The 57671-nt window shown below is 42.1% G+C and carries 53 protein-coding genes; 21 read left to right on the forward strand and 32 right to left on the reverse strand.

The window, feature by feature from the left end; all coding sequences use genetic code 11:
- Nucleotides 1-156: 156 nt before the first annotated feature.
- The gene (locus tag ABMY41_RS10880) at nucleotides 157-609 is read right to left on the reverse strand and encodes a cytochrome c (protein WP_058585373.1); all 453 of its coding nucleotides are present in this window, start codon (nucleotides 607-609) and stop codon (nucleotides 157-159) included.
- A gap of 103 nt (nucleotides 610-712) precedes the next feature.
- Entirely contained in the window at nucleotides 713-1183 is a 471-nt protein-coding gene (locus ABMY41_RS10885) for a DUF2721 domain-containing protein (RefSeq protein ID WP_175083139.1), read from the reverse strand.
- A 243-nt stretch (nucleotides 1184-1426) separates the two neighbouring features.
- On the opposite strand from ABMY41_RS10885, the gene ABMY41_RS10890 reads away from it, so the two are divergent.
- On the forward strand, nucleotides 1427-5125 hold the full coding sequence (locus ABMY41_RS10890) for a S8 family serine peptidase (protein WP_289098199.1): 3699 nt from the start codon (nucleotides 1427-1429) through the stop codon (nucleotides 5123-5125).
- A 129-nt stretch (nucleotides 5126-5254) separates the two neighbouring features.
- Nucleotides 5255-7420 carry a S9 family peptidase gene (locus ABMY41_RS10895; protein WP_287243722.1) on the forward strand — a complete coding sequence of 722 codons (2166 nt, stop codon included), beginning with the start codon at nucleotides 5255-5257 and terminating at the stop codon, nucleotides 7418-7420.
- Between the two features lie 21 nt (nucleotides 7421-7441).
- Here ABMY41_RS10895 and ABMY41_RS10900 read toward each other — a convergent pair whose 3' ends face one another.
- From ABMY41_RS10900 to ABMY41_RS10915, 4 genes are read right to left on the reverse strand one after another with little or no spacing between them, the layout of a single operon-like run.
- Nucleotides 7442-8917 carry a HAMP domain-containing sensor histidine kinase gene (locus ABMY41_RS10900; protein ID WP_289098202.1) on the reverse strand — a complete coding sequence of 492 codons (1476 nt, stop codon included), beginning with the start codon at nucleotides 8915-8917 and terminating at the stop codon, nucleotides 7442-7444.
- Nucleotides 8917-9642, reverse strand: coding sequence for a response regulator transcription factor (locus tag ABMY41_RS10905; protein ID WP_349274661.1), 726 nt, complete (start codon nucleotides 9640-9642; stop codon nucleotides 8917-8919). Before ABMY41_RS10905 ends, ABMY41_RS10900 begins: the two co-directional genes overlap by 1 nt.
- Nucleotides 9643-9701: 59 nt before the next feature.
- Entirely contained in the window at nucleotides 9702-10430 is a 729-nt protein-coding gene (locus ABMY41_RS10910) for a spondin domain-containing protein (protein ID WP_251603713.1), read from the reverse strand.
- A gap of 9 nt (nucleotides 10431-10439) precedes the next feature.
- Nucleotides 10440-11141, reverse strand: coding sequence for a spondin domain-containing protein (locus ABMY41_RS10915; protein WP_287243751.1), 702 nt, complete (start codon nucleotides 11139-11141; stop codon nucleotides 10440-10442).
- Between the two features lie 205 nt (nucleotides 11142-11346).
- Between ABMY41_RS10915 and ABMY41_RS10920 the strand changes: the two genes are divergently transcribed.
- Both ABMY41_RS10920 and ABMY41_RS10925 read left to right on the forward strand, forming a co-directional pair.
- A complete protein-coding gene (locus ABMY41_RS10920; protein ID WP_054563699.1) occupies nucleotides 11347-11718 on the forward strand; it encodes a DUF4870 domain-containing protein in 372 nt (123 codons plus the stop codon).
- Nucleotides 11719-11775: 57 nt separating this feature from the next.
- Entirely contained in the window at nucleotides 11776-12210 is a 435-nt protein-coding gene (locus tag ABMY41_RS10925) for a YqaA family protein (protein WP_349274662.1), read from the forward strand.
- Here the strand turns inward: ABMY41_RS10925 and folX are convergent.
- The 6 genes from folX to ABMY41_RS10955 form a co-directional block, all read right to left on the reverse strand.
- Nucleotides 12207-12566, reverse strand: a complete 360-nt coding sequence (gene folX / locus ABMY41_RS10930) for a dihydroneopterin triphosphate 2'-epimerase (RefSeq protein WP_287243755.1) — start codon at nucleotides 12564-12566, stop codon at nucleotides 12207-12209. The genes ABMY41_RS10925 and folX overlap by 4 nt on opposite strands.
- A 2-nt stretch (nucleotides 12567-12568) precedes the next feature.
- Complete coding sequence (gene folE / locus ABMY41_RS10935) at nucleotides 12569-13123, reverse strand: GTP cyclohydrolase I FolE (RefSeq protein WP_055199245.1); 555 nt, start codon at nucleotides 13121-13123, stop codon at nucleotides 12569-12571.
- An 18-nt stretch (nucleotides 13124-13141) separates the two neighbouring features.
- Nucleotides 13142-13861 (reverse strand): dihydromonapterin reductase, encoded by a 720-nt coding sequence (folM, locus tag ABMY41_RS10940; protein ID WP_289098205.1) that lies wholly within the window; start codon nucleotides 13859-13861, stop codon nucleotides 13142-13144.
- 248 nt (nucleotides 13862-14109) lie between these two features.
- A complete protein-coding gene (gene nadE, locus ABMY41_RS10945; RefSeq protein WP_349274663.1) occupies nucleotides 14110-14946 on the reverse strand; it encodes an ammonia-dependent NAD(+) synthetase in 837 nt (278 codons plus the stop codon).
- Nucleotides 14947-15013: 67 nt separating this feature from the next.
- The gene (locus tag ABMY41_RS10950) at nucleotides 15014-15640 is read right to left on the reverse strand and encodes a DUF480 domain-containing protein (protein WP_251603719.1); all 627 of its coding nucleotides are present in this window, start codon (nucleotides 15638-15640) and stop codon (nucleotides 15014-15016) included.
- 16 nt (nucleotides 15641-15656) lie between these two features.
- On the reverse strand, nucleotides 15657-19022 hold the full coding sequence (locus tag ABMY41_RS10955; RefSeq protein ID WP_289098207.1) for an ATP-binding protein: 3366 nt from the start codon (nucleotides 19020-19022) through the stop codon (nucleotides 15657-15659).
- Between the two features lie 165 nt (nucleotides 19023-19187).
- Here ABMY41_RS10955 and ABMY41_RS10960 point away from each other — a divergent pair, with 165 nt between their 5' ends.
- Nucleotides 19188-21470: a penicillin acylase family protein gene (locus ABMY41_RS10960; protein ID WP_287243746.1), complete on the forward strand. Its 2283-nt coding sequence runs from the start codon at nucleotides 19188-19190 to the stop codon at nucleotides 21468-21470.
- On the opposite strand, the gene ABMY41_RS10965 is transcribed toward ABMY41_RS10960, so the two are convergent.
- A complete protein-coding gene (locus tag ABMY41_RS10965; RefSeq protein WP_349274664.1) occupies nucleotides 21463-22563 on the reverse strand; it encodes a GGDEF domain-containing protein in 1101 nt (366 codons plus the stop codon). The genes ABMY41_RS10960 and ABMY41_RS10965 overlap by 8 nt on opposite strands.
- Before the next feature lie 261 nt (nucleotides 22564-22824).
- On the opposite strand from ABMY41_RS10965, the gene ABMY41_RS10970 reads away from it, so the two are divergent.
- Both ABMY41_RS10970 and ABMY41_RS10975 read left to right on the forward strand, forming a co-directional pair.
- A complete protein-coding gene (locus ABMY41_RS10970; RefSeq protein WP_058585386.1) occupies nucleotides 22825-24357 on the forward strand; it encodes a carbon-nitrogen hydrolase family protein in 1533 nt (510 codons plus the stop codon).
- Entirely contained in the window at nucleotides 24357-24674 is a 318-nt protein-coding gene (locus tag ABMY41_RS10975) for a multidrug efflux SMR transporter (protein ID WP_054554646.1), read from the forward strand. The genes ABMY41_RS10970 and ABMY41_RS10975 overlap by 1 nt, the downstream gene beginning before the upstream one ends.
- A gap of 40 nt (nucleotides 24675-24714) precedes the next feature.
- On the opposite strand, the gene ABMY41_RS10980 is transcribed toward ABMY41_RS10975, so the two are convergent.
- Nucleotides 24715-25593, reverse strand: a complete 879-nt coding sequence (locus ABMY41_RS10980) for a DMT family transporter (protein ID WP_349274665.1) — start codon at nucleotides 25591-25593, stop codon at nucleotides 24715-24717.
- Nucleotides 25594-25828: 235 nt separating this feature from the next.
- On the opposite strand from ABMY41_RS10980, the gene ABMY41_RS10985 reads away from it, so the two are divergent.
- A complete protein-coding gene (locus ABMY41_RS10985; RefSeq protein ID WP_055199242.1) occupies nucleotides 25829-26212 on the forward strand; it encodes an MAPEG family protein in 384 nt (127 codons plus the stop codon).
- 78 nt (nucleotides 26213-26290) lie between these two features.
- Here the strand turns inward: ABMY41_RS10985 and ABMY41_RS10990 are convergent, their stop codons facing one another.
- The 3 genes from ABMY41_RS10990 to ABMY41_RS11000 form a co-directional block, all read right to left on the reverse strand.
- Nucleotides 26291-27496 (reverse strand): M56 family metallopeptidase, encoded by a 1206-nt coding sequence (locus tag ABMY41_RS10990; protein WP_251603742.1) that lies wholly within the window; start codon nucleotides 27494-27496, stop codon nucleotides 26291-26293.
- 8 nt (nucleotides 27497-27504) lie between these two features.
- Nucleotides 27505-27879 carry a BlaI/MecI/CopY family transcriptional regulator gene (locus tag ABMY41_RS10995; RefSeq protein WP_054554650.1) on the reverse strand — a complete coding sequence of 125 codons (375 nt, stop codon included), beginning with the start codon at nucleotides 27877-27879 and terminating at the stop codon, nucleotides 27505-27507.
- 68 nt (nucleotides 27880-27947) lie between these two features.
- Nucleotides 27948-28634 (reverse strand): pseudouridine synthase, encoded by a 687-nt coding sequence (locus ABMY41_RS11000; RefSeq protein WP_287243753.1) that lies wholly within the window; start codon nucleotides 28632-28634, stop codon nucleotides 27948-27950.
- 80 nt (nucleotides 28635-28714) lie between these two features.
- Here ABMY41_RS11000 and ABMY41_RS11005 point away from each other — a divergent pair, with 80 nt between their 5' ends.
- Both ABMY41_RS11005 and ABMY41_RS11010 read left to right on the forward strand, forming a co-directional pair.
- Entirely contained in the window at nucleotides 28715-29020 is a 306-nt protein-coding gene (locus tag ABMY41_RS11005) for a DUF6482 family protein (protein WP_130166506.1), read from the forward strand.
- A 308-nt stretch (nucleotides 29021-29328) separates the two neighbouring features.
- Nucleotides 29329-29736, forward strand: a complete 408-nt coding sequence (locus ABMY41_RS11010) for a GNAT family N-acetyltransferase (protein ID WP_058585390.1) — start codon at nucleotides 29329-29331, stop codon at nucleotides 29734-29736.
- Nucleotides 29737-29749: 13 nt separating this feature from the next.
- Here ABMY41_RS11010 and ABMY41_RS11015 read toward each other — a convergent pair whose 3' ends face one another.
- From ABMY41_RS11015 to ABMY41_RS11050, 8 genes are all read right to left on the reverse strand, one after another.
- Nucleotides 29750-30109, reverse strand: a complete 360-nt coding sequence (locus ABMY41_RS11015) for a HopJ type III effector protein (RefSeq protein WP_217875454.1) — start codon at nucleotides 30107-30109, stop codon at nucleotides 29750-29752.
- Between the two features lie 9 nt (nucleotides 30110-30118).
- The gene (locus ABMY41_RS11020) at nucleotides 30119-31231 is read right to left on the reverse strand and encodes a retropepsin-like aspartic protease (protein ID WP_287242676.1); all 1113 of its coding nucleotides are present in this window, start codon (nucleotides 31229-31231) and stop codon (nucleotides 30119-30121) included.
- Nucleotides 31232-31300: 69 nt separating this feature from the next.
- A complete protein-coding gene (locus ABMY41_RS11025; RefSeq protein WP_349274666.1) occupies nucleotides 31301-32011 on the reverse strand; it encodes an HAD-IA family hydrolase in 711 nt (236 codons plus the stop codon).
- 12 nt (nucleotides 32012-32023) lie between these two features.
- Nucleotides 32024-32977, reverse strand: coding sequence for a tyrosine recombinase XerC (locus ABMY41_RS11030; protein ID WP_063528570.1), 954 nt, complete (start codon nucleotides 32975-32977; stop codon nucleotides 32024-32026).
- Nucleotides 32974-33585: a DUF484 family protein gene (locus ABMY41_RS11035; protein ID WP_289098212.1), complete on the reverse strand. Its 612-nt coding sequence runs from the start codon at nucleotides 33583-33585 to the stop codon at nucleotides 32974-32976. Before ABMY41_RS11035 ends, ABMY41_RS11030 begins: the two co-directional genes overlap by 4 nt.
- The gene (gene dapF / locus ABMY41_RS11040; RefSeq protein WP_349274667.1) at nucleotides 33582-34412 is read right to left on the reverse strand and encodes a diaminopimelate epimerase; all 831 of its coding nucleotides are present in this window, start codon (nucleotides 34410-34412) and stop codon (nucleotides 33582-33584) included. The genes ABMY41_RS11035 and dapF overlap by 4 nt, the downstream gene beginning before the upstream one ends.
- A 64-nt stretch (nucleotides 34413-34476) precedes the next feature.
- Nucleotides 34477-35730: a diaminopimelate decarboxylase gene (lysA, locus tag ABMY41_RS11045; protein WP_248529827.1), complete on the reverse strand. Its 1254-nt coding sequence runs from the start codon at nucleotides 35728-35730 to the stop codon at nucleotides 34477-34479.
- The gene (locus ABMY41_RS11050) at nucleotides 35731-35910 is read right to left on the reverse strand and encodes a lipoprotein (RefSeq protein ID WP_054554660.1); all 180 of its coding nucleotides are present in this window, start codon (nucleotides 35908-35910) and stop codon (nucleotides 35731-35733) included. It abuts the gene before it with no gap.
- A gap of 148 nt (nucleotides 35911-36058) precedes the next feature.
- On the opposite strand from ABMY41_RS11050, the gene cyaY reads away from it, so the two are divergent.
- The 8 genes from cyaY to add all read left to right on the forward strand — a co-directional run bounded on the left by cyaY (nucleotide 36059) and on the right by add (nucleotide 45680).
- The gene (gene cyaY / locus ABMY41_RS11055; RefSeq protein WP_054554661.1) at nucleotides 36059-36382 is read left to right on the forward strand and encodes an iron donor protein CyaY; all 324 of its coding nucleotides are present in this window, start codon (nucleotides 36059-36061) and stop codon (nucleotides 36380-36382) included.
- Complete coding sequence (locus ABMY41_RS11060) at nucleotides 36379-37035, forward strand: alpha/beta fold hydrolase (RefSeq protein ID WP_175083160.1); 657 nt, start codon at nucleotides 36379-36381, stop codon at nucleotides 37033-37035. The genes cyaY and ABMY41_RS11060 overlap by 4 nt, the downstream gene beginning before the upstream one ends.
- 22 nt (nucleotides 37036-37057) lie before the next feature.
- Complete coding sequence (locus tag ABMY41_RS11065; protein WP_175083161.1) at nucleotides 37058-37945, forward strand: DUF2914 domain-containing protein; 888 nt, start codon at nucleotides 37058-37060, stop codon at nucleotides 37943-37945.
- A 36-nt stretch (nucleotides 37946-37981) separates the two neighbouring features.
- The gene (gene hemC, locus ABMY41_RS11070) at nucleotides 37982-38920 is read left to right on the forward strand and encodes a hydroxymethylbilane synthase (RefSeq protein WP_054554664.1); all 939 of its coding nucleotides are present in this window, start codon (nucleotides 37982-37984) and stop codon (nucleotides 38918-38920) included.
- A 1-nt stretch (nucleotide 38921) separates the two neighbouring features.
- Nucleotides 38922-40742, forward strand: a complete 1821-nt coding sequence (locus tag ABMY41_RS11075) for a uroporphyrinogen-III synthase (RefSeq protein ID WP_175083162.1) — start codon at nucleotides 38922-38924, stop codon at nucleotides 40740-40742.
- A complete protein-coding gene (locus ABMY41_RS11080; RefSeq protein ID WP_175083163.1) occupies nucleotides 40739-41848 on the forward strand; it encodes a heme biosynthesis HemY N-terminal domain-containing protein in 1110 nt (369 codons plus the stop codon). The genes ABMY41_RS11075 and ABMY41_RS11080 overlap by 4 nt, the downstream gene beginning before the upstream one ends.
- Nucleotides 41849-41878: 30 nt before the next feature.
- Entirely contained in the window at nucleotides 41879-44575 is a 2697-nt protein-coding gene (locus ABMY41_RS11085; protein ID WP_349274668.1) for a CHASE domain-containing protein, read from the forward strand.
- Between the two features lie 103 nt (nucleotides 44576-44678).
- Entirely contained in the window at nucleotides 44679-45680 is a 1002-nt protein-coding gene (gene add, locus ABMY41_RS11090; protein ID WP_349274669.1) for an adenosine deaminase, read from the forward strand.
- A gap of 9 nt (nucleotides 45681-45689) precedes the next feature.
- On the opposite strand, the gene ABMY41_RS11095 is transcribed toward add, so the two are convergent.
- The 4 genes from ABMY41_RS11095 to ABMY41_RS11110 form a co-directional block, all read right to left on the reverse strand.
- Nucleotides 45690-46106 carry a CBS domain-containing protein gene (locus tag ABMY41_RS11095; protein WP_054563674.1) on the reverse strand — a complete coding sequence of 139 codons (417 nt, stop codon included), beginning with the start codon at nucleotides 46104-46106 and terminating at the stop codon, nucleotides 45690-45692.
- 145 nt (nucleotides 46107-46251) lie between these two features.
- Nucleotides 46252-46965 (reverse strand): NAD(P)H-flavin reductase, encoded by a 714-nt coding sequence (gene fre / locus ABMY41_RS11100; protein WP_058585406.1) that lies wholly within the window; start codon nucleotides 46963-46965, stop codon nucleotides 46252-46254.
- Nucleotides 46966-47052: 87 nt separating this feature from the next.
- On the reverse strand, nucleotides 47053-48519 hold the full coding sequence (gene ubiD, locus ABMY41_RS11105) for a 4-hydroxy-3-polyprenylbenzoate decarboxylase (protein ID WP_054554671.1): 1467 nt from the start codon (nucleotides 48517-48519) through the stop codon (nucleotides 47053-47055).
- Nucleotides 48520-48601: 82 nt separating this feature from the next.
- Nucleotides 48602-48892 (reverse strand): MliC family protein, encoded by a 291-nt coding sequence (locus ABMY41_RS11110; RefSeq protein WP_287242665.1) that lies wholly within the window; start codon nucleotides 48890-48892, stop codon nucleotides 48602-48604.
- 113 nt (nucleotides 48893-49005) lie between these two features.
- Here ABMY41_RS11110 and ABMY41_RS11115 point away from each other — a divergent pair, with 113 nt between their 5' ends.
- Nucleotides 49006-49911 carry a DUF808 domain-containing protein gene (locus tag ABMY41_RS11115; protein ID WP_289098224.1) on the forward strand — a complete coding sequence of 302 codons (906 nt, stop codon included), beginning with the start codon at nucleotides 49006-49008 and terminating at the stop codon, nucleotides 49909-49911.
- Between the two features lie 394 nt (nucleotides 49912-50305).
- Here the strand turns inward: ABMY41_RS11115 and ABMY41_RS11120 are convergent, their stop codons facing one another.
- Nucleotides 50306-51262 carry a tetratricopeptide repeat protein gene (locus ABMY41_RS11120; RefSeq protein ID WP_055199235.1) on the reverse strand — a complete coding sequence of 319 codons (957 nt, stop codon included), beginning with the start codon at nucleotides 51260-51262 and terminating at the stop codon, nucleotides 50306-50308.
- Between the two features lie 187 nt (nucleotides 51263-51449).
- On the opposite strand from ABMY41_RS11120, the gene dbpA reads away from it, so the two are divergent.
- Nucleotides 51450-52838, forward strand: coding sequence for an ATP-dependent RNA helicase DbpA (dbpA, locus tag ABMY41_RS11125; protein ID WP_055199234.1), 1389 nt, complete (start codon nucleotides 51450-51452; stop codon nucleotides 52836-52838).
- A 9-nt stretch (nucleotides 52839-52847) separates the two neighbouring features.
- Here dbpA and ABMY41_RS11130 read toward each other — a convergent pair whose 3' ends face one another.
- The gene (locus ABMY41_RS11130; RefSeq protein ID WP_248529808.1) at nucleotides 52848-53429 is read right to left on the reverse strand and encodes a DNA-J related domain-containing protein; all 582 of its coding nucleotides are present in this window, start codon (nucleotides 53427-53429) and stop codon (nucleotides 52848-52850) included.
- A 158-nt stretch (nucleotides 53430-53587) separates the two neighbouring features.
- Here ABMY41_RS11130 and ABMY41_RS11135 point away from each other — a divergent pair, with 158 nt between their 5' ends.
- Nucleotides 53588-56422: a tetratricopeptide repeat protein gene (locus ABMY41_RS11135; protein ID WP_349274670.1), complete on the forward strand. Its 2835-nt coding sequence runs from the start codon at nucleotides 53588-53590 to the stop codon at nucleotides 56420-56422.
- Here ABMY41_RS11135 and ABMY41_RS11140 read toward each other — a convergent pair.
- Complete coding sequence (locus ABMY41_RS11140) at nucleotides 56395-57645, reverse strand: methyl-accepting chemotaxis protein (RefSeq protein WP_349274671.1); 1251 nt, start codon at nucleotides 57643-57645, stop codon at nucleotides 56395-56397. The two genes, ABMY41_RS11135 and ABMY41_RS11140, sit on opposite strands and share 28 nt — an antisense overlap.
- Nucleotides 57646-57671 lie beyond the last annotated feature (26 nt).

Here is a 57671-nt window from a genome sequence, read left to right on the forward strand (position 1 = left end):
ATACCAAGCGCACAGGGCGTGCATCGGTCAGCGTGTTATGGCAAGGATGGCTTAAATTACAAGCCATCCTAGAAGGCTACGATTTAGCTAAATCTCTTGAGTCAGACTTGTGATCAAGAGACAGCTAATAAGCGCCTTTTTAGTTCAAATTTTTAACTAGTCTTTGAAAGACTTATGGCAATCTTTACAGCCTTTAGCCCATGCGCCAAATGCTTTGCCAATTACTTTTTTATCGCCGCTTTGTGCTGCAACTGCTAGCTCATCTGCATATTGTTGGAAAGCCACGGCTTTTTTCATAAAGGTTTCGTTGTCGCTCCATACAGCTGCTAGTGCAGATGTATCGCCTTTATCTGAGCCTGCTACGAAAGCTTCCCAAGGCATTTTAGATAGTGCTGCTGCATTGTCGGCACGCTTTTGAAAACGTTCTGCATCAAAAGGAACTTTTCCTTTTAGCATATCGCCCATGTCGCCAATTTGTACGCGGATCATTGAAAATGCTGCCTGACGGTACTCGATTGCATCGCTTGGCTCTTCAAATACAGAATTTGCTGATGCGCCTAGTGCCATTGTAGATAGCATTGCGCCTACTACTAATTGTTTTAATTTCATTCCTTTTGCCCCTTAAGATGTCATAAAAGTAAACTAATTGAGTTGTATCTTAGCTCAATATAATATTCAAGTGTATTGCGGTTAATCTTAACTTAAGTTTAATTTAATCATTAATATCAATATCGGCGAAGATCATGCCACGGCGCATGCTTCTGGTGGCTAAGAAAACCTCGCATAACAAAGATAAAAATCCACATATCAAAAGCGCCATAGCAGCCACAAAGCAGCTAGCAATTGTCACGCTTAAATTAATTGATTGAATGTGTGATAAGAATAAGCACATAACTACGGCGCACACCAATAAGGCACTGAGTACACTTAAACTAAATGCGATATGAATGCAGCGTGAGCGTTTCAACAGCGCCCTTAGCTCTGTTGTTAATGACTTATTGAAGTCTTCATCAATACTGACTTTAAGTTTACGTTCTAACTGCCGAGCTCTATCGGTGATACGTGCCAAACGATTGGAAAGTACGCCTAATGTTGCAGCAATACCGGTAATTAAAAAGACGGGTGCAACAGCAGTTTGAATCACTTTTGCCATGGTAAGAATGTTGATTACTTCTGAATTCATTGAAAGTACTCTATTTATTAAAATTCAACACAATGTTCATTTACAAATGTTTACAACTCTACCTGGTATATTAAAGTTGTTTTAAAACAGTACTTTGTGCGTTTTTTTTGTTCTTTTGTTTGACTGGTTGTAATCCTTATGTAACGGAAATGTTGTTCTTGTTGGGGTTTCCGTTTTATATTGGTTCTGAACTTTGTTTCAATCACTATTTAGACGATAACATAACATATCCCAGGGGAACCCATGTCTAAAAATTTAATAAAAAGAACAGCAGTTGCTTTGGCTGTGACAAGCGCAATGTGCGCTAGTGCACAAGCTAATGACTTTTCAAAATATAATCTTGCCGGTAAAAAATTAATCAAAGCGAGCGCAGTTACTAAAAAAGAACAAAAAGTTCGCAGTGAAGCAACCAGTTGGTTAGTAAAATTAAATGCACCTGCAAGTATCAATGCAAAAACAATGGGTGCTGATGTAGCGTCAATTCAAGCGCAAGCAAAAGTAGCACAAGCAAACGTAGAGCAAGCTATTAATAGTATGGACTTGCCTCTTCAAGTTGTTGCTAAAACTTCGACTCTAGTAAGCTCAATCGTAGTCAATGGTAATAAGCAAGATGTCGCTAAGTTACTATCAAATTCTCAAGTAGAAGGCATTTACCCTGTATACGACTATGAGTTGCATGTTGCTGACAGCGCTGACTATATTGAAGCAACTCCTTTAGTATCAAATGGTTTAGCAACAGGTGAAGGTGTTCGCGTTGCTGTTCTTGATACGGGTATTGACTACACTCATACAGCCTTTGGTGGTGCGGGTACTGAAGAGGCATATGCGGCAGCAATTGCTGATCCAGCTTCAGTTGATTGGCCACAAGGTAAAGTGTTAGGTGGTTATGACTACATCAATTATGACAATGATCCAATTGATGTGACAACTAACCACGGTACACACGTTTCTCACTCTGTTAATGGTATCGCACCAAACGTAGATCTATTTGTTTACTCTGTGTGTAATAGTGGCTGTCCTGGTCTTGCACAATTATTAGCGCTTGAAAGTGCAATGGATCCTGATGGCAATGGCGACATTAGTGACCGTGTTGATGTTATCAACATGTCTCTCGGTGGCGATTACGGTGATATTGCCAACGATGCAGTAGGCCTATTTATCAACCAAGCGGTTAAACTTGGTACAAACGTTGTCATCTCTGCTGGTAATGATGGTGCTTACCCATTCATTGTTGGTGGCCCTAGTACTACAGAAAACGCTCTTTCAGTCGGTGCGATGACTCACCCTACCGGTGAAGAATCAATTGGTAGTGGTACAGTTGATGGTGAAGAAGCCATTGTGCAACCTGCCAGCTTTGGTCCACAGGTGGCATTTAGCTACACTAATGACAACCTTGAGCTAGTGTATCCAGATGTGAACCAAACTGCGTGTGAAGCGTTTGCTGACGACGTAGATTTTACTGGTAAAGGCGTTATCATCGACCGCGGTGCATGTGCATTTACAGTTAAAGTATTAGCAGCACAAGCTAAAGGCGCAGAGTTTGTTATTATTGCAAACAATACTGACGATGGCACGCCTGCTCCTATGGGTGGCTCAGATCCTTCAGTAACTATCCCTTCTGTGGGTGTAACGTTTGCTGCAGGTACTGCACTTAAAGCTGGTGGCGCATTTAACCTTACAGTTGAGCGCCTTGTGACGTCAGGCGCTATTGCTGATTTTACATCGCGTGGTCCTTCAATGGGCGGGCTGTTAAAACCAGAAATTACAGCACCAGGCGTAAACATCATGACTGCTCATCCAGGTCTTGGTGATGGCCTTACTGGCGCAACAGGTACTTCATTCTCGGGCCCAATTACTGCTGGTGCAGTGAGCTTATTGAAAGAAGCTCTGCCAGAGCGTAACGCGTTTGAAATTAAAGCGACGTTAATGAATACTGCAAACCTAAATGTGACTATGGAGCCATTAGCAGTCAACCCTGACGCTGAGCTTGCGCCAATTAGTTATATCGGTGCGGGTCTTGTTGATGTAAACAAAGCGGCTAACCTACCAGTTGCTGCTTGGGCTGCAGATACTAAACAAGCTGCACTTTCGTTTGGTTTAGTAAGTGCATCAGAAACAGTTGAGCTTACTAAAACTGTTCAAGTTAAGAACTTCTCTAACGAAGATAAAGTGTACACACTTTCTCTTGAACAGCGTTATGCAGATGATGTTGAGCGTGGTTCATTCGCACTTGACTACCCAGAGTCAATTACAGTGCCAGCAGGTCAAACAATGTCATTTGATGTGACAGCAACAATTGACCCTGCGACGTTACCTGAGTGGACATTAACGGATGACAATATCGGCTCACAAGATGCAACGGCTGATTTAACTAACTTAGAGCTTGATGGTGCGCTAATCTTCTCTGATGGTAGCGATGAAGCATTCCACCTTGTTTATCACGTATTACCAAAAGCAAATGCGGCAATGAGCTTTATGCCTGTAATGACAGATGATGGTGTTGCTCATGAGTTAACAAATACAGGGGCGGTAGCTCTTGAACCAGTATTTGCTCCTACAGTTATGACTGATGAAGTAGATGAAGATCAACGTTTAGACTTAGTAGGTGCGTCAATCGAAACATTTGCAGTGTCTTCTGATGTCTGTGATAGCGGTTATGTTACTTTGACTACTCTTGTCATGAACGAAGGCATTACCCACTCTTACGTGGGTGGCTTTATGGCTGACTTTGACGTTGACCAAGATGGTACTTACGATGTGACAGTACAAAATGGTAAACTAGAGTGGTTCTACGATGTTGAGCCAGGCACAGCAATTACCTTCACTCACGGCTATGGTAGCTCTTCAGGTAACCTTGATAATATTTACCAAATCATTGGTAATAACCATCTTACAATGCAAAGCTGTTTAGGTGCATTTGGCCTAACTGCTGATGATATTGGCCGCGCAACTGCAAATGTGCGTTTCCGTACAGAAGAAGAAACGTGGACACCAATTGCATCAGGCGAAGGCGATGTTGCGATGGGAACATATACATTCACTGACGCATCAAGTGACGTATATGCAGCTCTAGTTGATGAATCAGGCGAAGTAGTTAGTTCATTAGAGCCAGGCGCTTCTGCAACATTACTAAATGCTGGCGCAGACTTCATGATCTTATCTGACTCAGGTTCAAAAGCTTACGCAGCAACACCAAGCGAAGATGCTGATGTTGCCCCTATTCTTGATGATGCTTCATTCTCAGTAGATGAGAATACTGCAGTAGATACAGTAATTGGCACATTAGAAGCAACATATGGTGCTGAGCTTGCTAATCCAATCGCTGAATACATCGTATTGAGCTCTACTTCTTCAGCTGTTTCAATAACTGCTGAAGGTGACGTTGTTGTTATGAACAGCGACATGCTTGACTACGATGCTGGTATGATGAGCATTGAGCTTGAAGTTGTGGCGGTAGATTCTTCAGGTAATATCTCTGAATCAGCTATGGTGACTGTTGAAGTTATGAACGTTGCTGACGAGCCAGAAGAAGTTAATCCAGTAATCGACGCTGAGCTTGGTGAGTTCTCTGTTCAAGAAAATGCGGCCGAAGGTACTGTAATTGGTACTGTGACTGCAACTGACCCAGATGCTGACCTAACTCCTATCGCAACATACGAAGTGACAGGTAGTGACAGCATTAGCATCAGTGATGCAGGTGAGTTAATGGTTGCTGGCGCTATCGATTATGAGCAAACAACCTCTATCGAAGTATCGGTAACTGCGGTTGACTCTGCTGGTAACATGTCTGAAGCGGTGACGATTACTATTGCAGTAACGCAAGACCCAGCTGAAGATGTTGTAGCTGAAGAGCCGAAGAAAAAATCTTCTTCAGGTTCACTAGCATGGTTAACATTACTTGCTGCACCGTTCGCATTTATGCGTCGTCGTAAGCAAAAGTAATTACTTGATAAATAAGTGATAAAAGGGAGCTTCGGCTCCCTTTTTACATTGCTTCACAAAGGCTACTTATATATTGCAGTTTTTTTACTTATATTGGAGACAGAATAATAAAACGAATACAGGAATCCCATGAAAGTTGGCCATTCACTTTGCCTTGCGGCACTCTCTTTAGCTGTTCTATCAGCGTGTAATAAAGTCCCAGATAATAAAGAAAAAGCCGTTATTACAGAGCAAGTTCAGGTTGCAGCACCCGTCGCCAAAAAAATACCCCATGAAATGACCACCCATGGTGACACTCGTATCGATAACTACTATTGGATGCGTGATGATAAGCGCAAAGATGCCGCTGTTATTGCCCATTTGAATGCTGAAAATGCGTATGTTGAAAGCAAGTTAGCGCATACACAAACACTACAAAACACCTTGTTCGAAGAACTTAAAGGGCGTATTGAGAAGGATGACGATACCGTACCGACAAAAAAAGGGGAATATTACTATTTCTCACAAACGCGCGGTGATGACGAATACCCGGTTTATGTGCGCAGCAAAGATAGCCAAGGAGGAGGTAAGCAGGTTATCTTAAATGTGAATGAGCTTGCTAAAAATCATGACTATTTTGCCGTAACTGGTTTAGCTGTGAGCCCAAATGGCAATTTGCTGGCTTATGGCGAAGATACCGTGAGTCGCCGTATTTACACAATTAAAGTAAAAGATTTAACCACAGGTAAAATGCTCACAGAGAGTCTTGAAGGTACAGAAGGTGATGTCGTGTGGGCTAATGACAACAAAACCTTTTACTATATCAAAAAAGACCTACAAACGCTGTTAGGCTACCAAGTATATCGCCATACGCTAGGCACCCCGCAAGCTGACGATGAACTCGTTTACGAAGAGAAAAACACTAGTTATTACACCGGTATTTACAACAGTAAAGACCAACAAGAGATCTATATTAGTCATGGTAGCACCAGTGCATCTGGCGTCTCGGTTATTGATGCTAATGATGTCAAAGCAATGCCTAAACGTTTTATTGAACGCGAAGCAGGGCTTGAATATGACATCAAAAAGTTAGGCGATTGGTATTACATCGTTACTAATTTAAATGCAGTTAACTTTCAACTTATGAAAGTGCACCGCGATAAGGCTCATGATAAAGCAAATTGGCAAACGCTAATTGCTGGTCGTGATAACGTGAAGCTTGAAGGCATCGAGTTATTTAACAATCATTTGGTATACGAAGAGCGAGAAATGGGGCAAACCCGTATCACTATTCGTGACCTTCGTAACCAACAAGAGCAAGTCGTTGCGTTTAATGACCCAACTTATATGGTCTTTAGTTATGGTAATGGTGAGTTAGATAACCCTAACTTACGTGTTTACTATTCAAGTATGACGACGCCAGGCAGCAGCTACGATATCAACCTAGAAAGTGGCGAAAAAACCCTGCTTAAACAGCGTAAAGTGTTAGGTGATTTTAATCCTGACAATTATGCCTCTGAGCGAGTTTACGTGACCACCCGAGATGGTGTCGATGTTCCTGTGAGCCTTGTTTATCGTAAAGACAAGTTTAAAAAAGACGGCTCTAATCCACTTATGCAATATGGTTATGGTTCGTATGGTGCGACCATGGATCCGAGCTTTTCTAGCTCTCGATTAAGCTTACTTGATCGTGGTTTTGTGTTTGCGATTGCGCATATCCGTGGCTCACAAATGCTGGGCCGTCCTTGGTACGAAGACGGCAAGTTGCTGAAAAAACAAAACAGCTTTAATGACTTTGTTGATGTGACTAAATCATTAGCAGCTCAAAAGTATGGTGATAAGGATAATATTTTTGCCATGGGTGGCAGTGCAGGTGGCTTACTAATGGGGGCTGTTGTGAATCAAGCGCCTGAACTTTATAAAGGGGTGATTGCAGCAGTGCCTTTTGTTGATGTAGTCACGACCATGTTAGATGCTAGCTTACCACTGACAACGAATGAGTATGACGAGTGGGGCAACCCGAATGATAAAGTCTATTACGATTACATGCTGTCATATTCGCCGTATGACCAAGTTAAGAAGCAGGCTTACCCAAATATGTTAGTCACCACCGGCTTACACGACTCTCAAGTTCAGTATTTTGAGCCTGCAAAATGGGTTGCTAAGCTACGTGAATATAAAACCGATGATAACCTGTTGCTGTTCAAAACCGACATGGAAGCAGGGCACGGCGGTGCTTCTGGGCGCTTTAAAAGCTTGCAAGATACCGCTTTATATTACGCCTTTATGCTCGATTTAGCGGGTATCGAAAAATAATAACAACACAGACATCCGTGATTAAGCGGATGCCTGCATAGCTAAATTAAAACGAAATTCACTGCCTTTTCCTAAGGTACTTTTTACGTTTATTTCACTATCCATTAGGTTGAGCAGTTGCTTGCAAATAGCAAGCCCTAAGCCTGTTGAGCCTCGTTTTATACTATTACGCGCCTGATAGTGAGGTTCGAAAATCGCATTGAGTTCATCCTCATGAATACCAACCCCGGTATCAGACACTGCCACGTATAACTGATCACTTTGCTGGCTAACTTTAACGGCTATTTCACCGCCATTTGGGGTGTGCCGAATGGCATTTTCGATTAAGTTTGTAAGCACCCGCTCTAATTTTGCAATATCTGCTGTCACGGTAAAATCGCAGATTTTAGGAATAACTTTGAGTGAAATTCCCGCTGATTGCGCTGTTAGATCAAGCTTCGCCACACAATCATAAATTAATTCGCCCAAATTAAAGGTTTCAGATTGTATTTTCACTTGCCCGCACTCTAAATTAGCCAGCTCAAAAATTTGTTCAATCAGCTGTTTTAGTTGCTGGCAGTTATCCATTGCAAGGTTGAGATAATGACGTTGCTCGGGCTCGTTTAAGTGGCTATCCGGTTTATTGATCACCTCCAAAAAGCCGTGCAGTGAAGAGAGCGGCGTACGTAAATCGTGTGATAAATGTGTGAGCAACTCACGGCGTTGTCTATCAGCGTGCTGTAATGACTGAAACTGCTCATCGATACGCGCCAGCATGGCATTGACGCCTTTGCTTAAATTGCCAATTTCATCATCAGCTGTATAGCTAGAGTCCAATGACATTTTGGTTAGGCTGTAGTTAGCCGCTTCTATTTTATTAAGCTCTTTATTGAGTTTTTTTAACGGTAAGGTGAAAAACCGAAATAACAGCAACATCGCAATAAAGAGCGCAACTAAGGCGGTTATAAACCACATGGCGGCAAGCCAGAGGTTATCATTGGCTTTAATGTTTTTAAGGGTTGTATCGTAAGCCTGCCCGCCAATTATCACGTATAAATAGCCTTGCAGTTGCTGTTGATTATAAACGGGCGCGGTCGAAAATATTTTTACGCCATCCTTGCTACGCGGATCGTCACCATAAATCGGTGTGGCAGTGGGGTTGTCGAGTAGCTGCTGTATTGGGCTTAAGTTTATTTGCTGCCTAACGACTTGCCCCGGTTTAGCTGAATAAGTCAGTAAATGACCTTCTGGGTCTACAAAATAAAACTCAAATGCCGGACCAAGTATCATCAGCGTGTGAAATAAGTTTTCAAGCGCGTCATAGTCATACACACCTTGTTTGATCAGTGGATTGTCATGCACTAAATGCTCGGCTAGTTGGAGGTGCAAGTTTTGCTGAGCATGATGTACCGAGCTTTGTTCTAATTGCTTACTCCAATTTAAAACGAGTGCGCACAACAGGCTAAAAATAAGCACCAATGACCAAGCGAGTTTTTGATATAGCGTCATTGATTTCATTAGTTTGCACTCAATTGACCGGGGTTGAGTTTATAGCCTACCCCCCAAACTGTTTCGATAAAGTTGACTGGGTGATGTTGCTCAAACTTACTGCGTAAACGGTTTATGTGGGAATTAACCGTATGCTCGTAGCCGCTGTGTTGATAGCCCCATACTTGGTCTAGTAATTGTTGGCGGCTAAAAACATGGTTTGGGTGTTTAGCAAAATAGACCAGTAAATCGAATTCGGTGGCGGTTAAGTTAATTGCTTGGTCAGCTAAAAATGCTTGGTGGCTGGCAAATTCAATGTGTAGTTCTCCAAGTTGAATTGCCGCTTGAGCGCTATCTTCATGGTGTGATTGAGCTGCTATAAGTTGTGACCTATGCCGAAATTGTGTTTTTATTCGTGCTTGTAATTCTCTGGCGAAGAAAGGTTTGCAAATGTAATCATCAGCGCCCATTTCCAAACCAATCACTCTGTCCATATCGCTACTGAGTGCGGTCAGTAAAATAACGGCAATACTTGGGTAGTGCTCTTTAATTTTGCGGCATAAGCTCAAGCCATCCATTTGTGGCAGATTAATATCAAGCAGTACTAAGCCGTAACTTGAGCTGGCAAGCTTCTTTATTGCAGCTTCAGCGCTCGAGGCTTCATCAATATGTAAGTTTAGGCAGTACAATTGTGTGCTGATAAGTTGGCGGATTGCTCTATCATCTTCGACGATTAATAATTTTTCTTGGCGCATGGCTCACTCCAAATCACAGAGGCACATCCTTATGACCTTCTGTGTAAGGAGTGCGATTATTATTGCGTCCGCGTTATCGTGATCCGAGCAACCGGGTTATCAAACTTATGCTGGCTGGTGAGCACAGAGTTTGTCAGGCCGTCATCTTGACTAACCACACCTGGGTGCATTGCAACATGGTTAATATCGTCGCGCATTTCGTTGTAACCTTCGCCTGAGTCAGCAGGGCCTGGGATCGTGCCTTGCGCTTCAGTGTTAGCTTCGGTGCCTGCATCATAGGCAAAACTAGTACGAGACAGTGACTCATTAACCGCTAACGAAGACACGTCTATAGCATTAAGACCGGTAAACGCGTCATTTGTATTCACCAACATGGTTGCTAAGCTAATTTTTAATGAATCAAGCTCACCTGTTGTCAGGGTCAACGTGACTTGCTCACCTGGTGGTAATGGGCTTTCTGCTGAAGCTGCTTGCATTGTCATTTCTGCTGCGAGTAGCTCGCTGTTATCGCCGCCTTCAGCCATAATTTCAAGTGCTTCAGATGCTGGCTCGCCAATTTTCCAAAGCATGCCTTCGGTGTGAGCAATCACAGCAACAGGGGAGAAAGGTTGAGCAGCGGTAAGATTGACTACCTCCACCATAAATTGATGATTTGTCGCCATCTCACCCATTTCCATTGTCATTTCTTCCAGCGCTTCATCCATGTTGTCTGATGATTTATCTGAATCCCCACAAGCCGCAAGGCCGGCACTCAATGCGAGGATAATTAAGCTTTTTGAAAAGCGCATAATAACCTCCTATTTAACCGTAACTGTTAGCATCGCAACTGGGTTTAACCATTTGTGCACGGTGTTATCAAGGTCACTCATACCCGCTTCTAAATCGTCGTCACCTAAATTACCCGGATGAATATGCACCATCATATTGGTTTCGCTACTGGTGACGCCCCTACCATTCATACCCGCATTACCACCCGGTGCGGCAGGAATGCCTGGCGTGCCCGGCATTCCTGAACCCTCAACAACAAGCTCATCATTGGCTTCGGTTCCTGCATCATACGCATTGAGATAAACAGTGTAGGTACCAGCTTCGGTTGGGATCATCCAACTATCTAAACCTACAAAGCCATCATTGGTAGGCAGTAGCATGGCTGTTAGAGATAAGAAGTTATTGCCATCCTTGGTGGATAAGCTCGCCATCGTTGAGCTTGCTGGGGCTAATAAACCTTCAGCTGGGTTGGCAACCATGTCGCTGTTTGCGGCTGTGGCTTCAGTCATTAATGGCTCGAGATTGCCACCTTCAGCCATAGTCTGTAGGGCTGTAGAAGCAGGCATAGCAACGCTGAAAAGTTTGCTGTCACTGTTATGAGCCGTAATGAGAATAGGGGTAAAGTGTAAACCTTGCGTGAGGTTAGTTAGTTTTATATCAAGCTCAGCAGCTTGGCTTGCAAGGCTAGTTACTGCGCATGCAGCGAATAAAGTTAAAGGTAAAGCTTTCATGTGAGATTCCTGTTTTTGATGATTCAAAACCAGTATCGAATAGCAATATCCAGAAACCCTCACGAAGTTATCACATTTTTATCACAACGTTGATTACAGCCTTTTTTGCTGGTTGAGAGTTTTAAATTTAACCAATTTAACTAGGGTAAAAAGTCATTACGGTTTATAGTAGAGATACAAACAGACCCATAACAAGGAATTTAAAATGGATGATAATCAAAAAGTTGAAATAATTGTGGCAGATAAAGAGCAGCGCACATGGGCAATGTTTTGTCACTTAAGTGCCTTAGCAGGCTTGCTTTTCCCGTTTGGTTCGGTGATTGGGCCTTTGATTGTTTGGCTTGTAAAAAAAGAAGAAATGCCACTTGTTGCTGAGCATGGTCGCAAATCATTAAACTTTCAATTAACCATGATGATTGCTTACATTGTGTGCTTTATGCTGATGTTTGTTGTCGTTGGAGTCATCCTGCTGCCATTAGTAGCGCTATTCTCATTGATTATGGTGGTAGTATCGGCGATTAAAGCCAACGATGGTAAAGAAGTTAAATATCCAATGGCGATAGAATTTATAAAGTAAACTAATTGCCATATACTAAAAGCTCAGCCATTTGCTGAGCTTTTTTATGTGATGTTTATGGCCTACTTATCGTTATTTTTCAGCGCGTTTATTTCCGCAACCTTATTACCTAGCTCTTCAGAATTAGTAATGACAGCTATGATAGCCAGTGGTGACTATCTACTTTGGTTGTTATGGTTAAGTGCAACTGTAGGCAATGTGCTTGGGAGTTGTGTGAATTATTGGCTGGGCACGCAAGTCATGCGATTTAAAGAGCGTAAATGGTTTCCCGTTTCACAAAATTCGATAGACAAAGCCGAACAGCAATTTAATAAATACGGTATTTACAGTTTGCTATTTGCTTGGCTGCCTATTGTCGGCGACCCTTTGACGGTTGTTGGCGGAATTTTTAGGGTTAAGTTTTCAATCTTTTTGTTACTCGTGACCCTAGGCAAAGGCGCACGATATTCAGTTGTGCTTGCCTTTGCGGTAGGGCTTGAAAAGCTATTTTAGTTTTTTAGCCAATCAAGAGTCAGTGATACTGAATCAGCAAAGCGCAGCGCATGAGGTTTATCGACGCGTACTTTGGCATAGTGAACGCTTTGATGCTGGTGGCAAATTGCTAAAATCTCAGCAACCAGTTTTTCTAACAGCAAAAAGTGGCCTTCTTCGACAAGGCTGATCACTTCTTTAGTAATGGTTTTGTAGTTTAGCGCTTTATCGACTGCGTCAGTTTCACAAGCTTGATCAGCGGGGTAGTGAATTTCTAAATTAATCACTACATCTTGCTTTTTCTCACGTTCCTCAGGGTTAAAACCAATAAAGGTTCGTAGCCTGAGGTTAGTGACATTAATAATTGCATTGGCCATCATTACCCTCTAACTAGTTGTAAAAACTCGTTACGGGTTTTTGGATCGGCTCTGAAGTTACCTAACATAACCGATGTACGCATGCTTGAGTTTTGCTTTTCAACACCGCGCATCATCATACACATATGTTTTGCTTCAACGATTACACCAACACCTTTCGCGCCTGTCACTTCTTCAACCGCTTTAGCAATTTGATGGGTTAATTGCTCTTGAATTTGAAAACGACGTGCGAACATGTCAACAATTCGCGCAAACTTAGATAAACCAAGCACTTTGCCATCAGGAATATAAGCAATATGGCAGCGGCCAACAAATGGCAGCAAGTGGTGCTCACACATAGAGTAAAGCTCAATGTCTTGGATCAATACCATGTCATCGGCATCTGAAGTGAATACCGCATTGTTGGTGATTTCATCTAATGTTTGACGATAGCCTTTAGTCAGATACTCCATCGCTTTTGCTGCGCGTTTTGGTGTGTCGAGTAATCCTTCACGAGCAGGATCTTCACCTACTGCGGTAATTATTTGTTGGTAACTATTTTTTAAATCATCGTGCATAGCTTTCTCAGTAATTCGTTATTTTAAATGTCTGCCACCATCAACAGGCATAGAACGACCTGTGATGTAGTGACTGCTTAGTAATAGTTCTACGCTGTTAATAATCTCGGCGCAGCCGGGCTCAATGCCCATTAGCGATTTCTTTAATGTTTTGGCTTTGTATTCGTCGCTATCGTGTTCATTAAAGATAATTAACGAAGGGGCGATAGCATTCACTTTAATGTCTGGTGCAAATTTAGCGGCAAACGACTTGGTTAAATTATCAAGCGCTGCTTTGCTTGCTGCATAAGCAAGGTGCTTAGGGCTGCCTTTTTCAACCACATAATCGGTTAAGTGAATAATATCTGCGGCTTGGCCACTGTTTTGCTGATAATGCAGTAGCAAATCAGAAGCTGCTAAATTAATTAAATAGGGGACTTTGGCGTGGATACGCATCATGTTATCGAATAGGTCTGCGTAATCGTGGTTATTTGCTTCGCAATCCCAGCTAGACGCATTATGGATAATTGCCTTGAGCTGGTTGGTATGGGTTTTTAATTCTTCGATAAAATGCCCGATAGCTTGGTCACTATTAAAATCAGCATGGATGCAAATAGCGCCTTTACCTGAAAGCACATCAATTGCTTCATGGCGGGTACGGTAAGTGACTATGATTTCTTGCCCTTGCGCTAAAAAGTGCTCGGCCAGAGCGAGTCCAATACGTTGGCCTGCGCCAGTAATTAAAATGGGCGATGACATAAACTAATATAAAACCTTAGATTTTTGATTTGAAATGTAATGTATTTAACTGTAACAACTATAAACCAAATTACAGAACTATTTCATCTTTACTGCAATCATGTTGCTAACTTTTACGTCAAGCATAGCGCTCTAGATCATTTAGCGCGGCCGATAATGAGTGATTGAAGGTTTTGAATATTGCTAAGGGTCTGTACGAGGAAGGAAAAAGGGCAATTATTATTGCCCTTTTAGTGTTTTAACCGTTTTTAAAGCTCGTCGTATACCGTTGGGATCGCTTGGCGCTTATGTTGAGTACGTAAGTAAATTGCTGTTAGCTTTTCTTCGACTTCATTGCTGACTTCTTTACCTTCTAAGAAATCATCAATTTGATCGTAAGTGAGGCCAAGCGCTTCTTCGTCAGTTAGACCTGGGCGATCACACTCTAAGTCGGCCGTTGGGGCTTTATTTACAAGGACAGCTGGCGCTCCCAAGTGCTCAGCAAGCGCACGAACTTGACGCTTTGATAAGCCAAATAAAGGTGCCAGGTCACATGCTCCGTCCCCAAATTTTGTGTAAAAGCCAGTGATGTTTTCAGCACTGTGATCGGTACCAACAACTAAGCCTTGGCTGAAACCGGCAATTTCATACTGCGCAACCATGCGTTGGCGTGCTTTTACATTACCTTTGATAAAGTCGATTTTAGCTTGCTCTGGTAATTCAGCACCACCACCAACAACCGCGGCCATTGCTTGTTCATGCATGCCATCGACAGCCGCTTTAATGTTAACCGTCATACGCTTACTTGGTTGAATAAAATCTACGGCTAGTTGTGCTTCGTCTTCATCTGCTTGTACGCCGTAAGGTAAGCGCACAGCAATAAATTGATATTCGTTAGTGTTGTGCTCTTGGTTTAATTCATCCACCGCTAATTGGCATAAACGGCCACAGGTTGATGAGTCAACACCGCCACTGATCCCTAATACAAGTGAGCGAGAGTGCGCAGCAATAAGTCGGCTTTTAAGAAAGTTAACACGACGGGTGATTTCCGCTTTTACATCAATAGTTGGTTGGACTTTCATTTCCGCCAGAATGTCGGCACGCATGGTAGAGCTCCTATTTTTCGTTGTGGTTGTCAGCGTTTTTTACATTATGTTACGGGCGCGGTTTTTATTAAAGACCTAAATGCGCTTTTATTGCGTTAATTTGTTGCTTAAGATCTTCGATTTCGCTTCGTAATTGTTGCAATTCACTACTGTTATCTTGAACAGGCTCATTAGCAGCCATGTCCTCAGTAATGCTGTCTGGGTCAACAAATAAGTGCATGTAGCGGCTCTCTCGCTTGCCGGGCTCTCGAGCTAAGCGCGCAACATGTTCTTGCTCTATAAGTGCATTTAATGCGGCTTCGACTTCATTGACGTTACTAAACTCAGCGAGGCGGTTGCTGCGTGTTCTCAACTCGCCTGGTGTTTGCGGGCCACGTAACAGTAACAAACAGATAATGGCGCGTTGCTGCTCAGTAAATTGCAAACTGCCAAATTCGGTATTACAAAAGCGGTGAGCATATTTATTTACACGCCCAGATAGCCCTTCATCAACTGTTACTAAGCGTGATGCAATAAGCTCATCGAGGGTATCTTGGACTTGCGCTTCAGTGAGAGACAATACAGGTTCACGGTTAGATTTTTGATTACATGCATTAGTCAGTGAGTTTAAAGATAACGGGTAATGTTCGGGTGTTGTACTTTGCTTTTCGAGTAAACAGCCAATAACACGTTGTTGAATTGATGATAATTGCATGGTTTTACTCTCTTTTTTATTCTTCAGTGCTTAGCCACACTGTTAATTTTTTATTGAGCGAGTCAAATTTAAGGGGTTTGGTGACATAGTCGTTCATACCTGCGTTTAAACAACGTTCTTTGTCACCTTGCATCGCATTTGCAGTGAGTGCGACGATATTAACCCCCTGATGAGCTGCGCCTGCTTCACCTGCCCGAATGGCTCGTGTTGCTTGGTAACCATCCATTTCTGGCATTTGGCAATCCATTAACACTAATTGGTAGGGGCTTTGCTCTCGGCTTGAAAGTTGTGCAATTGCTTCAAGGCCATTTTCAGCGATATCAAAACTAATGCCTGCTTGCTTTAGCAACGAACCTGCCACCATCTGATTCACTTTATTATCTTCAACCAGCAAGACTTGCGACTCAGTATTATCGCTACTGGTCACGACCTTGGTTATTAAGGCCTCTTTATTAACCTGCTGCTGTTCAATGTATTTGTCGTTCGCCAGTGAATTAAATAAATCAGACTGCGTTAATGGTTTAAAGATAATACTCTCAACTTTTAATGTTTGTCTCGTTTGTTTTTCAGTAAGACTCATTGGGGCCATTAAAATTCGTTTACAGCTGGTGGCATTAAAGTATTTTAAGAATGCTTGTTGGTGCTCTTTTGTTGCGCTGCTATAAAAAAGATAATCCACTAAAATTGCATCGCAGCCATTATCGGTTGGCATTGCAGCACGATTGAGTAAGCTTAGCATATCAGTATAGGTCTCGACCTCTGCTCCCCATAGCTGCAATTGTTTTTTGGCAATATTGCTACTGAGCTTACAATTATCAGCAATTAAAATATGCTTTTTATCTATAATGTGGCTTGGCTCTGGCGCTTGCTTTGTATGATCACGTTTAACTTTTACAGTAAAATTAAAGGTGCTGCCTTCCCCGTATGAACTAACCACACTGACATCACCATCCATTAACTGACACAGCTGTTTTACTATTGCAAGGCCAAGCCCTGTACCGCCGTATTGGCGTGTAGTTGATGCATCCGCTTGCGTGAATGAGTCAAATAAAGTGGCTTGCTTTTCGGGCTTGATACCTACACCCGAATCAATAACAGAGCAGTTCAAGAACAATTCTTCGTTGTTTGTTTCGAGTTTGGCGATGACGATAATCTCACCATCTTTTGTGAATTTAACCGCATTGCTAACTAGGTTATTGATGATTTGTCTAATCCGGTTTGGGTCGCTAATGATAAAGCCGTGATTAAGGTGTGTGGTATCTAGCAGCAACTTGGTATTGTTTTGTTCTGCTTTAATGGCAAACGATTCGATAGTATCGCCAAGTAGTTTTGATACATTAAAGCTAACATTTTCAATATCGAGCTTACCGGCCTCAATTTTAGAGAAATCTAAAATATCGTTAATGATATGCAATAGTGATTCAGCCGATGATTGCGCCAAATCTATATGGTGGTTTTGCTGGGTGTCTAGTTTGGTTTGTTTGATGATATTGAGCATCCCGATCACGCCATTCATGGGGGTGCGGATCTCATGACTCATACTTGCTAAAAATTCACTTTTGGCTTTTACTGCTTGTTCTGCTGCTTCTTTCGCTTGAACGAGTTGTTGTTCGGTCTCTATACGGCGCTGACTGGCGTGTAAACTACCAATGAGTGCCGCAACTGCGATTAAAAAGCTTTCTTCATTTTTACTCCAATGTCTGCGGTTATGACATTTTTCGGCGCACACAACCCCCATTGTTTTGCTACCAGTAGGAATGATCACTGTCAGCATTGAGCGTATATTAAACCAATCAAGGTAGTTGCTACGTAGGTCACTAGTCAGTGGATGTTGTTGTGCATCACTGGCATTAATTACAGCGTGATTGTTAATGGCATCAAAATAATTTTGAAATTCAAATTGTTGTAGTGAAATCGGCTCGCTAAATTCAGGCTGGCTTTGGTCGTGAATAGCAAAGGTATTGAGCGACTGGCGGTCGTCACTAAATAGCCAAATACTCGCGCGATCAATATCAAAAGCGTGACAAATTGCCTGCACAATCACATGTTTAGATAAGTTAAGGTTACCAGTCAGTACAGCATCATTAACGGTAAGAGAGGCTAAAATCTCATTATGTAAGGCTATTTTGTTGTTTTCTAGCTCATCTCGCTTACGGGTATCAATATTTTGTAGTGAACCAAAAAGTTTTATACAACGGCCATTTTTATGCTCGGCTTCACCATGTAGCAGCACCCAAACTTCATCACCTTCAGCAGTGATGATTTGTACTTGAGTTTCAAAACTCTCACCATACTTGATTGCACGCTCGTTAAGGCGACGAATTTTATCTCGGCTTTCACCCGCTTTGAAATGTGTAAAGTTAGCAGGCCACTCTGGTTGTACATTAAGAGGAAACTTAAAAATTTGCTTGGTCATATCAGACCAATAGACGGTTCTTGTCTCTAGATTAAAAGACCAAGCGCCGACTTTAGCAAGACTACTCATGGTTTCTAACATACGTTCGCTTTTGTACTGTCTTTCGACCATGCGTAAAAAGAATACTGAGGCGCAAGCAAATAAAATACAAAATAGAATAATGGCCAGTCTAAGCGGCCAAATAGCAGAACTTGGTGGCTGCCATCCAGATTTTGGTGTGGCGTACATCTGCCACTCACCACCTGGAAAGTTAATTCTAAAGCTCAGAGGGTTTGTGTTGAGCACGTCCTTAGAGCCGAAGAAAAAATCACCTTTAGCACCAAGGCCATTTTTGCCTTGTAGGGCAATATCATAATGCTGACTTAGCGCGATTAACCCCGAGTTCGTGTAAATTTTGTCTATATCGAGGACAACAGAGAGGAGCCCCCAAAAAGTGAGTTCTGGTGGAGTGAATACGGGCATTCTTGCTATCAATGCTTGACCACCTTGCACCAACTCTAAGGGGCCGGCCATAACAATACGATTTTCATCTCGTGCTCTAATTGCGTCGTCACGCTGCGCTGGGTTTTCTAAAAAGTTTAGCCCGATAGATTTCTTATTACCCACAAGAGGATAAGTCATCTGAATAACCATATCAGGGGCCGCGCCGATGTTTCTAAGCTCTGAAGACGTTGAAAATAAAGGGCTGGCAATTTGCGTGAAGCGGGCTTGGTCTAAATTGGGTTCAGCCGCAACGGCAACTGCAAGGCCCCTAACAAGTTGAATGTTAGATATTAAGGTGGCTTCGAGCTCTGCACGATAGGCACTTACTTTTGCCAGCTCCTGTGCACGAAAAGCATCTTTCTCGCGGCTGTAATTAATTTGGTCGATTACAAGGCCAATCACGATGATACAGGCAAGTGAAAACCAGAAGGCTAGCTTCAGTTTTTGTAGTTTTTTATTATCTGTTTCGGTCGCTAGCGGCATGAGAAATATCAGGTTTTATACTATTTACCTACTATAGACAATTTCTGTGGTAATTAACAATGAACAGCAAATCTATAAACCTAATTTCAATTATTTGTATCGCAACACTATTCTTTCACAAAACTAAGGTTAATATAGTGTTACTTTAGCGCAAGGATAATTGGCATGTTTAAGATAATCAAATGGTTACTAATAGGTTTGTTCGTTGTAATGTTACTCGCAACGGGGCTTGTTTATGGCGTATTAAACTTAAGTTTACCGGCACTTGATGGTCGCGGTAAAAGCGACGCTATTTCGCAATCAGTTAAGATTGAGCGAGATACCTTAGGACAGGCTGTTATTCATGCCGAAAACCGATTAGATGCAGCCTATGCTCTTGGTTTTGCTCATGGTCAGGACCGATTCTTTCAAATGGATTTACTGCGCCGTAATGCTGCAGGTGAGCTTAGTGAGTTATTTGGTAAAGCTGCCGTTGGGCTTGATAAAAAAATGCGCTTTCATCAGTTACGTAAACGCAGTCAGATTGCTGTCGCGCAGTTACCTGCTAAAGATAAAGCGCTATTAAAAGCGTACGCGAATGGGGTTAATGAAGGCCATGCGCAAGTGGGTTTCGATAGCTTTGAATATTTACTCACAGGCGCTGAAGCAAAACCTTGGCAAAGCGAAGACAGCTTACTAATCATTTTTAGTATGTATTTAGATTTACAAACGGCCACCTTTGAGCGCGACAAAACACTGATCGAAATCGAAGATTTATATGGTAAGGCGATGGTTGACTTTATTACTCAGCCTAGCCTTTATCAAGCGGCACTCGACAACAGCCAATTAGCGCCTTATAACGGCGGTATTCCTAATCTCAAAGACCCTCAATGGGCTATGACTGAGATTGCAGACCGAAAGGAACTTGGCAGTAATAACTGGGCGGTTACTGGGCAGTTAACTGAAACAGGTGCTGCAATGCTGTCTGACGATATGCATTTATCGTTTGCTGTGCCAATCATTTGGTACCGTGCCCAGCTCAATTACCCACTCAATGGTGAAATGCAGCAAATCACCGGTGTGTCACTACCAGGGGCTCCTGCCATTGTTGTTGGTACTAATAATAAGATAGCTTGGGGATTCACCAATGGTTATCTAGATACAGCCGACTGGATAGCCCTTGAGAGTAAAGAGAAAACCTGGCAGATAGATGAACCTATCTTACTCAATGACGGAAACAGCGAAAATTACGCTTTGACCATGAGTGAGTATGGCCCAGTTAAAGAAATTAACGGCAAACCTTATGCGCTAAGTTGGGTTGCCCACCATGAGTATGCGGTTGATATGGAGTTACTTAAGCTTGAGCAAGCAAACACGGTTGATGATGCACTAGCGCTTGCTGCTGAGGTGGGTATTCCTGTACAAAATCTGATGGTTGTTGATGATAAAGGTAATGCAGCTTGGAAGAATATGGGAGCCGTGCCTGCCCGTAAAGAGCCCCATCAATTAGCGGTGGCTGAGCAAGCGTATCCTGCACAGTGGCACGAAAACGAAACCCAGCGTCCATTTGTTAAAAACCCAGAAAGTGGCCGTTTATGGACGGGCAACTCACGAGTTGTTTCCGCAGAGGATGACCAGCGCTTTGGTAATGGTGCTTATGCCATGGGGGCTCGCTCGGCACAAATTCGCGACCGCTTATTTGAAAAACAACAGTTCAACGAACAAGATTTTTATGACTTACAACATGATAACGAAGCGCGTTTCTTAACGGCTTGGCATAAACTGCTGGTCAAACAGCTTAGCAACGCAGGCGATAAATACGCGCTGTATTTAAAAGAGCTAAATAATTGGCAGGCGTGTGCTTGTAGCGACTCAATTGGCTACACCTTAGTAAAGCGCTACCGCAGTGAAGTGATTAACGGCTTATTTAGCCCGTTAGAGAATAAGCTAAAAGCTCTCGATAGTAGCTTAAAACCAGTAAAACGAGACTTAGAACCTGCTGTTTGGCAACTTATCGAAGCGCAGCCTCAGGCATGGTTAAACCCTGAGTATGCAAACTGGCAACAACAAATGATAGGAGCCTTTGACCGCGTTATCACTAAACTAACCGATCAATACGGTAACAACCCGCATAGCTGGGAGTGGGGCAAGGTTAACGAATTAGTGATTGAGCACCCATTTGCCAAGCAAATACCCGCACTGAAAAGCTTATTGAATATGCCTACGGAGCCTGGGTTTGGCGATACCTTTATGCCTTCGGTGCAAGGACGTAGCTTTGGTGCTTCACAGCGCTTTATTGTTCAACCTGGGCACTTAGATAAAGCGATAATGGCTATTCCGGGTGGGCAATCGGGGCATCCATTGTCAGAATTTTATCGTGCCGGGTTTAACGATTATGTTAGTAATGGTTTAACGCCATTATTGCCACAAGAGATTGCCCACAGTATCACTATCGATGCGGTTAATTAACCGCATCAGCATCTTTGAAAGCAGGGCGTTGACCTTTAGCAATGGTAGTTTGGTTGCGTCCTGCGTGCTTGCTTTTATACAGCGCTTCATCAGCGTGTTGTAGCATTTTTTCTATTGAAGCGAGCGGTTGCCATTCAATAAGCCCAAAACTCATAGTGACATTGAGATCGGGGAATTCATGATGTGCCTCTAGCTCGGCGATTTTTAAACGTAAGGTTTCAATTTTTGCAAAGGCCTGCTTTGCATCTGTATTAGTTAATAAAATTAAAAATTCTTCACCACCCCAGCGTACCGCTATATCTTCATCATCAATAAATTGGCGAATTAGCCTGGCAACATTAACGAGCACCGTATCACCTTTTTCATGGCCATAATTGTCGTTAATACTTTTAAACTTATCGATGTCAGCCATAACAATACAAAGACTGCTCTCAAGCTCTATGCTCTTTTGATGTGCAGCAGTGATTAATTTTTTTGCAAAACGGCGGTTGTAGAGCTTAGTGAGTGGATCGCGGGCTGCCATTTCTGTTAACTCAACCCGTTGTGACAAAGTGATTTCTCTGATTAGACCCATGCCATAGACCATAGGTAAACCGGCAATAATAATATTGATTACATTTACATGTGGTAGTAACTCTGGGTAAGCAAAGCCGTACTGAACATCTGAAAAAAATACATATAGCAGGGCGAATATCGCAATCATCACTAAGCTATATAAAGCTGCACGCTTAAGGGTTAATTGATAATCGATCATTAAAATACAAGATACAGTCCATAGGTAAAACTGAAATCCTGCACCTAAGCCAAGGGTGGCACAAACAATGACCGCATGAATAATTACTTCAAGGCAAAATACTCTAAGTGCTAGCGAAGTCAGTCCTTGCTTAATTAAAAAGATGCCGCTTGCCCAAGCAAGCACACTCAAGATATTAACTAAAGCAAGCGTATTTGCACCTATGTGAGCAAATACGGGGATCAGCAAGACATGAACAATCAACGCGAAATAGGCGATTTTAGAAATAATCAGAAATTTAACGTGTTCAATCTCTTCTAAGCCAGATTGCTTTGATTGTTTTAATAAGTGTTTGATCAATCCAACCTCAAATACACATGGAGAGTAGCGTAATTATAGATGAAAAGTTGAGCAATGCAGGTTTATAATTGCTCGCTTTTGCTTTGTAAACGCATGTCACTGATGTTTATGAATGAAGCTAAGCGTTTGTTCACATCATCTTTGATATGATCAAAGGCTTGGCAGAGTGGGCATTTGATGCCACTCTAGTTAAAGCTAATCTAGAAACATGCTGAGCAATGTTTGCTGTGATTATTCTCTCGTGCCTAAAAAGGAGTAGCTATGCCGGCGGAAAAAACGCATTTAGAGATCTGTAATCTAACCAAAGAACAGTACCCACAAATAAAGACCCTCATGGATCAAGCTTACCCAGGGCTTGGAGGTGCTTGGCCAAGCCATACTATTTTTAGGTTAATAGACCAGTTTCCGGAAGGGCAAATAGGTATTGTTGACGATGGTGTCTTAGTCGGCATCGCCCTGAGTGTTCAGGTAGATTACGCGCGCTTTTCTAACCCACATACCTACGAAGATATTGTTGATGGCCATGACCGTGTATTTAGTGATCCTGAAGGTGATGCACTTTATGGTTTAGATGTGGTGATTTCATCAACTCACCGAGGTATGCGATTGGGTCGTCGCTTATACGATGCACGAAAAGAGCTGTGCCGTCAGTATAACTTACGCGCCATTTTAGCGGGTGGGCGTATTCCGCGTTATTACAATCACAGTGCAGAGATGACTCCGATGGAGTACATCGAAAAAGTAGACCACAAAGAGCTGTACGATCCGATTTTAAGCTTTCAGCTATCTAATGATTTCCAAGTTAAACGTTTACTTAAAAAATACCTTCCTGAAGATCAGGAATCAGTTGGTTACGCCACTTTACTTGAGTGGAATAACATTATGTTTGAGCCGACTGATACAGTACTTGAGTCGACCAAATCAATTGTCCGTGTCGGTGCCGTACAGTGGCAAATGCGCTGTGTTGAGTCTGTTGAAGAGCTGCTCAAGCAAGTGGAATACTTTGTTGATACGGTGTCTGACTATAAAAGTGACTTTATTCTGTTTCCGGAATTTTTCAATGCTCCGTTAATGGGTCTTACCGAGCAAAGCAATCAAACAGAAGCCATTCGCTATCTGGCCGAATACACAGAAACCTTCCGTGATGCAATGTCGCGCATGGCGGTTGAATACAATGCCAATATTATCACAGGCTCCATGCCGCTTGCTGAAGATGACAAGATTTATAATGTCAGCTACCTATGCCATCGTAGCGGTAAAATCGATGAGCAGCGCAAAATTCATATTACCCCTCACGAGCAAAATGACTGGGTGATCCAAGGCGGTGACAAAATTGCTGTATTTGAAACGGATGCGGGTCGTGTCGGTATTCAAATTTGTTACGATGTAGAGTTCCCTGAGCTGTCACGTATTCTCGCTAAGCAAGGGTTAGATATTTTGTTCGTGCCATTTTGGACGGATACAAAAAATAGTTACTTACGTGTTCGTCATTGTGCGCAAGCACGTGCAATTGAAAATGAATGTTATGTTGTGATTGCAGGCTCGGTTGGTAACTTACCTGAGGTTGAGAGTTTAGACGTACAGTATTCGCAATCAGCAGTGCTTACTCCTTCTGATTTCTCATTCCCACATGATGCGACCTTGAATGAAGCAACACCGAATACCGAAATGCTGTTATTCAGTGATTTAGATATGGATAAACTGAAAATCCTTCACAGTGAAGGTACTGTTAGAAACTTAAAAGACCGCCGCGAAGATTTGTATGACGTGATCTTGAAAAAGCGAGATAACTAATGGCGTGGTTGTATTTAATTGTCGCAGGTCTGTTAGAAATTGGCTGGCCTGTTGGCCTTAAAATGTCTCAACAGGCAGACAGTCGCTGGTTAGGCATTGCAATTGCTGTCGCATTTATGGTCGCTAGTGGTTTTATGCTGTGGTTGGCGCAAAAGGATATTCCGATGGGAACATCTTATGCGGTATGGACAGGCATAGGAGCCGCGGGCACTTTCTTAGTTGGTATTTTATTTTATGGGGATGCCGCCACATTTGGCCGTATTGCCGGAGTATTGCTGATAATTAGCGGTGTGATAACGCTAAAAATTAGTCATTAAAAAAGCGGCTATGCCGCTTTTTTAATGACTAGAAATAAGCCTAATTTGGTAGCATTACCAGAATGGCTGCCAGTGCAATTAACACAAGCCCCGCTGTGTCTTGGCGTTTTAACGGCTGTTTTAACCAAAGAATCGATACCATAATGGTAAAGAATACTTCTATCTGCCCCAGTGTTTTTACATAAGCAACATGCTGCAAGCTCATGGCACTAAACCAACCGATTGAACCTAAACAGCTACAAAAACTGACAGCCGTAGTGGTACCTTTGTGATGCCACATTTTCTTAAATGTGCCGCGTTCTTTAAATGCAATATACACGCACAGCATCAGGGTTTGTAAGCTGATTATCAGTAACAACACCCAAGCGGCAGAGTGTGGAAAAGTCAGTCCTGAATTTAAACTTGCCTCACGGATCCATGATGAAGAGAGAGCAAAAGAAGTGCCGCAAGCAAGCCCAAGCAGTGCAGTGCCCAAATTAAAGTGTTTAACATTCGCGATGCCACTTAATAGCAATACCGCAATTGCACCAATAAATACGCCAACCCAACCTAGCAGTGAGAGTGCTGAACCAAAGAACATAACACCTAAAATGGCCGCCATCAGTGCTTCACTTTTTGCAAGCCCTGCGCCGACTGCAAAGTTATTCATTTTAAACAGTTTTACCATCAAACCGGTGGCAACGATTTGGACGATACTGGCGCCAACAATGTAGCCAATAAAAGCCAGATTAAAGTCAGGGAGTGCGGCGTCTTGATATTGATAAAGTACAAATAAATACATTGCAGCAATCGGGCTGGCAATAATAAAGCGAGCAAGCGTTACCCCGGCAACGCTCACTGTTGCACTGAGTTTACTTTGCAGAGCGTTTCGCCACGACTGCATAAATGCCGCAAAAATAGTTAAGAAAATCCAAGTCATATTGAAAATAAATTAATGAGGAGAGGCAATTAGAGTAACAAAACCAAAGTATGAGAGCATTAGCTTATCGACCAACTTGAGAAAAACTCAGCTGTGACAATATGCCGCAGGGCTTTTATGCCGGCTTTAGACTATAGTGACAATGATGCTATTGCTGGCCGCTGCTGTTTTAAGTAGCGGCTTTTTTTTGTTTGCGCTAGGGTAGGTTATTACAGTTAAAAGATAAGGAAATATCATGACCACACTGATTATCTGCGCACTCATCGCAGTACTTATACCCTATTTAGCTAAAGCACCTGTGGCTTTCGCACAAAATAAGTTGGCAGGCTACGACAATAAGCACCCACGCGAACAACAAGCTAAACTAACCGGCTTTGGTGCTCGTGCGTTGGCAGCACATCAAAATAGCTTTGAGTCACTGATTATTTTTGCTGTCGCGCTGGCAGTCGTAATAGGTAGCAATAATGTCTATCAGGTAACTGAGACCCTAGCGATTGTGCATGTTATTGCCCGCGTGTTGTATTGTATTTTCTACTACATAAACCAAGATATTCTGCGCTCATTAGTTTGGCTAGTAGGCTATGTTTGTGCTGTGGCGATGATTGCTGTTTGCCTTTAGTTACAAGCCAATGGGTTAAAAACCACAAAGCAAGCGGCTTAAATAAGGCGCTTGCTTTAGGGTCTTAAGTGGTTACTTTTACTTAGAGCTAACTTTAATTTTCTCTATTAAATCTTTTGCTTGATAGTTTTCGTCTAAGGCAAAATCGAGTTGCACTAAGGCGTTTTTAAAGCCAGATTCAGACGGCGCATATTGCCATTGTTTTAAGGCTCTTTTCGCTTCTCGATTGAAAACACCTTCAGGCTCTGCACTCACCACACTAACATTGCTGGTGGCGCCGCTTGGTAAAATATCGTATTTCAAAACGACTGAACCGCTAATACCTTGCTCTGCCGCTTGAATTGGGTATATCGGCTCTACACGCATAACCGCTTGATAGTCCTTTGTCTTTTCAATGGACATTGGCTGTTTTGCAATCGCAAAGCTGCTAAGCATGCCCGCTGTAAAAATAACTAACGCTGTTTTTGCAATAAATGAGCTGTTGTCTATCTGCTTTATTTGATTTAGACGTTGTAACATGGTGTTTTTATCTCCGTATTGTGAATAAGCCATTAATCCCGTTCTGCTAAAGCTTGCACAGTGCACTAATGCCTTACTGTATAGAATTCGTTGTTCAGTTGATTTATTTTTGAGTACTTGCTCATCACATGAAAGCTCTTGAATGCGGCGTAGACTTGCATAACCAAGCCAAGCGACAGGGTTAAACCACAGCAAAATAGTGGCACTTAAAGCGATGGCATTAATTAGGTTGTCTTTGCGTTTAATGTGCACTGATTCGTGTTCTAAAATAAGCGCTAAAGCATGGCTGTTGTAATGGCTTTGATAGTTTGTAGGCAGCACTAGCTTGGTGTTTATAACCCCTACAACCATAGGTGAACTCACCTGATTGCTTTGGTATAAGCGCATGCTTTGGTTGCTGTGCTGATCAAGCGTAATTGGCGCTAATTGCAGTTTTGCTAGAAAACGGTAATGAAAATATACGGCAGTGATCAGCAGTGCGGCACTAATAAAGCCATAAATAGCAAACCAAGTGAGCGTAAACTGCGGCATTATTGCTGTGTTTGGCGTGATAGTCAGCTTACTGATAAAGTCGTTTTGAATTGGTTTTAAGTGTTCTGGTAGGTTCGCTAACAATAAACTAATCGGTAAAAGCGCCCACAGTGTATAAACCAAGCGTGCCGACAGCTGGCTTAGCAACTTTCGCTCTAGCAGCAATAAAAACATTATTGCAGATGAGATCAAAAGTTGTTGATCTAACAACCAATTAAAAAATGCATCTAACATAACAAGCCTTATTTTTGCTGTTTTTCCCAATCATCAATGACCTTTTTCAGCTCATCAATATCATGTTGCGAGAGTTGCTCTGATTTAGCAAAGCCACTCACCAGTGGCGCAATACGGCCATTAAAAAAGCGTTCAATAAAGCTTTGGCTTTCTTTTAATGTGTATTCTTCACGGGCGATGCAAGGAGTGTAGTTATATTGGCGGCCTTGTTTCTCGAAGCTAAGTGCGCCTTTTTTAACTAAACGGCTTAGTAGCGTTTTGATGGTTTTTTCGTGCCATTCTTTATCGTCACTTAAACGCGCAATTACTTCACTTGCCGTGGCTGGGTAGCCAAGCCATACCGCATCTAATACTTCGAATTCAGCTTTAGAAAGTTCAATCATTTTTATGCCTACAGATGTAATCTTTAATTTAAGATTACACGTGTAATCAATTAATGCAAACTTTTTTGTTAGAGAATGTCACTTTTTTTGATACTGACTATCTGTCCTTCGGGCAAATTAAGCGTGGTGAGTGACAATTTTGCGATATCTGTGCGGTAAAGGTCGATGACTTTGTAGCCACAAAAACGTGCCATTTTACGTATTTGCCGATTTAAGCCTTGTTTTAAGGCGATGCAAAACTGCGTTTCGTTGACTTGAGTCACCGTGCAAGGGAGGGTTATTTGTCTATCGACAGGCACACCGCTCGCCATTTTTTTACAGAAGTCGCTATCAAGGGGTTTATCTACGGTGACTAAATAGCGTTTGGGTTGGTGGTAATCAGGGTGGATCAGCTGATTACAAAACTCACCGTCATTGGTCAAAATCAACAAACCTCGGGAGTCTTTGTCGAGCCGGCCAATTGGGTAAACCCGAGTGGTTTTAGGCAGGCTATGAATAAGGCTTGTTGGGTCATCAGCATTTAACTTGCAATCTATACCAACGGGTTTGTGATAAGCAAAGTAGGTGAGTGGCGCTTTAGCTAAAATTTTTTCGCCAAGTACAATCACATCATCGTGCTCATCAACATGATCTATATGATTTGCGGCACGGCCATTTACTGTTACCTCACCTTGATCTATCAAGCGCGATGCTTGCTTTCGAGAGCAAACACCCGCATGGGCAATAAATTTAGCAAGTCGTACTTTTTCTGGCATGAGTGATTTTTGTACAATTAATTTGATCACAGTATATCAAAATCACGTATAAATAGTTCCACCACCAAAGAGGAATGCACATGCCTATCAAGTTATCAGAGCTTGCAGATCACCAACCACTGCAAAAGGTTATCCTTCATTCGTTGGAAATGGCACTGTATCAGGTGTCTGTGATGATCAATAACGTTGAGTATTATGTTACTGATGAGCAGGGTGAGTTTATTCGTGATATTAGCCCGTTGCATATTCAAAAGCGTCTTGATCACCTAAGTTATGGCGATATGGTTCTACGCCACACCAGTGCTTATGATGAAATGTGCGGTCAGCCCGAAAAGCTCGCGAGTAATATGCTCGAAGTACCTTATGGCAAGAACCACTTATACTGATTAACGATATAAGCGTATACTGAGTCATAACATTTTACATACCCAAACCACCTCAAGATGCGAGTTTCAGTTGGAATTAAATGCGATTTAGGCAAGGCATTGATTGCAAGTAATAGTGGTTCTATTGTTAAAATCAATAACGCAGTATAAATCGCATTTAAACCAACCCTTTGGGCGCTTCACAGGCACTTACTCTCATCGTTGTTACTTCTTAAAAGGGACTGCCATTCTTGCAAAGTAACGCCTTGATATTAAGCACCTGTGAAACGCTGAAGTCTGCATCTTGAGGTGGCTTGGGTATGTATACTATGTATCAATTAAAAAGTGATGACTCAGCTGATCTAAACAACCAGCTAAGAGAACATATTGTGGCTTTCAACGCCGCGCATTTTAATGCCGAGCGTATTCCTTTAGGCTTTAAGTTCGTTAATAAACAAAATAGTGTTGTTGCCGGTATCCATGGTCAAGTATTTGGCAATTGGCTGCTTATTAGTTGGCTTTGGTGTGATGATAAGACACGTGGTAAAGGGCTTGCGACACGATTGTTAGCTGAATTAGAGAGCAAAGCTAAAGCGTTTGGTGCAAATACTGCACAACTTGATACGCTCGATTTCCAAGCCAAACCCTTTTACGAAAAAAACGGCTACCAAGTTAAATACGAGATGAAAAACTACCCACTCGACGGCTGCCGTTATTTTATGGAAAAAACCCTTTAATTATTGGTTTTAATCACTTCGCTTTAAGCACGTCTTGCTCGGTAAAAGTAATCCCTAAGAAAGGGGTCGCTTCAGGGGCAAGCATAAAGGTGCGAATGTTCATATGGTCTTGCCCTTCAGGATTGGGCAACACGTCATCACGATAAAACGCGCCAAAACAATCTAGGGTATTTTGTTTGCTTAGTTGATTAAGCTTTGCAAAGGCAAAAATTTTACACGAACCGTTATTTTCATTTGCTTCGCTTAGCAGGCCATGATTGTTAAAACCGCTTGGGGTAAAATCATAATTGCTGTCTATAACCGCCATGGTATCGGTAAACTCAATTTGCTGTGGTGTGCTTGCTAATGTTGCCAGGAATTCGTTAAGAGTCATTGCTTGTCCTTAAAAATTGTTCTTTATCAACTCTAACTCATTCACTTGCTGATTGATATTAAACTTAAAATTCTCTAAAAAGTTCATACCTAATAAGCCATAGCCAGCATGATTTTCTATTACCAGCACTTCAAAATTACGAATACGTTGTTGACCGACTTGAAATGATGCGAGCTGATAACGCTGTGCTTCAACAATTCCATTAGCTGTGTTTACTTGCAAGGTGCCAAGGTAATTGGCTGGGGTGTTAAGCGAGTTTAATAATGTTTGGTTAATTACAGTAAAGCTAGCGCCGGTGTCGATCATCAGCTCGGTTTCAATATCATCGTTGATAATACTGTTTACTAAAAAGTGTGAACCTCGAGCGGTTAACTCTATAACTTCAACACCTGCGAGGGCTTGTTGAATCATCAGATGTAATTGCTCAGCCTGTTGTTTATAGTCATGATCTTCGGGTAGTTGATCTAGGGTTATTTGGCTTGCGACATAATCTTCTAAATGGTAGTTAGCTAATGCATGGTTATATAAGTAATGGGCGTTGCCAGGCGCGTAATCAAGCCATTGTTGACTAATATTAAGTAGGGCTTGCCATTGTTGCGTCGCAATAAGTTCATCAATATAGGATGTGCTTAGCTCGTCTATTTGTTTGTTAAGTTGTTGCTTATCATTGCTGTCTAACTGGTTGCTAAGAGCCAGTAAATTGATAATACCTTGTTGGGTATCACCTTGTGCGATTAAACGCTTAGCTTCAAGTTCAAGCATGGTGACATCGTAAGGGTGGCTATTTAAAAAGGCCGTTAAAAATTGCTCACTTAAAGTGAATTTTTGATGGGAAAGCCATGTCTCAAGTTGTTGTTGCCAAGCTTGCTTTAGCTGCCTTGCATAGCGAGGTTCATTCACAAGTAATTGAGTGTACTCAGCGACGGCTTTATCAAATAACTGATTGCTAAATAGTGCAACTGCTTGCTGGAAGTGGGCAGGTAAGACCGTGCCTTTTTGTACTTTAGGCGCTGGTGCGACAGTTTCTATTTCTATAGGCTTTTCCGGGTTAAAAAGCTGCCAAATAAAGTAACCATTTAAACTAAGAGAAAGTAGCAATATTAATTTAAGAAAAGCATTCACCCGTTTCGCCCACCAGTTTTAAATCTTCGTTGCCTACTTACTCAGCATAAAACAAATTTCTCAAAGTCGTTACTTTTTAATCAAATGATTGAGCGCCATGATATTGCTTATTTCAATATCTGCTAATCCTTGATAACGATATTGCGTTGCTTGGTTATTTAGCCAAACGCTTTGGCATCCGGCATTATTGGCACCTTGTACATCAGTATCTAGGCTATCGCCAATGTGTAAAATTTCCTTGTGAGGCACTTCTAATTTTTTGGCTGCGCTATCAAACAAGGCGCTGTGCGGCTTCGCTTTTCCGTGTGGGCCTGCTTGTAAAACTAACTCAAACACACCATTAAGGTTAAACTTTTCTACTTCGACATTACCATTGGTGATAGCGATAAGGCGGTAGTGTTTACTGAGGTTAGCAAGTAATTCAAGCACTTCATCAGTCACGGTTATTTGACTGCGGGCATCAGCGAATGCCTGATAAGCATTTTCGGCATGTAACTGAGCTTGCTCTGCTGAAAAACCCAGATCGGTCATGGCATAGTGTAATGCTGCTTGTCGCCAGCGCGTAACGTCATCAATTAAAGTTGCATCATGTTTTAAAGCACACTCGCGGCATTTTAACCAGTAGCTGATACTATCGGCGGGCCATTGGTCTAACGCTTCGAGGTAATCAGCTTGTGCTTGCAAGGCTGACTTTATGATCGGATGGTTGTTGTAAAGTGTGTCGTCTAAATCAAAACTTAAAACAGAAACTGGCGATAGGGCACGGTTAAATCGGATCATAATGGTAAGGGGTTACTCTGATGTTGAGCGCTTTTTAGCGCGTGGATGGGTGTTATCGTACACTTTAGCTAAATGCTGAAAATCTAAATGCGTATAAACTTGAGTTGCAGACAAACTACTGTGTCCTAACAGTTCTTGTACGGCGCGCAAATCCCCTGATGATTCTAAGATATGTGACGCAAACGAGTGGCGTAATTTATGTGGATGCACTTGTGAGCTGATCCCTTGCTTAATACCCCACTCTTGCATGCGAAGACGAACTTGGCGTACGGAAATTCGCTTTTTTTGGCTGCTAACAAACACGGCTATTTCATCAGGATGTGCAAATTGAGGGCGAATTTTCAGCCATGCTTTTAATGCACTGAGCGCTTTGCTGCCTACAGGTAATAAACGTTCTTTGTTACCTTTACCACGGACTAAAATTTCGCCTTCAGTGGGGTTTATATCCTGTATGTTAGCGCCAACTAACTCGCTGATGCGCAGACCCGAAGAGTACATTAATTCCATCATGGCTTTGTCACGAATAGCTAAAGGCTCATCATCGGGCAGTTCTAGTAGCTTAGCCATTTGATCTACGTCTAAATTTTTGGGCAAAGGCTTGGAAAATTTTGGCCCTTTAATGGCCTCTGCCGGATTGTGATAATGTGCCTGGCTGGCTATATTTTTTGCTTTTAAGAATTTATATAAACTGCGAATACAACTTAGTTTTAAACTGATTGTGCGACCACTTAATTGTTTGCTGCGCATTTGCATGCTGTAACGGCGAATATGCTCACCTTGAACAGCAAACCAGTCTTCACATAGTTTACTAAAGTACAAAGCCGCGAAGCCTAGCTGGCTCGTGTATTGGTTTACTGTGTGCGCTGAGTATTGTTTTTCGTAGCGTAAGTAGTCTGCAAAAAGTTGGATGGGTGTACGCCAAGCATCACTTAATTCATTAATGTCTGGCGTCGTCACATCGCTCATGCAAGTTCCAATAAGCGCAGTTGCAATGAGCGCACAAACTCAAGGACAAAAAAGCTGTCTTTTGCCGGTTCGAAGTGATTTACGTCATCACTACCAAACGCCAAAATAGCCACAGGGTGTTTCGTGTTACCAATTAAGTATAAGGCAGTCGATTGAGTCGTGTCTGAAAACAGTAAGTCTCTTTCTTGTTGGCTTACTCGACCCAAGTAAATACCGTCGTTTTGCAGGCGGTGGGCAATTAATTCATCAAACTTTGTATCGTACTTAACTAAGTGGCATTCGTTAATGGATGGGTTAGTGCAGATAATATTGCGCAAATTGCTAGCCAGTGTCGTAAAGTCGTAGTTAGTCCATAACTGACGATGACAATCGCTAAATAAGCGGTAAATTAACTCGTTTTCTTTTGCTTGTTCAACGAGCTGCTCAATCTTATTTTTTAATAACGTATTGTGTTCACGTAATTGGCGCTGTTGAATATGCACCAAAGAGGTTGTTCCCGCCGTTTGCTGTTGTAGTTCAACTTCAGCGAGCACATCAGGGTTTTTAATAAAAAAATCAGGGTGTGCTTTTAAATATTCAGCAATTTGTTGTTCTGTTAGTTTGCTCATAATGCCACTTGTCCATCAAAAACATGCTCAGCAGGGCCTGTCATTCGTACTGGATGCCCTTCACCTTGCCAGCGTACTTGCAAACTCCCGCCGGGTAAGTCAACTTGTACGGTATTAGCGAGTTTACTTTGAATTTGTCCAACCACGACCGCAGCACAAGCACCTGTACCACAGGCTAAGGTTTCACTAACGCCACGTTCCCACACCCTTAGTTTAATGTGATCTTGCGAAATTACCTGCATAAAACCTACATTTGCGCGCTGTGGAAAACGCTCATGATTTTCAAGGAGTGGCCCCAAGGTTGTTACTTCTGCGGTATGAATGTCATCAACTTCTAACACGCAATGTGGGTTACCCATCGATACTGCGCCACTAAATACCGTATGTTCTTCAGTGCGAAGAATATAGGTCAGCTCACGCTTGCTTGCCTTTAACGGGATTTTGTTTGGTTCAAAACTGGGGTGGCCCATATTTACCGTTACTTGACCATCTTTCTCTATATAAAGCGTGAGGTTACCAGATTTTGTTGAAACCGAGATTTTATGCTTATTGGTCAGGCCCTTCATACGCACAAAGCGGGCGAAACAGCGCGCACCGTTGCCGCACTGTTCAACTTCGTTACCATCGGCATTGAAAATACGATAATGAAAATCGAGATCAGGAGAGTAGGGGGCTTCAACCATAAGCAGTTGATCGAAGCCAATGCCGAAATGGCGATCTGCCAGCTTCTTTATTTGATCACGTGATAAAAAAACATTTTGAGTAATGTTATCAATAACGACAAAGTCATTACCTAGGCCGTGCATTTTTGAAAAATTAACTAACATAACGCTCTAATTCGGGTTTGCTCTGAGCTAATCATGCCACAGAGCAGGGCGGTTATAAAAACGTTTATGGTAAAATTTTCTCACCTTGCCAAAGGCTTTCTAAGGTTTCGCGTTGGCGAATTAAATGGCTTTGCTGACCATCCACCATAATCTCTGCAACACGCGGGCGTGAGTTGTAGTTTGAGCTCATGGTAAAACCATACGCCCCAGCGCTGCGCTGCGCTAAAAGGTCACCGGCTTGAAGTGCAAGCTCACGGTCTTTGCCTAAAAAGTCACCGGTTTCGCAAACTGGGCCGACAATATCGTAGTTGTGAGTAGGCGTATCATCTGTGCGAGGTTCAACTGGCACAATAGATTGCCAAGCTTGATATAGCGATGGGCGCAACATGTCGTTCATGCCTGCATCAACAATAGCAAAGAACTTATCTTGGTTTTGTTTAATAAACTCAACTTTAGTAACTAAAATGCCAGCGTTGGCAGCAATCGCACGACCAGGCTCAAAAATAAGTTCTAAATCTTGGTAGTTTGCTAATCGAGCGGTAATTTTATCAACATACTCGCTCGGGTGAGGAGGCGTTTCGCCATTATAAGGCACGCCAAGGCCACCACCGATATCTAGGTGAGTTAGCTTGATGCCAACCGCTTTTAACTCTTCGATAAGAGTCAGTACTTTTTCAAGGGCTGCTAAGAAAGGTTTAATTTCAGTTAGCTGCGAACCAATGTGGCAATCTACACCAGTAATTTTTAAACCGGGCAGAGATGCGGCATGTTGATACACCGTCACTGCAGTTTGAATATCAATACCAAATTTATTCTCTTTTAAACCGGTTGAGATATAAGGGTGCGTTTTTGCATCTATATCTGGGTTTACGCGAATCGAAATCGGTGCCACTAAGTTAAGATCCGTTGCCACTTTTGAAATACGCTCAAGCTCAGCCACTGACTCAACGTTAAAACACTTGATCCCCAATTCAAGTGCATAGGCAATTTCGTCAGCGGTTTTTGCAACGCCAGAAAACACAACCTTACTAGCGTCACCGCCTGCTTGAATAACGCGCGCAAGCTCACCTTTTGAGACAATGTCAAAGCCTGAACCAAGTCGCGCTAAAATATTCAGCACGGCAATATTTGAGTTGGCTTTTACGGCATAGCACACCAAGCTTTTATGTGACTTAGCAGCTTCAGCAAATGCTAGATAATGACGTTCAAAGGTTTTGCGAGAATAGATATAACAAGGCGTACCATATTGTTCGGCAAGCTCTTTGACAGCGATGTCTTCAGCGAACAGCTGATTATTATTGTAGTTAAAAAAGTCCATCTATTGGTCCTGTTTTTGCTCTGGTTGTTCGGATGGATCAGCTTGTGGCTGAGACTTTGCAGGCGGCTTAGTATCATCTGGCAGATAAAGAGCACCACTTTGTCCGCAACCTGCTAGGGTTAGTAGAAGGGCGCTTAGAGGTAAAATGGTTTTTAATTTTTGGCTATGAGTCTCTTTCATTAGATTAATACGGTTGCTGGCTTTATAATCGCAGAGTAACAGAATATTTAAAAAATGCAGCTATTCGCGGATGAATTTATTCCTGTTACACTTGATGTACACAATCTGCCCCCAGATCTAGGCTTAAAGCCAGTTAAAGGACACTAAAATGACTGATCATGAATACCACACACTAGCCGATGCATTAATGCTAACTATTGAAGAGCAAATCGATGAATGTGATGCCGATTTAGACTATGAATCAGCGTCAGGTATTTTAGAAATCATCTTTCCTGATCGCAGTAAAATTGTGATCAATAAGCAAGCACCATTACACCAAGTTTGGGTAGCGACTAAATTTAATGGTCACCATTTTGAACTACGCGACGATAAATGGATTGATAACCGCTCGGGTGCAGAGTTTTGGCAATTTATGTGTGATGCGGCAACTCGCCAAGCAGGTCAAACAATTGAATGGCGTTCTGAACTATGAGTTTAGAGTTTGTTGAGTACCCAGCGCAAGGCGAACACAAAGCAACGGTTATTTGGCTACATGGTTTAGGTGATTCGGGTGATGGTTTTGCTCCCGTTGCACCGCAACTTGCTCTACCAAAAGAGCTTGGCGTACGTTTTGTGTTTCCACATGCGCCAGTGCAGCCGGTCACCATAAATGGTGGTATGGCAATGCGTTCTTGGTACGATATTAAATCGATGGATTTAGATAAGCGTGCTGATGAGCAAGGAGTGCGTGAATCTGCTGCAAAAGTGGCAGCAATTATTGACCAAGAAATTGCAAAAGGTATCGCTCCTAACAAAATTATTCTTGCCGGTTTTTCGCAAGGGGGTGTGGTATCGCTGCACTTAGCGCCACGTCTAGATTATAAATTAGCGGGTGTAATGGCACTTTCAACCTATATGTGTGTGCCTGCAAAATTTGCTGATGAAGCCAAGCAGCAGGGGTTAAATATTTTTATGGCACATGGTCGATTTGACGATGTGGTACCGCATAGCGCGGGCAGACAAGCATTTGACGTGCTTAGCGCTAACAACATGGAAGTAAGCTGGCAAGACTATCCGATGGCGCACCAAGTTTGTGGTGAAGAACTGATGGCTATTCGAGAGTGGTTAATTGCTCGCTTGAGTTAATTTTTTGGTTTTAGAGGCCAACATGACAAAGAAACTTGTAATTACAGCAAATATGAATGCCGTTGAATCGGCAGGTTCAACTCCCACAGCAGTGACTTATCAATGGCATTGGCGACGCATTTTTATGGTCAGCAGTGTTATCTTAGTTGCGCTGGCTATATTAGTGTATAGCTTTATTGGTGCTGTAAATGCTGAGCAATCTCCGCAAGATGAACCGCAAGCAGAGTTTACAAATGCTGAATTACAAGCCCCTTTAAATGACGCTGAGCAAGAAGAGCCAAAAGAAGTCGATGCTTCGTCAATTAATGAGCAAACACCGCTGGCTGATAGCACAGAAACGGCTAAAGCAGAGGTTGTGAGCTCAAACATTGTTGAACCTGAGGTTACGACAGTAGAGGTTGAGATCGACAGTGAAGAGGTTGTTGACGAGCAACAACCGGAAACATCAGCGGTCACTCTTGATGAAGAGCCACCACAAACTGAACAGCAAGTAGAGATTGCTGCAGCCCCTGATGCTCAGCAGCAGTTTTCGCAGTCAGCGCATATTGCCAGTGTCGCAATTGGCGCTAAAATAGACACAGACAAAGTAAGCCGCGCGGTATTAACAACCGATGTTGTTGATCGAGAACCAGTAAACGTTTTAAAAAACGATGTAAAATTAGCGCAAATAAGCAATAGCCTGAGCTTTTTTAGCGAGCTTAGAAATATGCAAGGGCAAACTGTTCGTCACCAATGGTATTACCAAGGTCAACAGCTTGCTTCGATTGAATTGGCCGTAAGTAGTCCACGTTTTCGTACTTATTCAACGAAAAACATTATGCCAGAACAACTGGGTGACTGGCGTGTTGAAGTTATTGACGCAGATGGCAACTTACTGGCCCAAAAAGAATTTAGAATTTTAGCTGAGTAATATTTAGTATCAGCCGGATAAATAATTGGATTTTTCATGACACAGACAACAAAACTAGTTCGTATCGCTACCCGTAAAAGTGCACTTGCTTTATGGCAGGCTGAATTTGTAAAAGCTCAACTAGAGCACTTCCATGACGACGTAACGGTAGAGTTGGTTCCTATGTCGACACAAGGCGATATTATCCTTGATACGCCACTGGCAAAGATTGGTGGTAAAGGCTTATTCGTAAAAGAGCTTGAGCAAGCCATGCTAGATGGCCGTGCAGATATTGCGGTGCATTCAATGAAAGATGTGCCTGTTGAGTTTCCTGAAGGTTTAGCGTTACACACAATTTGTGAGCGTGAAGACCCGCGCGATGCATTTGTATCAAACAACTACAAAAGTTTAGATGAGTTACCACAAGGTGCTATTGTTGGTACATCAAGCCTACGCCGCCAATGCCAAATTCGCGAAGCGCGCCCTGATTTAGACATCCGTGATTTACGCGGTAATGTTAATACACGTTTAGCAAAACTAGATGATGGCCAATATGATGCAATCATTCTAGCTGCAGCGGGTCTCATCCGTTTAGAAATGCCAGAGCGCATCACTGCCTTTATCGAACCTGAAGTATCATTACCTGCAAATGGTCAAGGTGCTGTAGGTATTGAGTGCCGTATTGATGATGAAGTGACAAAAGCACTGTTAGCGCCACTCGAACATAATGAAACACGTATTCGTGTTAATGCTGAGCGCGCTATGAATCGCCGTTTAGAAGGTGGTTGCCAAGTGCCAATTGGTGCATTTGCATTGGTTGATGGTGAGCAAGTACATTTACGTGGTTTAGTGGGCGCTATTGATGGCAGCCAAATGCTACGTGATGAAGTGACAGGCCCAGTGGCTGACGCAGAGCAGTTAGGTATTACACTTGCTGAAAAGCTACTTGAGCAAGGTGCTGATAAAATTTTAGCTGAAGTATATAGAGACGCTTAATATGCATATTTTGATAACTCGTCCAGAAGGAAAAGGCACTGAGCTTGCTCTTGAGCTTCAGCAGGCGGGTTATCAAACAACCCTGTGTCCAGTTCTTACCTTAGATTACCTCACAGTAAATAGTAGTGAGCTCGCGCCGCTAGAAAATGCCGATAAAATCATTTTTATCTCGCAAGATGCCGTGCATGCCTTGTTAAAACTCACACCAACCATCAACAAAGCAGCGCAACTTTATGCGGTCGGTCAGCAAACTGCTGATGCGGTTTATGAAGCCTTTGGGCGACGAGCCGCAGTGCCCAAACAGCATGATTCAGAAGGTCTGCTTGAATTAAAAACACTACAAGATGTTGAACTAAGTAACATCGTTTTAGTGAAAGGTGAAGGTGGGCGCACGACCATAGCGAAAACCTTAAAACAACGTGGTGCTTTATTAAATCAGTTGGTTGTTTACAAGCGGAGCGCAATTGAGAGCGAACCGGGCAAGTGGATGGACCACTGGCAAACAATTGATGTAGAAGGTATAGTCATTACCAGTAATGCAGCGGTGGATGCCATTTTTAATGGCCTAAATGAGCCTCAGCTTGCATGGTTGAAAGAGCGACAATTTTTCGTTGCCAGTGAGCGTATCGCTGATTATTTAAAGCAACAAAATGTCGCAAGAACACAGATACATATTGCTGCAGGGGCGAGCGACAGCGCTATGTTCACCTGCATTAATCAGCAAGGTAGCAAAATGAGTGAAGCAGAATCAAAACAACCCGCAAAGCCAGTGACCGCACAGCCAGAGAAAAAAGCGCAAACGGCAAATACTGGGGCGAAGGCGCCTGTACAAGCTAAAAGAGGCATAAGCAAAACAGGTAGCTTAGCGTTACTTATTTCACTTTTAGTGGCTGGTGCAGTTGGCTATGAGTTTTATCTAAAATTAAATAGCGATCAGCAATCGGCTGTGGCATTGACTGAGCTGACAGATGAAAACCTACGCTTACAGCAGCAAATTGATGCATTAAAAAGTGCCCAACAAACAATGCAGCACTCGCTTTATAACAGTGAACAAAAGGTCACTGATGCACTAAATGAAAGTGCAGAGCAAACACAGCAGCAATTACAAGCGGCTTTAAAGCGCGCCGAGCAGCAAACTTTCACGCTTAACCCGCAAGAAGTCACAAGCCTGCAGCGTATGGCCGAATTTAAATTGTGGGCAGAGCATGATTACCAGGGGGCTGCTGCTGTGCTATCTCGCTTAGATAGCTTACTTGCAGAACACCCGGGTACAGGCGCTATTCGCCAAGCAATTCACCAAGATTTACAAACCTTGAATGCCATAGAACCTGTGGCTGTTGAAGCAATTTACTTAAAACTGCATGGCATTAATCAAAAAGTTGATGAACTGGTATTTAATGCTATTTCACTTCCTGAAGAGGTCGTCAAAGAAGACCCAAATCAATTAAGTGAAAATGTCAGTGAGTGGCGTCAAAACCTTGCGAAGTCGTGGCAGCAGTTTAAAGACTTCTTTGTAGAAGTGCGTACACGTGAAGATATGGTTATTGCACCATTTTTAAGTGAGCAAGAGCGTCACCTAGTAAAACAGCGCTTAAGTTTATACTTAGCTCAAGCGCAAGATGCGGTATTAAGTAAACAAAGTAGTGTGTATTTTAGTGCTGTTGATGCTGCTCATAGCTTGGTAAAAGATTACTTTAAACAAGATGATGCGCAAACAAAAGCGGCTTTAAAAAGCCTTGCTGAGCTTTCTAAAGAGCAGCTCGATTTTAGTCCAAAAGTGTCACTACAAAGTACTGAGCAGGTGAAGGAGTGGGCACAATGATCCGCTTTTTATTAATCATTATTGCAATAGCAGTCTGCTTAGGGATTGCCCCTTTTTTTATAGATCAAAAGGGTTATGTCTTAATTGCCTTTAATAAAACGACCATTGAAGGGACTATTTGGGGCGTTACTGCACTTTTAATATTAGCATTCGCTGCACTGTTTTTACTTTATAAGCTTTGCCGTTACGTAATATCTTTATATAGCCATACACGCCATGGTTTCTTTGCGCGCAGTGAAGAGCGTAAACAAGCAGCTATTGAGCAAGGTGTATGGAGCTTAATTAATAACGATTATACGGAGCTTGAGCTTGCACTTGATAACAGTAGTGTTGCAGATAAGTGGAGCGATATACGTTATGCGCTTCTTGCCAAAGCGGCACTGGCGAATAATGAAAATGAAAAAGCGATTAGCTATCTTGATAAAATAAGCCAAGATAAGCAGCTGAAAGTGGCTAATTTATGGATTGCTAGCGGCGAAACCAGCACTATTTTTGCTGACCTTAAAGCGTTAGCTGAACGCAAAAAAGCCTCTCGTTTAGAGCTCAAAATGTATGCCCATGTTTTAGTGCAAGAGCAAAAGTGGGCGGCACTTAGTGACTTTATGCCACGTTTATTACGTAAAAAAGCTCTTTCTGAGCAAGAGTGGCAACAATTGTTCGACCGTTACTTTGCAGCTCAGTCAAACGGGGATTTAACTGAGCGTTATGAGCAATTAGCCAAAAACTTGAAGCCACACGCAGAAGTAAGCTATTTAACGGCGATGGCGAAGGCAGGTGAGTTAAACAAAATTGAGCTAAGCTTAATTAAAATGATCAAAAAACCGCTACAGCATAAAGATTTAGCACGTATTTTACGTACTAGTAGCGCTGGCGATGCACTCAAGCTGCAATCAAGTTTGCAGGATGTATTAAAAAAAGACACCGAAAATACAGACTTATTACTAGCCCTTGCATGTTTAGCAAATGCTCACGGTGAATACGACTTAGCCGCGCGAGTGTTTGATAAAGCGCTTAATGCAGATAATCGCCATGCTTATTTGCAGCAAGCGGTGCTAAGCTACAGTAAGAGTGCCCAACCAGAAAAAGCATTGGTACTCTATCAATAATTTTACTCCAGCCAGCAAAGGAGCGATGGCTTGAAGAACTTATTTACACTGACAATAAGCATTGCACTTGCTTACTTTCTTACAGGGTACTTAAGTAATTCATTGCTGGCGATTGATGGCTATGCGGTTGCAGCATGGCCGCCTTCAGGTATTGCGCTTGCCAGTATCTTGCTACTTAGAAATCGTGCCTTGCCAGGGGTTCTGCTAGGGGCATTCTTTGTAAACCTTATTCACCTTGATAAAGCCACTGATATTTTTCACTGGCAAATGATGCTGCAGGCAATTGGCGTAACAACTGCATCTACATTCCAAGCTTGGCTTGCCTATTACATTATCATTCATGTCGTTAAACGCCCGATTGAATTATCGTCATTAAAGCAAAGTATGCTTGGTTTAATGATTGGCGGCCCTTTGTGTAGCTTGATTGCAGCATCAATTGGCACCGGCTTATTAGTCATTAATAATGTTATTCCGAGTTATGCGGCACTTAATAATTTTATCGCATGGTGGATTGGCGACAGCATTGGAGTGCTGATTTTCACGCCATTAATTTTAGCGGCATTTAGTTACCATCATACTCGCCAACGGCTGCAAATCATTGTGCCGTCGCTATTAATTTACGTGGTTATTTGTGTCAGCTTTTATGGTGCAGCCAGTGTAAAAAAAGACAAAGACTTACAGCGCCAGCAAGCTAAAGTCAGTGCTATTCACACGAACCTTGAACATAAAGTCGATGAAATTAAGTCGCACTTATCTTTATTAGCGACCTTTTTTGCTAGTAGCGATATGGTTGATTTGAATGAATTTAAGCGCTTCACATCAAGGCAACTACAATACAGCGAAGAAATTCTAGCCTTTGAGTGGGCACCTAAAGTGATTCACTCACAACTAAATAATTATCAAAACTTACTGCGTGATGAACTCGGCGCAGATTACTACGTGAAAGAAAAAAGTGCTGCAGGCCAATGGCAGCCGGTGAGTAAGCGAGCAGTGTATTATCCGGTACAATATATTCACCCACTAGCAGGGAACGAACCTGCGCAGGGCTTTGATTTAGCCTCAAACGAGTTACGCAAAAAAGCATTAACAGACTCTCGATTAATTAAAAATGTTACCGTCAGTGAGCCTATTACCCTGATGCAAGGTGATGATAACGGAAAGGGCGTTTTATTCTTCAACCCAGTTTATTCAGACATTAATCATCAGGTCGGGTTTAGAGGTTATGTTGTCGCCGTGCTCAATTTAGAAGTGTTAGCACAAACACTTAATTTTAATCAGAACACTGAGATTGATACCAGCTTCTATGATGTTACTGACGGCAGTAACCCTGTCGAAATTTACAGTCCACACCGTGTTGGTACAGCGGCCATTGCGAGCTTTAATTTTATTATTGGTGAGCGTGTTTGGCAGGTAAAGCTATGGGAGTCAGTTACACAGTCATCATGGTTGCCTTATTGGTTGGCGCAAATAGTGGGTATGCTGTTTGTTTGGTTATTGATCACTTTTTTGATTTCAGTAACTGGCACTAATATTCAAATTCGTCAGCAAGTGGCAAAGCAAACTCAAAGCCTTCGCGAAGAAAAATTAAAAGCCGATAAAGCCAGTCAAATTAAAAGTGAGTTCTTGGCGAATATGAGCCATGAAATACGCACGCCTATTAATGGTATTAAGGGTTTGCATTATTTAGCAATGCAAGAGGCTGACTGGCAACAAGCGCGTGGTTATATTGATCAAGCCGATGGTGCACTGAATGTACTATTACGGGTGATAAATGATGTTTTAGATTTTTCTAAAATAGAAGCGGGGCGATTGGAGCTACATCAAGAACCCATAGATGTGAATGCGTTGGTTTGTGAGCTGACTAACTTATTGCAGTTTGAGCTTAACTCTCGCTCTTTAGAATTTAGAGTTGAGCTTGATGCTTCTGAACACCTACTGATCCATACCGACCCAATTCGTTTAAAACAAGTATTGTTGAATTTGTTAAACAATGCGGTGAAGTTCACTCAAGAAGGCACGATTACATTACGTATTTGGCAGCAGGGTGAATTTACTTATTTTAGTGTTATTGATACAGGCATCGGCATTAGCAAAGAGGCCCAGCAGCGTCTGTTTAAACCATTCTCACAAGCTGATAGCTCAACCTCTCGTCGTTTTGGTGGGACTGGTTTAGGCTTAAGCATTTGCCAAAAACTCATTGTTATGATGGGAGGCGAGATAAGCCTAACTAGCTCTGAGGGGCAAGGTTCAACGTTTACAATTTCGCTGCCATTTGAGTCCCCTCTTGAAGAGGTGATTCATAGTGATGATGAGTTAGCTGATATCGATGTGACTGCTGTTTCATTTGCCGATGATGCAATTCTATTGGTTGAAGATAACCCATTGAATCAACATGTGGCGAGTTCGATTTTAAAAACTAAAGGCTGCCAACCTGATATCGCTAAAGATGGCCACGAGGCTATTAAGATGATCAGTGAAAAAAGCTATGACCTTGTACTCATGGATATTCAAATGCCGAATATGGATGGCTTACAAGCGACTAAGGTTATTCGTAATGAATTACTGATCACCGATTTACCGATCATTGGCTTATCGGCAAATGCCCACGATGATGACCTTAAGAAAGGCTTAGCCAGTGGTATGAATGGTTATTTAACTAAACCAATTGATGCAGATAAACTTTTTAAAACTTTGTGGCATTTTTTGCATAATGCTAGCAGCCATTAAAGCAGACATTTGACCTCTAAAAAGTAAATAAAATCATCTAAACTTGAAATATCGCCGTGGGTACGTATGATCCGCGCAAATTTACTGAACCTGAGTGCTAATTATGATCAATAACAAACTCCCTTTGCTTGATATTCACCGTCATCTAGATGGTAATGTTCGCCCACAAACGATCTTAGAGCTTGGTCGTCAGTTTAATCTTGAATTACCTGCTGACAACATTGAAGCGCTTATTCCGCACGTACAGGTTATCGACCCTGAACCAAATTTAGTGGCGTTTTTACAAAAGCTAGATTGGGGTGTAAAAGTATTGGGTGATTACGATGCTTGTCGTCGTATTGCTATCGAAAACGTTGAAGATGCGATTGCCCAAAACCTCGATTACGTTGAGCTTCGTTTTAGCCCATATTATATGGCGCAAAGCCAAGGCCTACACCCGCAAGGTGTTGTTGAAGCGGTGGTTGATGGTGTTAAAAGTGCGTGTCATAACGCACCAATTAAAGCTAACTTAATCGGTATCATGTCGCGTACATATGGCACCAAAATCTGTCAGCAAGAGCTTGATGCGCTTCTTGCTTTTAAAAATGATTTAGTCGCGGTTGATTTAGCTGGCGATGAAATTGGTTTCCCGGGTGAGCTATTTGTTGATCACTTTAAACAAGTTCATGATGCATACTTAGCTGCCACGATTCATGCCGGTGAAGCGCGAGGTAGCGAAAGCATTTGGCAAGCAATTAACGAGCTTGGTGCAACGCGTATTGGTCATGGTGTAAAAGCGATTGAAGATGCTGCACTAATGGATTACTTACGTGATAAGCGCATTGGTATTGAGTCTTGCTTAACCAGTAACATTCAAACCAGCACTGTTGCTGAGCTTGCAAAACACCCGTTAAAAACCTTCTTAGACCATGGTATTTTGGCATCAATTAATACTGATGATCCAGCAGTTGAAGGTATTGAAATAGCGTATGAGTATCAAGTAGCAGCACCTGCGGCAGGCTTAAGCCAAGCCGATATGGAAAAAGCGCAAGCTAATGCGCTTGAAATTTCTTATTTAAGCGATGCAGATAAAGCGGCTTTAAAACAGTTAGCTGTTAATCGTTAAGCAGCTAACTTACACTTGGTGCTCTTGGCATGAGACATAGTTTTCATACAATGCCTTGAGCACGTCTCCCCGGCTGATCATGCCAACAACCTTACCATCCTCGATAACCGGGTAGTTTTTTGGCTTTCCAGTTTGCATGCCATCTGCCAGTTCTATGATGTTTTGATCGCTACTTACCGTGACAACATCGGTGCGCATTAGCTGTTTTACCTTCACTACACCATCACAGAAATAACTGTTTTGCATGAGCGGTTGCAGCAGCTCTTGTTCAGAAATAAAGCCAACTAGGCTTTTGTTGTCATCGAATACAGGTGCGCCTAGTAATTTAAACTTTTGCAGCTCGCTAATCGCGGTGGTCATTTCAGTTTCAGGCGTAATGTGTGGCAACTTACGTTGCATAAAGTCTTGTACTTTTGTATTTAGCATTTGGGTCTCTCCCCATCGTTATTCTAATCAGAGTATGGTCAAGGAAATGCAGTTTGTGAAATCGTTTAGACGGATTAAGGCGATAGGTAAAACAAATAAAAAAGGCATCCAATTGGATGCCTTAAAAATAACCGGTATGAGCTAGTTATTTAATGAATGCAAATGCATCGGCGTACATGTTCTCACGTACCGCACCATGATTAATAAAATCATCGCGAACCACGCCAATCATGTCGAAGCGGCCTGCCATGTATATATCGTATGGTTCTAAAGACACGATATCTTCCATAACAGCCTTGTGGACGTAACCTGTTTTGCCAGTCCAGCTTTGCGGTGCATTTTCAACCACAGGAATATATTGGAAATGTGGGTTGCTGTTTGCCCATGCTTGCATTTCATCATGAGCATAAAGTGCAGCTTGCTCACGTACACCCCAGTAAAATAATACAGGACGCTCACAGCCGATTTCAGCAAGGTGATCAGCCATTGATTTGGCATAAGAAAAACCTGTACCGCCAGCAAGTAGAATAATTGGGCGCTCACCCTCAACTCGCAACTGTGATACACCTAAGCCTACTTCAACATTAACTTGCTGTTGCTCTGTATGAGCTTGACGTAAATGGTCAAGCGCTTGCATTGCATACGAATCAGCACCAGCGGCACCAATATGTAGTTCAATCTGTTCAGTTTGCGACGGGCGGCTTGCAATAGAAAAGGCACGCTTATCTTTTTCGCCTAATACAAGTTGCATATATTGGCCTGCCTCGAATGACACAGGTTGCTGTGGTTTCAAAATGACCTTATGTACATGGTCTGTAAGCGGGCTGATCGCAACAACGTCAGCGAGTAGTGTTTGCATAGTTTACCTTTATAAGCACAGAAGCAAATTCGGTTATGAATCGCACTCATAACCGTTAAGTTTTGAGCAGTTTAACATAGACACAGCCTAGAGAATATCTAAGCTGTCCCATAATTCATCAACACGTTCTTTGATTTTTGGATCCATAACAATGGGCTCACCCCATTCACGATCTGTTTCGCCTGGCCATTTATTGGTTGCATCCATGCCCATTTTTGAGCCAAGACCAGAAACTGGCGATGCAAAATCTAAATAATCAATTGGTGTGTTTTCGATCATCGTCGTATCGCGAGCAGGGTCCATACGCGTGGTAATGGCCCAGATCACGTCGTTCCAATCGCGTGCGTTTACGTCATCATCGCAAACAATCACGAACTTGGTATACATGAATTGACGTAAGAAAGACCACACCCCCATCATCACGCGCTTGGCATGACCTGGATATTGTTTTTTCATCGTGACCACAGCCATACGATAAGAACAGCCTTCAGGAGGTAGGTAAAAATCTACAATTTCAGGGAATTGCTTTTGCAGAATTGGCACGAACACTTCGTTCAAAGCAACCCCGAGTACAGCTGGCTCATCTGGTGGACGGCCAGTGTAAGTGCTGTGATAAATTGGGTTTTCACGATGTGTAATGTGAGTCACCGTCATCACAGGAAACTCGTCTACTTCGTTGTAGTAACCTGTGTGATCGCCATAAGGGCCTTCTGGTGCTGTTTCACCCGGCATAATATAACCTTCAAGTACGAACTCTGCGGTAGCAGGCACTTGTAGGTCATTTGAAACCGATTTAACAACTTCAGTCTTACTACCGCGTAGTAAACCAGCAAATGCATATTCGCTTAGGGTGTCTGGTACTGGTGTTACAGCGCCTAGGATTGTCGCAGGATCGGCACCTAATGCCACCGATACAGGGTAAGGTTCGCCTGGGTGCTCTTTACACCATTCACGAAAATCTAATGCGCCACCGCGGTGCGATAGCCAACGCATAATAATTTTGTTTTTACCCAATAGTTGCTGACGGTAAATGCCTAAGTTTTGGCGCTTTTTATAAGGCCCTTTGGTAACCGTTAGACCCCATGTGATCAAGGGAGCAGCATCACCCGGCCAGCAATGTTGGATAGGCAGCTTAGTTAAGTCAACATCATCGCCTTCAAGTATAACTTGCTGACAAGGCGCTTTTTTTACTTCTTTAGCTGGCATATTCAGTACTTGTTTGAATACTGGGATTTGCCCTAGTGCCTCTTTAATGCCTTTCGGTGGCTCTGGCTCTTTTAGAAAAGCTAATAACTTACCAACTTCGCGCAGTTCACTAACATCATCTTGCCCCATGCCCATTGCAACACGCTTAGGCGTACCAAAAAGGTTGGCAAGAACGGGAATAGTGTGGCCTTTAGGATTTTCGAATAACAGAGCTGGGCCTTCGGCACGTAAAGTACGGTCGGCAATTTCAGTCATTTCAAGGTAAGGATCAATTTCTTGTTTGATCCGTTTTAATTCACCTTTTTGTTCTAATAACTCGATAAATTCGCGAAGATCTTTGTATTTCATTATAGCCGCTTAAACGCTGAATAAACTGTCGCTATTATACTCAAAACCACTGATTAAGCTAATTTCGCAAGTAAAGCTTTTGCTATTGCTGGATTAAGCTACATTGGTACTTTTTTCCTTTTAAAATCAGCATGGCTTCATCGCCTTTAGACCAAAACAGAACATTATCGGCACTGTATTTAACCCCTGAGCCGCTTACTTGGCGATTGAGTAAAAATTCAGAGTCCTTAAATGTCAGTCTTGCTTCCTCATCACTGTATTCAACAATACTGGCGCTGAGGGTCTCATCGCACAGATAATTGCTTGGTGCACTTTGCTCAGCACACGCGCACAAGGTAACTAAAGCGAGCCCCGAGAGAAGTGGTTTAATCATAGAAACACCTCTATTTTTGAATGAGCTATAAGCCTAACAAAGAAAAATTAACCGTTGGTGAAAATGGCAGGATAAGTTATGTTGATAGTGTATTTAATGGGCAAGGAACCACCATGGCAGGCACTAATTTACTAACCTTACTTGATGATATTACAACACTTTTAGACGATATTGCGACGATGAGTAAAGTCGCAACAAAAAAAACAGCAGGGGTGTTAGGTGATGATTTGGCTCTTAATGCTCAGCAAGTCACAGGGGTAACTGCCGATAGAGAGTTGCCTGTGGTTTGGGCTGTGGCAAAAGGCTCGTTTATTAACAAAGCCATCTTAGTGCCCGCAGCATTATTGATTAGTGTTTGGTTGCCTTGGTTAATTACTCCGCTGTTAATGGTTGGCGGGCTGTTTTTGTGCTTTGAAGGTGCAGAGAAAATTATCGAAAAGCTGCTTGGTCATGCTCAACAAGAAGATGAAACTCTGTCTGAACAACAAGACTTACAAGAATACGAAAAGCAAAAAGTGAAAGGGGCGATCCGCACTGATTTTATCCTCTCAGCAGAAATTATCGTGATAACGCTAGGCACGGTTGCTGGCGCAACACTGGTGAATCAAGCTTTAGTGCTTAGTGTAATAGCAATTATTATGACCATTGGCGTGTATGGGTTAGTTGCAGGCATTGTTAAACTAGATGATGCTGGTTTGTATTTACTGCAAAAAGCGCAGCAAAGTGGCGGTAAAATAAAAGAGCTAGTGGGTAAGTTTTTACTTGCTGCAGCGCCTAAGTTAATGCGCTTTTTAGCCTTTGCAGGAACGGTTGCTATGTTTTTAGTTGGCGGAGGCATATTGGTACATGGGATCCCCGTTTTACATCACGCCCAGCAAGGTAGCACTGAGTTTATTAAGGATTTAGTTGGTAAAACGGGTGAGCTGGCTACGCCGATTATATTTGATGGTTTATTAGGCGTTGTTGCCGGGGTTTTCGTCGTGTTAGTGGTTGAACTTTGGCATAAAATTCGTCATTAAATAGTAGATAGCTTTACATAGCCCATTAGAGTATCCAATACTTTTTATAAAGAAGAGCACCGTACTATTTACTATAAAAAAGTATTGGCTTTTTTAGATGATCATTTAAAGCTTTAGAGAAAAGTGCCGGCGAGCAAGCTCGCCGGCAAGGATTTAGCACGGGAACGTAAGCGTGCTAGTGTGCAAGGTCTTCCTTCAAGTTATACAAACTCAAAAGATGATTCTTTCATCAAGCTGCGTAATCTCAAAAGCAGAGCAGGGAGAGTAACTCGGCTTTAAAAGAGTATAAATACTATGCCACTGCAAAAATGTTATAACATAGCAAAATCAAAGTAAATAGTGAGAACCATATAATTAGGCTGGTTTCTTATGTGTGATATTTATGGGTAATAGATTATTGAGTATTCAATTTACTACAATCGTAGCTCAAGCATAGCTCTGCGAGCTCAATCTTTGCTTTAGGGTTCCCTTGTAAGGTAGCTTTGTTGAGCCAGTAAGCTGCTTTTTCGTTATTCACTTCTGTCCCTTGGCCATCACGATACATCTGACCCAAGTTTAATTGCCCCCATGCATAACCATCTTCCGCAGACAGCGTAAAACTTTTCAACGCTTCCTCGTATAGGCCATCTTTGAAGTAAGTAATCCCTTCCTGATTATGTTTATCGAGCTTAACGCCCGTATATAAAGGCTTAGGTCTAGGCGGGTGCATAACAAAACCACCAAATAAACTATAAAGCTCAGGTCGCATAATTTTATAAATGCTGCCTTCATCATAAAGCTGCTTTATTTGTGACTTACTGAAAGTCAGGGTTTTACTAGAAAAGTAATCATCTTGAACTAGCATGCTGGTACGCATGGCAATTTCGATGTCTTTATTGTACTTGTAAGTGTAGTTAGCAACTCTAAAAGTCATGTTCTTGTCATCAAATTCAACGAGCTGAGCTACTTTTAAGTTGTTAATACGTTTTGGTTTGCCAGTAAATTTATCTGAATAGACAAAATAGGTATCAAATAACTTTGGCTCGTTTAAGTAATTTTGCTCATTTTCAGTTTGTTCATTCGCACCGATTAATGCATTTGTTAATAGGTAAACGATAATGAATAGGCCAATAAAGTATTTTATAAACGACGCTAACTCTAAGGCGGGCAATGAATACCAAGGTGCAGGAGTAACATAGCCACAGTCATCACATTGTCTTTGATAATTAATAGAAAGTGGCATGATGGGCAAAATAGTAAAGCGCAAAACTTTACTGTGATTGCTTAAAGAATAATGTTCACTATGACAGTGAGGGCACGTTTTTTGTTTTTTATAGAAAACATCAGCTGCAGCGGTATTAAATAGAAGCATAGTTTCTTCCTGAAGGTTGCTATCAATAAACTAGAACAAATGCAGAGAGTTAGAAAGCAGCAAACTGTAAGCAAATATGAATTAAATATGCTGAACAGTGTTTTCGTTTAGAGAAACAGCACATTCTCTGCTATGATCCACAGCATCTTCGAGGATGTCCCTCAATTATCAAGTTTGGAATATTACTGTGACTGCTACTGCTTTTTCATCTTTGGCTTTGCCGCGAGAGTTAACCGATAACTTATCAACTTTAGGTTATACGCAAATGACGCCAGTGCAAGCGCAAAGTTTGCCAGTGATCTTGCAAGGCAAAGATATTATTGCCCAAGCCAAAACTGGTTCGGGTAAAACGGCTGCATTTAGTTTAGGTGTGCTGGCTAAGTTAAATGTGAAACGCTTTCGTATTCAGTCTCTCATTTTATGTCCAACCCGAGAGTTAGCAGAGCAGGTAGCTGAAGAAGTTCGTAAGCTTGCCCGTGGCATTCACAATATTAAAGTTTTAACCTTATGTGGTGGGGTGTCTATTGGTCCACAAATTGGCTCATTAGAACATGGTGCACATATCATAGTTGGTACTCCTGGTCGTGTTGATGACCATATTCGCAAAGGCACATTGCGTTTAGATGATGTTGAGACCCTAGTGTTGGACGAAGCTGATCAAATGTTAGATATGGGCTTCCAAGATACCCTTGATGCTATTGTTGAGTGCATTCCTAACCAGCGCCAAACATTATTGTTTAGTGCGACTTATCCAAAATCAATTGCTGCGATAGCTGAGCGAGTGCTTAGCAACCCAGAAATGATTAAGGTAGAAGAAGAGCAAACAAAAAGCACAATCAAGCAATACTTTTACAAGCTAGATAATAACAAACAGCGCTTTAATACATTGAAACTGTTGTTATTGAAGTTCCAACCAGAAAGCTGTGTGGTTTTTTGTAACACCAAGGTTGAAACACAACAGATTTGTGATGACCTTTACGCAGAAGGGTTTAGTGCTGTTGCTTTACATGGTGATTTAGACCAACGTGAACGTGAGCGTACTTTAATCCGCTTTGCTAATAAAAGCGCCTGTATTCTTGTTGCAACGGATGTTGCCGCACGCGGCTTAGATATCAACGACATGGACATGGTAGTGAACTACCATCTAGCGCATGACCCACAAACCCATGTGCACCGTGTTGGTCGTACTGGTCGAGCAGGTAAAAAGGGTATTGCATGTTCTATTTATGGTGAAGCTGAGCAATTTAAAGTGGCACAAATTGGCGACCACTACGAGCGCGACTTTGACCCTGAACCAATTCCGCCATTTAGCTTGCTAGAAAAACCCGCTTATAAGCCAACCATGGCAACCATTATGATTGATGCTGGCAAGAAGCAAAAAATTCGTGCTGGTGATATTTTAGGTGCATTAACTGGTAAAGAGGGAATTGCCGGTCATCAGGTAGGTAAAATTAACGTACTTGATAATGTGGCCTTTATTGCTGTGGAGCGAGCTGCTGCAAAACCTGCATTACGTAAATTGACTGAAGGTAATATTAAAAAGCGCAAGATCCGTGCGCGACGTTTGAGTAGATAAATTGTTGAGTTATGAGCAGCTTGCTTTAAGTTGCTCATATTCGAGTTGTATTTTCTTAAACTCAATTGCACAGCCTTGGCGGTCTGGGTGGTGCTTTAGCGCCAGTTGTCGCCAACGCTTTTGTAACTGTTTTTCCGAAAAATCAGTAGGTAGCTGCCACGCCTGTTGTAATTCTAATAGCTGCTGCTGAGGTAATGAGTGAATGCCCTTGTTTGGGCTAAATGACGAAAAACGCTGCCAAAAATCACTTAACAACGCATCTATTTCATCGCTCGTTGTATCAAAGTTTTGCCAATCTAAATAGTAATCCCGTAGTGGATCATGACTTTCTAATGCGTTACCCGTTTGCTTACTAACAAGTTCAATGTGAAGTGACGCAATCTGTAGCTGTTGCTCAGGTGCAAGTTGTGCTTGTAGTTGATAAAGACCATTCATAACTAAAAAGTTGCGTTTAAACAGATCTTTTTGTGGGTCATTGTCTAATTGCTCTATTTTTCCTGATTCACTAAGTGCGCTGGCAAGCGTATGAACCTTCCAAATAGGCTGTTCCAAAAGAAGGTAAAAAATCTCATCAATCAGTGGGTTAACCATTGTTCGCAAGCCTATCTTTAGTGTAATCTACAGTGGTATACGCTATCACAGCTGCTTTTTTGAAACTATGCTAATGTTTTTAGATACTAGGGAATGCATTTAGCCGAGCTTAAATAACTTCATTTTCAGGCTAAGTTGATTTTAAGGGATTTCGCCATATGTTCACATCACTGCGTGTAAGCTTGCTCACTGCTTTATTGTTCAGCTGTAGTTTGTTTGTTTCGCAGTCTAGCTTTGCATCCACTTCGCTACTTGAGCAATTTAGTCAATCCGAGCAATGGCAAGAAAAGCAACAGCTTGCCAAAAAGCTGCTTAATCAAAATACAACAAATCAAGAACTAAGCCTCGATATATACATGCAGCTTGCCGACTTTGCGTTAGAGAGAGGTAATTTCTCTGCGGCGGTAAAAAACTACCAATTGGCAGAGCAAGCAACCAGTTTTACAGCAACGCCAAATCGCTACTTTCGTAGCCTAAAAATGCAAGGCGTCACTTATTATTATCAAGGCTTGATGCAACAAGCGGTGCTTGCTTATAGCAAGGCATTAAGTGTTGCAGAAAAACTACCAGAGCCAATTGCCGAAGCAAACTTACTCAGTAATATTGGCCTTGCTTACTTTGACATGTTCAATATGGATCAAGCACTTAAATATTACAAAGAAGCGAAAGAAATTTATGAAGAGCATGGTAGCGAGCAAGATAAAGCCGATATTTTACACAACATAGCGGGTATTTATATTCGTTTGTCGAGCTATGATATTGCGCTTGATATGTATAGAGAAACGCTAGAGATCTTCCAAAAATTAGGTGATGAAGATGGCGTTGCTCAGTCGTATGGCAATATGGGGGTTGCTTACTCAGAGCTTGGGCAGTATCAACTTTCTTTACACTACTATCAGCGTGCTTTGCGCTATTACCAAGAAACGGATAACGCTTACTTTCTCTCTTCACGCCACACTAATATCGCTAATGTGTATCTGCGCACCGGTGATTTAGAGCTTGCCTTGAGTCATGCAGAAAAAGCCGTTGAGTTTGCAAAAAAAATTGATAATAAAACATTAGAGCTGGCTGGCTTATTGTCGCAAGCAAAAATCGAGTTATTACAAGGAAAGCTTACTGAAGCTGAAGCCACTCTGACTACCTCAGTTTTTATGGCTAAACAATATAAAGATGATTTGAGAGTACAAGACGGTGCCGGAATGATGGCCCTGATTAAGTCAGGTAAGGGTGACTATGCAGCAGCCGTTGCTAGTTTTGATGAGTTTGTTCGCGCTTTTAAAAGCGAGCAAAGTCTAAAATTATTAAAGTCTATGGGTGAGCTGCAAAGCCAAATCCAAGCAAGTCAGCTTAATCAAGAAATTGTTGAATTAAAGCAGCTACAGAATGTGCAAGAGCTCGAAATGTCTAAACAACGTCAGTTGGGCATTATGCTATTTATCTTGTTTGTGATGATAGTGGTGACGGGTATTACTATTTATCGTCGTAACATCGAAAAAGGGGCAAAAGAGCAACTTTCGTTAATGGTTGCTAAACGCACCAAAGAGCTTGAAGAAACCGCAGATCAATTACGCAGCGCGAATGAAATTAAAAGTCAGTTTTTGGCAAATATTAGCCATGAAATTCGTACACCTTTAACTGCAATCCTTGGCCAAACCGATAATCTAATGAATGGTTATTATCAACCAGAGCAGTTAAATGATGAGCTTGCTGTTATTCAAAAACAAAGTGATCACTTAAAAGAGCTGATTAACGACGTACTTGATATCAGTAAAATCGAAGCTAACAAGCTAGAGTTAAGCCTAAAAGAGGGGGACTTAGTTCGATTACTTACTGATGTTCATTCTATGCTTAGTGGTCAAGCCAAAGATAAAGGGCTGAACTTTTCATTTCATAATGAGCTTGGCGAACAGTTTTACAGTCAGCTCGACTTTACCCGCATTAAACAGATTCTTATAAATCTATGTGCGAATGCAATTAAATTCACCAATCAAGGTGAAGTAGAGTTAAAGGTCTATAAAGTAGAGCAAGGCGTATGGTTTCGTGTGACTGACACAGGTATTGGTATGAATGCTGAGCAGCTTAAGCAAATCTTTGAATGTTTTAGGCAAGGCGACAATAGCATCAGCCGTCGCTTTGGAGGCACTGGGCTTGGTTTAAGCCTATCGCAACAGCTTGCGATGATGATGGGTGGCTATATCAGTGTTGAAAGTGAGCTAAATAAAGGGAGCATATTTTCGTTTTATTTGCCGTGCAAAGAGCATACTCCAAGCACGGAAACAGTTGAGCTTGCAAAGTTTGTGCAGCCAGTAACAAAAGGTTTGTCTGGTAAAGTGCTGCTTGCGGAAGATCACTCAGACAACCGCCGTTTAATTTCTCGTTATTTAGAGTCGATGGGTCTTGAGGTTATTGCGGTAGAAAATGGTGAGCAAGCTGTAGAGTATTGTCTAAAAGAATTCCCTGATGTGGTGCTGCTGGATATTCAAATGCCAGTGCTAGATGGATTAAATGCACTCAAGCTACTACAAGAGTGTGGCTTTACCCAGCCTGTATATGCATTAACGGCTAATGCAATTAGCCACGAAATCGACAGTTACCTTGAAGCTGGTTTTACAGGTTACCTTGCTAAACCGATTGATAAAAAAGTGTTTTACACGCAACTTGCTAAGCATTGCAAAAAAGACGGTGCAGAAACGAAGTCCCAGCATGATATGAGTGATTTAGTTGCAAGCTTTATAAATAGCTTTGAGCATGAAAGCGCATTGATACAACAGCATTTTGCTGCTCATGAACTGTTTAATTTACAGCAGGATGCTCACCGTATAGGTGGCGCGGCTAAAATGTTTGAGTTAGATGATGTGGCAATGAGTGCTATGGCACTTGAGTCGGCATTAAAGCAAGATAAACTTACTGACTTAACAAGCTTAGTTGCTCAGCTACTTGAGCAACTACATAATGCATCGGTTGATCAAAACAGTTCTATATCACCATCTTGAATTTGCTCAACTTCTTGAGTCATTTCGAATCTAGAGCGATCAATACGCTGCTCTTGATCGGTTTCTGGGTGAGTGATCAGAAACATTGATAGTTTTTCATCTAAAGAGTGTGCAAGGCGTACTAAGTCTTTGCTCGAAACAGCTTGTATTTGTGAACTTGAAAGTGCATCAGAGTTAAGTTCAACCATCGCATCTATACTAATTTGTGCTTCATCTGACATTTGACTTTGCATCGCCACTTGCTCATGAACGCTTTCAGAAAACGCATTAATTTCTAGCATCGCTTGTTCAATCTTATTGGTTTCTTTTGTAGATGCTTCAGATAGCTCAACTGTGCGCTCGGTTTCTTTAAGTGCTGTCTGCATTAATGAGTTTGCTTGTTCAGTACTATGCTGAATTTTAGAAACCATCTCACGCACTTCTTGTGTCGATTTACTAGTACGGGCAGCTAGGTTTCGTACTTCATCAGCGACCACCGCAAAGCCTCGACCTTGCTCACCAGCACGCGCAGCTTCAATGGCAGCATTTAGCGCAAGTAAGTTAGTCTGCTCGGCAATACTATTGATAACATCAATAACTGAGCCTATAGCATCACTATCTTGCTTAAGTAAAATAATCTGCTCACTCGTCAGATTGATATTATCGGCAAGCTTGATAAGACTTGCTTGGCTTTTATCTGTGTCTAAACGGGTTTGTTGTACTGATTTAGTGGCATCTGATACTGAACCTAATATTTGTTCGAGACTTCTATCCAGCTCTTTAGATACTTCAATCATTCGATTGATCGTATTTGCTAAATCAATACCGTGGGCATCTTGGATGGTGGCTTTTTGAGTCATCGATGCATAGGTATCACGAAGTGCATCAGCCATAGGTAACAAGCGGGCAGATGACGAGTATATTTCGCCCAGCATATGCTCAGCCATTGTTAAACCTGCGTTAAGTGCATGACACGCTTTAGGCAACTCGCTGTCATTTTCGTCAAAGCGAAAAGTAAAATCGATGCCTTGCTCAGAAGTAGTTTGCTTAACAAAGTAGCTTAAATGATCTTGTTGCTTTTTATCTGTTATATAAACAAAAGCAATTAAAGCAAGCCAAGGAACTACAATAACGAGGATTAGTGCAGCCATAGCAGTAGTAGAAAAATCAAATACGGCAAAACTAGCAATACAACTAAGTAAGCTTATTATAAATAGAGCTACAGCTACTTTAATGCAGGTCATTGAGGAGATCCTTACCTTTAATCCTA

The organism is Pseudoalteromonas sp. BZA4 (genome assembly GCF_040104395.1).
Taxonomy (GTDB): domain Bacteria; phylum Pseudomonadota; class Gammaproteobacteria; order Enterobacterales; family Alteromonadaceae; genus Pseudoalteromonas.

What these genes read in the sequence shown, in the direction of transcription:
- ABMY41_RS10880 (WP_058585373.1), bottom strand. Translation starts at nt 609, where the DNA reads ATGAAATTAAAACAATTAGTAGTAGGCGCAATGCTATCTACAATGGCA.
- ABMY41_RS10885 (WP_175083139.1), bottom strand. Translation starts at nt 1,183, where the DNA reads ATGAATTCAGAAGTAATCAACATTCTTACCATGGCAAAAGTGATTCAA.
- ABMY41_RS10890 (WP_289098199.1), top strand. Translation starts at nt 1,427, where the DNA reads ATGTCTAAAAATTTAATAAAAAGAACAGCAGTTGCTTTGGCTGTGACA.
- ABMY41_RS10895 (WP_287243722.1), top strand. Translation starts at nt 5,255, where the DNA reads ATGAAAGTTGGCCATTCACTTTGCCTTGCGGCACTCTCTTTAGCTGTT.
- ABMY41_RS10900 (WP_289098202.1), bottom strand. Translation starts at nt 8,917, where the DNA reads ATGAAATCAATGACGCTATATCAAAAACTCGCTTGGTCATTGGTGCTT.
- ABMY41_RS10905 (WP_349274661.1), bottom strand. Translation starts at nt 9,642, where the DNA reads ATGCGCCAAGAAAAATTATTAATCGTCGAAGATGATAGAGCAATCCGC.
- ABMY41_RS10910 (WP_251603713.1), bottom strand. Translation starts at nt 10,430, where the DNA reads ATGCGCTTTTCAAAAAGCTTAATTATCCTCGCATTGAGTGCCGGCCTT.
- ABMY41_RS10915 (WP_287243751.1), bottom strand. Translation starts at nt 11,141, where the DNA reads ATGAAAGCTTTACCTTTAACTTTATTCGCTGCATGCGCAGTAACTAGC.
- ABMY41_RS10920 (WP_054563699.1), top strand. Translation starts at nt 11,347, where the DNA reads ATGGATGATAATCAAAAAGTTGAAATAATTGTGGCAGATAAAGAGCAG.
- ABMY41_RS10925 (WP_349274662.1), top strand. Translation starts at nt 11,776, where the DNA reads ATGGCCTACTTATCGTTATTTTTCAGCGCGTTTATTTCCGCAACCTTA.
- folX (WP_287243755.1), bottom strand. Translation starts at nt 12,566, where the DNA reads ATGGCCAATGCAATTATTAATGTCACTAACCTCAGGCTACGAACCTTT.
- folE (WP_055199245.1), bottom strand. Translation starts at nt 13,123, where the DNA reads ATGCACGATGATTTAAAAAATAGTTACCAACAAATAATTACCGCAGTA.
- folM (WP_289098205.1), bottom strand. Translation starts at nt 13,861, where the DNA reads ATGTCATCGCCCATTTTAATTACTGGCGCAGGCCAACGTATTGGACTC.
- nadE (WP_349274663.1), bottom strand. Translation starts at nt 14,946, where the DNA reads ATGCGTGCCGACATTCTGGCGGAAATGAAAGTCCAACCAACTATTGAT.
- ABMY41_RS10950 (WP_251603719.1), bottom strand. Translation starts at nt 15,640, where the DNA reads ATGCAATTATCATCAATTCAACAACGTGTTATTGGCTGTTTACTCGAA.
- ABMY41_RS10955 (WP_289098207.1), bottom strand. Translation starts at nt 19,022, where the DNA reads ATGCCGCTAGCGACCGAAACAGATAATAAAAAACTACAAAAACTGAAG.
- ABMY41_RS10960 (WP_287243746.1), top strand. Translation starts at nt 19,188, where the DNA reads ATGTTTAAGATAATCAAATGGTTACTAATAGGTTTGTTCGTTGTAATG.
- ABMY41_RS10970 (WP_058585386.1), top strand. Translation starts at nt 22,825, where the DNA reads ATGCCGGCGGAAAAAACGCATTTAGAGATCTGTAATCTAACCAAAGAA.
- ABMY41_RS10975 (WP_054554646.1), top strand. Translation starts at nt 24,357, where the DNA reads ATGGCGTGGTTGTATTTAATTGTCGCAGGTCTGTTAGAAATTGGCTGG.
- ABMY41_RS10980 (WP_349274665.1), bottom strand. Translation starts at nt 25,593, where the DNA reads ATGACTTGGATTTTCTTAACTATTTTTGCGGCATTTATGCAGTCGTGG.
- ABMY41_RS10985 (WP_055199242.1), top strand. Translation starts at nt 25,829, where the DNA reads ATGACCACACTGATTATCTGCGCACTCATCGCAGTACTTATACCCTAT.
- ABMY41_RS10990 (WP_251603742.1), bottom strand. Translation starts at nt 27,496, where the DNA reads ATGTTAGATGCATTTTTTAATTGGTTGTTAGATCAACAACTTTTGATC.
- ABMY41_RS10995 (WP_054554650.1), bottom strand. Translation starts at nt 27,879, where the DNA reads ATGATTGAACTTTCTAAAGCTGAATTCGAAGTATTAGATGCGGTATGG.
- ABMY41_RS11000 (WP_287243753.1), bottom strand. Translation starts at nt 28,634, where the DNA reads ATGCCAGAAAAAGTACGACTTGCTAAATTTATTGCCCATGCGGGTGTT.
- ABMY41_RS11005 (WP_130166506.1), top strand. Translation starts at nt 28,715, where the DNA reads ATGCCTATCAAGTTATCAGAGCTTGCAGATCACCAACCACTGCAAAAG.
- ABMY41_RS11010 (WP_058585390.1), top strand. Translation starts at nt 29,329, where the DNA reads ATGTATCAATTAAAAAGTGATGACTCAGCTGATCTAAACAACCAGCTA.
- ABMY41_RS11015 (WP_217875454.1), bottom strand. Translation starts at nt 30,109, where the DNA reads ATGACTCTTAACGAATTCCTGGCAACATTAGCAAGCACACCACAGCAA.
- ABMY41_RS11025 (WP_349274666.1), bottom strand. Translation starts at nt 32,011, where the DNA reads ATGATCCGATTTAACCGTGCCCTATCGCCAGTTTCTGTTTTAAGTTTT.
- ABMY41_RS11030 (WP_063528570.1), bottom strand. Translation starts at nt 32,977, where the DNA reads ATGAGCGATGTGACGACGCCAGACATTAATGAATTAAGTGATGCTTGG.
- ABMY41_RS11035 (WP_289098212.1), bottom strand. Translation starts at nt 33,585, where the DNA reads ATGAGCAAACTAACAGAACAACAAATTGCTGAATATTTAAAAGCACAC.
- dapF (WP_349274667.1), bottom strand. Translation starts at nt 34,412, where the DNA reads ATGTTAGTTAATTTTTCAAAAATGCACGGCCTAGGTAATGACTTTGTC.
- lysA (WP_248529827.1), bottom strand. Translation starts at nt 35,730, where the DNA reads ATGGACTTTTTTAACTACAATAATAATCAGCTGTTCGCTGAAGACATC.
- ABMY41_RS11050 (WP_054554660.1), bottom strand. Translation starts at nt 35,910, where the DNA reads ATGAAAGAGACTCATAGCCAAAAATTAAAAACCATTTTACCTCTAAGC.
- cyaY (WP_054554661.1), top strand. Translation starts at nt 36,059, where the DNA reads ATGACTGATCATGAATACCACACACTAGCCGATGCATTAATGCTAACT.
- ABMY41_RS11060 (WP_175083160.1), top strand. Translation starts at nt 36,379, where the DNA reads ATGAGTTTAGAGTTTGTTGAGTACCCAGCGCAAGGCGAACACAAAGCA.
- ABMY41_RS11065 (WP_175083161.1), top strand. Translation starts at nt 37,058, where the DNA reads ATGACAAAGAAACTTGTAATTACAGCAAATATGAATGCCGTTGAATCG.
- hemC (WP_054554664.1), top strand. Translation starts at nt 37,982, where the DNA reads ATGACACAGACAACAAAACTAGTTCGTATCGCTACCCGTAAAAGTGCA.
- ABMY41_RS11075 (WP_175083162.1), top strand. Translation starts at nt 38,922, where the DNA reads ATGCATATTTTGATAACTCGTCCAGAAGGAAAAGGCACTGAGCTTGCT.
- ABMY41_RS11080 (WP_175083163.1), top strand. Translation starts at nt 40,739, where the DNA reads ATGATCCGCTTTTTATTAATCATTATTGCAATAGCAGTCTGCTTAGGG.
- add (WP_349274669.1), top strand. Translation starts at nt 44,679, where the DNA reads ATGATCAATAACAAACTCCCTTTGCTTGATATTCACCGTCATCTAGAT.
- ABMY41_RS11095 (WP_054563674.1), bottom strand. Translation starts at nt 46,106, where the DNA reads ATGCTAAATACAAAAGTACAAGACTTTATGCAACGTAAGTTGCCACAC.
- fre (WP_058585406.1), bottom strand. Translation starts at nt 46,965, where the DNA reads ATGCAAACACTACTCGCTGACGTTGTTGCGATCAGCCCGCTTACAGAC.
- ubiD (WP_054554671.1), bottom strand. Translation starts at nt 48,519, where the DNA reads ATGAAATACAAAGATCTTCGCGAATTTATCGAGTTATTAGAACAAAAA.
- ABMY41_RS11110 (WP_287242665.1), bottom strand. Translation starts at nt 48,892, where the DNA reads ATGATTAAACCACTTCTCTCGGGGCTCGCTTTAGTTACCTTGTGCGCG.
- ABMY41_RS11115 (WP_289098224.1), top strand. Translation starts at nt 49,006, where the DNA reads ATGGCAGGCACTAATTTACTAACCTTACTTGATGATATTACAACACTT.
- ABMY41_RS11120 (WP_055199235.1), bottom strand. Translation starts at nt 51,262, where the DNA reads ATGCTTCTATTTAATACCGCTGCAGCTGATGTTTTCTATAAAAAACAA.
- ABMY41_RS11130 (WP_248529808.1), bottom strand. Translation starts at nt 53,429, where the DNA reads ATGGTTAACCCACTGATTGATGAGATTTTTTACCTTCTTTTGGAACAG.
- ABMY41_RS11135 (WP_349274670.1), top strand. Translation starts at nt 53,588, where the DNA reads ATGTTCACATCACTGCGTGTAAGCTTGCTCACTGCTTTATTGTTCAGC.
- ABMY41_RS11140 (WP_349274671.1), bottom strand. Translation starts at nt 57,645, where the DNA reads ATGACCTGCATTAAAGTAGCTGTAGCTCTATTTATAATAAGCTTACTT.